This is a genomic window from Streptomyces avidinii, from assembly GCF_014650695.1.
GTDB classification, from domain to species: domain Bacteria; phylum Actinomycetota; class Actinomycetes; order Streptomycetales; family Streptomycetaceae; genus Streptomyces; species Streptomyces avidinii.
The window spans coordinates 137,483-187,634 of record NZ_BMVL01000016.1 but is presented as its reverse complement, the minus strand read 5'-3'; the positions used below and the strand labels follow the sequence as shown (position 1 = coordinate 187,634).

The window sequence follows — 50,152 nt, the reverse complement described above, 5'->3', positions numbered from 1 at the left end:
CGACAACGCCCGCGTCCTGCGCTACATCGCCAAGCTGACCATCAACCCGGCGATCGCCCATGGCCTCGCCCACGAGATCGGCTCCATCGAGGTCGGCAAACTCGCCGACATCGTGCTCTGGCGCCCGCAGTTCTTCGGCGCCAAGCCGCAGATGGTGCTGAAGTCCGGCTTCCCCGCCTACGGAGTCACCGGCGACCCCAACGCCGCCACCGACACCTGCGAACCCCTGGTCCTCGGACCGCAGTTCGGCTCGTACGGGGCCACGGCCGCCGACATCTCCGTCGCCTTCGTCTCGGCCGCGGCCGCCGCCCTGGGCAGCGACGAGATGCCGACCCGTCGTCGCCGCGTCGCCGTCCGCGGCACCCGCGGCATCGGCCCCAAGGACCTCCTGCTCAACTCCCGGGTGGGCGCGGTCGATGTGGACGCGCGCAGCGGACTGGTCTCCCTCGACGGGGAACCGCTGCGCTCCGAGGCCGCCGAATCGGTCTCCCTCAACCGCCTGTACTTCCTGTAAGCCAGCACAGCCCGTAAGGACCTGCCTCCCATGACCAAGCCTGTGAACGACGGCTTCCGGATGCCCGCCGAGTGGACGCCCCACGAGCGCACCTGGATGGCCTGGCCCAGCCCCAACCCGACCTTCACCAACGCCGAGGAGCTCGCGGAGGCCCGCGAGGCCTGGGGCGCCGTCGCCCGCGCGGTCCGTGCGTACGAGCCGGTGACCCTCGTGGTCTCGCCCGGCGACGCGGAGAGCGCCCGCGCGATCGTGGGCGACGACGTACAGCTGGTCGAGCAGGAGCTCGACGACGCCTGGATGCGCGACATCGGCCCGACGTTCGTCACCAACGACGCCGGCGAGCTCGCCGCCGTCGACTGGACCTTCAACGGCTGGGGCGCCCAGGAGTGGGCCCGCTGGGACCACGACTCCAAGATCGCCCGGCACGTCTCGGACGTGATCGGCACCCGTACGTACAGCACCGAGCTCGTCAACGAGGGCGGCGCCATCCACGTCGACGGCGAGGGCACCGTACTCCTCACCGACACCGTGCAGCTGGGCGAGGGCCGCAACCCCGGCTGGACCCGCCAGCAGGTGGAGGCCGAGATCCACGCCCACCTCGGCACCACCAAGGCGATCTGGCTGCCGTACGGCCTGGCCGGCGACTACGGCACCTACGGCACCCAGGGCCACGTCGACATCGTCGCCGCCTTCGCCCGCCCCGGCGTCGTCATGGTCCACACGCAGCCCGACCCGGCCCACCCGGACCACGAGCGCTGCAAGACCGTCGCGGCCATCCTCCGGGCGTCCACCGACGCCAGGGGCCGGCAGCTGGAGGTCGTGGAGATCCCGGCGCCGACCGTGCTGGAGGAGGACGGCGAGTGGGTGGACTACTCGTACATCAACCACTACCTCTGCAACGGCGGCGTCGTGCTGTGCGCCTTCGACGATCCCCGCGACGAGGAGGCCGCCGAGATCTTCCGCGGGCTGTTCCCCGAGCGGACCGTGACACTCGTCGACGCACGTACGATTTTCGCCGGGGGTGGCGGTATCCACTGCATCACCCAGCAGCAGCCGAAGGTCTGATCCGCAGACGACCGGCGGCCGACCGACAAGGAGTGGGTCCATGGTGGCGGGTGGAGTACCGGTACGCGCGGCGCGGAAGAACGCGCCCCCGCGCGAGGACGTACTCGTCGCCGCCATGGCCACGATCGCCGAGCGCGGCCTGGAAGGCCTGACCATGGCCGGCCTGGGCCGCGAGGTCGGCATGAGCAGCGGCCACCTCCTCTACTACTTCCGCAGCAAGGACGAGCTCCTGCTGCAGACCCTGGAGTGGAGCGAGGCGGAACTGGGCCGCGAGCGGCGGGCCCTGCTCGCCCGCCGCGGACCGGTGAGCGAGCGCCTGCAGGCCTACGTGGACCTGTACGTGCCCACGCAGCCCCGCGACCCGCACTGGACGCTGTGGCTGGAGGTCTGGAACCGCTCCCAGAACGCCGGCCCCCAGGAACGCGACCGGCAGGCGGCCATCGAGGGCGCCTGGCACCGGGACCTGGTGGCCCTGCTGGCCGAGGGCATCTCCCGCGGCGAGTTCCGCCCGGTGGACGCCGAACGCGCGGCGACGCGGATCCGGGCCCTGCTCGACGGCTTCAGCATCCAGCTGGCCGTGGGCCTGCCGACGCTGGACCGGACGGCGATCCTCACCCACGTGAGGGAATTCCTGGTGGAGACCCTGGCCCTGCCGCATTAGCCCCGGCGCCGCGTGAGCCGCGGGCGGGTCCCAGCAGCCGCTCCGAGCCCAGGTGCCCGCATGCTGAGATCCATGTCCATCCGCGGCGGGCGTTGTGGCACACTGCCAGCGTGCCTGCTCAGCTCATGATTATCGCCAGCAGCGCGCCGGTCCCCAGTGGCCGCTGAACCGCGGAAGAACTTCGCGGAAGCGGCCACCGTGCCTCGGACCCGCGCGCAGACCTCTCGCTACCCGCGAGAGGTTTTTTCGTTTCCCGGACCATCCGTACCGGGACCCGACCGCGCGCGATGATGGGGGCAGTGACGGCGGCCTGCCCCTTTGGCGGGCATCCGGAACCACTCATCCGACAGGAGTCAGATCAGCATGACGACGACACCAGAGGCGGCAACTGTGCTGTCAGAAGGCCTGGACGACAGCTTCCACGTCTTCGACACCACCCTGCGCGACGGCGCCCAGCGCGAGGGCATCAACCTCACGGTCGCCGACAAGCTGACGATCGCCCGGCACCTGGACGACTTCGGAGTGGGCTTCATCGAGGGCGGCTGGCCCGGCGCCAACCCCCGTGACACCGAGTTCTTCGCCCGCGCCCGGGCGGAGATCCGCTTCAGGAACGCGCAGCTGGTCGCCTTCGGCGCGACCCGGCGCGCGGGCGGCTCGGCCGCCCAGGACCCGCAGGTGCGGGCCCTGCTGGAATCCGGCGCCCCGGTCATCACGCTCGTCGCCAAGTCCCACGACCGCCACGTCGAGCTCGCCCTGCGCACCACCCTCGAAGAGAACCTGGAGATGGTCCGCGACACCGTCTCCCACCTCGTCGCCGCGGGCCGCCGCGTCTTCGTCGACTGCGAGCACTTCTTCGACGGCTACCGCGCCAACCCCGAGTACGCCAAGTCCGTCGTCCGCACCGCCCACGAGGCCGGCGCCGACGTGGTCATCCTCTGCGACACCAACGGCGGCATGCTGCCCGCCCAGGTGACCGCCACCGTCGCCACCGTCCTCGCCGACACCGGCGCCCGCCTGGGCATCCACGCCCAGGACGACACCGGCTGCGCCGTCGCCAACACCCTGGCCGCCGTGGACGCGGGAGCCACCCACGTCCAGTGCACGGCGAACGGGTACGGCGAGCGCGTCGGCAACGCCAACCTCTTCCCCGTCGTCGCCGCCCTGGAGATCAAGTACGGACGCAAGGTGCTTCCCGACGGGGCGCTGGCCGAGATGACCCGGATCTCGCACGCCATCGCCGAGGTCGTGAACCTCACCCCCTCCACGCACCAGCCCTACGTCGGCGTCTCCGCCTTCGCGCACAAGGCGGGCCTGCACGCCTCGGCCATCAAGGTCGACCCGGACCTCTACCAGCACATCGACCCCGAGCGGGTCGGCAACACCATGCGGATGCTGGTCTCCGACATGGCCGGCCGTGCCTCCATCGAGCTCAAGGGCAAGGAGCTCGGCGTCGACCTCGGCGGGGACCGCGCGCTGATCTCCCGGGTCGTGGAGCGGGTCAAGGCACGTGAGCTCCAGGGCTACACGTACGAGGCGGCCGACGCCTCCTTCGAGCTCCTGCTGCGGGCCGAGGCCGAGGGCCGGGCCCGCAAGTACTTCCGCATCGAGTCCTGGCGGGCGATCATCGAGGACCGTCCGGACGGCACCCACGCGAACGAGGCCACGGTGAAGCTGTGGGCCAAGGGTGAGCGGATCGTCGCGACGGCGGAGGGCAACGGCCCCGTCAACGCGCTGGACCGGGCCCTGCGGGTGGCACTGGAGCGGTTCTACCCCCAGCTCGCCAAGTTCGAGCTGGTCGACTACAAGGTCCGCATCCTGGAGGGCACGCACGGCACGGAGTCCACGACCCGCGTGCTGGTCGCGACGACGGACGGCGAACGCGAGTGGTCCACGGTCGGCGTGGCCCCGAACGTGATCGCGGCGTCCTGGCAGGCCCTGGAGGACGCATTCACGTACGGCCTCCTGCACGCGGGCGTCGAACCGGCCGAGTGATCCGCCGGCCCTTATGTCCAGCTCACACGGGAAAGTACCGGTTCCGGTAGCGTCATGGTATGAGGACCAGGCTGATTTCCGTACGCTTCGGATCGCTGCTCTCCGGTCTGCTGCTGGCGCTGGCGGCGACCGCCCTCGTCGCCGCGCCGCAGGCTTCGGCGGCCACCGGGGTCGCCGCCGTGGGGGAGGCCCTCAAGCAGGGCCCGGTCTATGTCGCCCCGGGGGCCGAGGCGCAGCTGTCGACGGCCCAGGCGGACGCGCTCGCGAAGAAGATCAAGGACGCGGGGAAGCCGGTGTTCGTGGCCGTGCTGCCGGCCACCGCCGAGTTCCCGGAGGACAAGGTGCTCGGCGCCGTCCGCGCCGAGACCGGTATCACCGGGCTCTACGCGATCCGGCTCGGTGACGGCTTCGACGCCGGCGCCGACCGGGCCGTCATGCCGACGAACGCGGTGCGCAACCTCACCGAGGCCGTCAAGACCGGCGCCCCGGTGGACGCGAACACGCAGCTCAACAACTTCGTGGACCAGGCCCTGACCCAGGTCCGGGGCGGCGCTCCCGCCTCCTGGGGCACGACCGGCGCCGACGAGGGCGTCCCGGTCGGCGGGCTGGTCGCCCTCGGAGCGGTGGCCGTGGTGGGCGGCGGCGGTGCGTACGCGGTGGTCCGCCGCAACCGCATGAAGAAGGAAGAGGCCCGGCGCGAGGCCATCGCCCGGCTGGGCGTGGTCGTGGACGAGGACATCACGGCCTTCGGCGAGGAGCTCGAACGGCTCGACTTCCACCCGGGCGAGCCGGGCGCCGATGACGCGATGCGGGGGGACTACGAGCAGGGGCTCGACTCGTACGACAGGGCCAAGCAGATCATGGCCTCGGTGCAGTATCCCGAGGAGGTCAAGGGCGCCACCCAGGCACTGGAGGACGGCCGCTTCGCGCTGGCCACCCTCGATGCGCGCCGAGGCGGCAGGCCGCTGCCCGAGCGCCGCTCGCCCTGCTTCTTCGACCCGCGCCACGGGCCGAGTACCGAGGACGCCTCCTGGGCTCCGGCGGGCGGGGCGGCCCGTAGCGTGCCGGTCTGCACGGCGGACGCCGTCCGGCTGCGCGACGGCCTGGACCCGGCGGTCCGTACGGTCGAGACCGACCGCGGGCCGCGGCCGTACTACGACGCCGGCCCGGCGTACGGTCCCTGGGCCGGCGGCTACTTCGGCGGTGGCATCCTGCCCGGCCTGCTGGTGGGCACGATGCTCGGTTCGATGATGTCCAGCCCGGCCTACGCCGCGGACTACGGCGGCGGCATGGGCGGTGGCTTCGAGGGCGGGGACGTCTCCGGGGCCGACTTCAACCCGTCCGACTTCGGCGGCGGGGACTTCGGCGGCGGAGGCGGTTTCGGCGGCGGTGGCTTCGACGGCGGGGGCGGCTTCTAGCCGCCCCCGGGTTCCGGGCGTCGGGGCGTCCGGCGTCAGGCCTGCTTGATGGCGGAGATGTCGAAGGTCAGCTTCACCTTGTCGCTGACCATCACACCGCCGGCCTCCAGCGCGGCGTTCCACGTCAGGCCCCAGTCGGAGCGCAGGATCTCGGCGGAGCCCTCGAAGCCGACGCGCTCGTTGCCGTACGGGTCGGTGGCCGAACCGTTGAACTCCAGGTCGATGGAGAGCGGGCGGGTGACGTCCTTGATCGTCAGGTCGCCCGTGATGCGGTACGTGTCCCCGCCGAGCGTGGCCGCGGTGGTGGAGCGGAAGGTCATCAGCGGGAAGGCCTCGGCGTCGAAGAAGTCGCCGCTGCGCAGGTGGGCGTCGCGGTCGGCGATGCCGGTGTCGATCGAGGCGATCTTGACCTCGATGGTGGCGGTGGAGCGGGCCGGGTCCGCGCCGTCGAGGTGCAGGGTCCCCTCGTGCTCGGTGAAGGCACCGCGGACATTGGTCACCATGGCGTGCCGGACGGTGAAGCCGATGCTGCTGTGCGCCGGGTCGATGACGTAGTCGCCGGTGAGGGCGGCGAGCGCAGGGTCGACCTCCAGGGTGGCGACGGCGGCGCCGTCCTGGACGTCCACGTTCTGGTTGCGGCGGGTGAAGATTCCCATGACGTACTCCTCGGTGGTGTGCCGGTCGGATCGACCGACTATCTGTTGAATGTTCAACGACTTCAACGAGGATGACGTTAGACCCATTCCGTTCAAATTTCAACATCTGGTCAGGGTGTCAGCTCAATTTGTCAAAGTCCTACAACGGGGGAGTGCCCCGTCTGGCGGAGTCCCTACATCCCCCGGGCGTACTGTGCGGGCCGGACAGCGGAAGACTCCCGAGACTGTGCGGAATGAACGGAGGTTTTTCATCGCGATCTTCGTAAGGTCGGTACATGACCGTTGTGGACCAGACCCCGAGCGAGCCGACGGACGCCCGCGGGCGCGTGGCCGAGCTGCACTCCCTGCGCGAGCAGGCGAGGCGCGGCCCCAGCGACCGCGCGACCGAGACGCAGCACGCCAAGGGCAAGCTGACCGCCCGTGAGCGCATCGCGCTGCTGCTCGACGAGGGTTCCTTCCGGGAGGTCGAGCAGCTCCGCCGCCACCGGGCGACCGGCTTCGGCCTGGAGAACAAGAAGCCCTACACCGACGGTGTCATCACCGGCTGGGGCACGGTCGAGGGCCGCACGGTCTTCGTCTACGCGCACGACTTCCGCATCTTCGGCGGCGCCCTGGGCGAGGCCCACGCCACGAAGATCCACAAGATCATGGACATGGCCATCGCGGCCGGTGCCCCGCTGGTCTCCCTGAACGACGGCGCCGGCGCCCGTATCCAGGAGGGCGTCTCGGCGCTGGCCGGCTACGGCGGCATCTTCCAGCGCAACACCAAGGCCTCGGGTGTCATCCCGCAGATCTCGGTCATGCTGGGCCCCTGCGCCGGTGGCGCCGCGTACTCCCCGGCCCTCACGGACTTCGTGTTCATGGTGCGGGAGACCTCGCAGATGTTCATCACCGGCCCGGACGTGGTCCGCGCGGTGACGGGCGAGGAGATCACCCAGAACGGCCTCGGTGGCGCCGACGTGCACGCCGAGACCTCCGGCGTCGCGCACTTCGCGTACGACGACGAGGAGACCTGCATCTCCGAGGTCCGCTACCTCATTTCGATGCTGCCCTCCAACAACCGCGAGAACCCGCCCGTCCACGAGACGAGCGACCCGGCCGACCGGCGCAGCGAGGTCCTGCTGGACCTGGTGCCCGCCGACGGCAACCGCCCCTACGACATGCTCAAGGTCATCGAGGAGCTCGTCGACGAGGGCGACGTCCTGGAGATCCACGAGCGCTGGGCCCGCAACATCATCTGCGCCCTGGCCCGGATGAACGGCCAGGTCGTCGGCATCGTCGCCAACCAGCCCGGCCACCTCGCCGGTGTCCTGGACATCGAGGCCTCCGAAAAGGCCGCGCGCTTCGTCCAGATGTGCGACGCCTTCAACATCCCGATCATCACCCTGCTCGACGTCCCCGGCTTCCTGCCGGGCGTCGACCAGGAGCACGGCGGCATCATCCGCCACGGCGCCAAGCTCCTGTACGCGTACTGCAACGCCACCGTCCCGCGGATCTCGCTGATCCTGCGCAAGGCCTACGGCGGCGCGTACATCGTCATGGACTCCCAGTCCATCGGCGCCGACATCACCTACGCCTGGCCGACCAACGAGATCGCCGTGATGGGCGCCGAGGGCGCGGCCAACGTCATCTTCCGCAAGCAGATCGCGGACGCCGAGGACTCCGAGGCCATGCGCGTCCGCATGGTCAAGGAGTACAAGGCCGAACTGATGCACCCGTACTACGCGGCCGAGCGCGGCCTCGTCGACGACGTCATCGACCCCGCCGAGACCCGCGAGGTGCTCGTCAGCGCCCTCGCGATGCTCCGCAACAAGCACGCCGATCTGCCGTCCCGCAAGCACGGCAACCCGCCGCAGTAACCGCGAAGGAGACCTGCCACCACATGACCACCGCCACTGACACCCTGCTGCGCGTCGAGAAGGGCAATGCCGCCCCCGAGGAGCTGGCCGCGATCACCGCGATCCTGCTCGCCCGCGCGGCCGCCACGCCCGAGGAGACCACGGTCAGCGTGCCCCGCCAGGCCGGCTGGCGCCGCCTGGAGCGCACGCCCGGCTTCCGCGCCCCGCACAGCTGGCAGGGCTGAGCTCCCGAGCCCCGAAGGCCCCGCACCCGTCCAGGGTGCGGGGCCTTCCGCGTACCTCCGTGCCCGGCTGCGTACGCACCGCCGCGCGCTGCCCCGCGTACCTGACGTACCCGCCGCGCGCCCCGGGACGCGCGAAGGCCCCCGCGTCGTGACACAGGGGCCTGTCGGGTGCGGCGGACGGAACTACCGCAGGCGCGCCATGAGGGCGTGCTCCACGAGCGTGATGAGCGCGCTCTTGGCGTCCGCGCGGTGGCGGGCGTCGGTGGTGATGATGGGAGCGTCCGGGCCGATCTGCAGGGCCTCGCGGACTTCCTCCGGCGTGTAGGGCTGGTGCCCGTCGAAGCCGTTGAGGGCGATGACGAACGGCAGGCCGCTGTTCTCGAAGTAGTCGACCGCGGGGAAGCAGTCGGCGAGACGGCGGGTGTCCACGAGCACGACGGCACCGATGGCGCCGCGGACCAGGTCGTCCCACATGAACCAGAAGCGGTCCTGTCCCGGCGTACCGAAGAGGTACAGGATCAGGTCCTGGTCGAGGGTGATGCGGCCGAAGTCCATGGCGACCGTGGTGGTCGTCTTGTCACCGGTGTGGGTGAGGTCGTCGATCCCGGCCGAGGCGCTGGTCATCACGGCTTCGGTGCGCAGCGGGTTGATCTCGGAGACCGCGCCGACGAACGTGGTCTTGCCCACGCCGAAGCCGCCCGCCACCACGATCTTCGCGGAGGTGGTGGAGCGGGGAGCCGCTCCGCCGTTAGAGCTTGCGAAGTCCACTGAGCACCCTTTCGAGCAGTGTCACGTCTGGCTGGCCACCGGCAGACTCGTCGCCGCCGGGCTGGTGAATGGCGACAAGGCCCGCCTCCGCCAGGTCGGCGACGAGGATGCGGGCGACACCAAGAGGAATGGAGAGAAGTGCCGAGATCTCCGCTACGGATTTGATCTCCTGGCACAGGCGGCAGATGCGCTGGTGCTCGGGCAACTGCCCTTGCAGACGCGCGGGATCCGCCGTGGTACTGACCAGCGCCTCGATGGCGAGCTGGTAGCGCGGCCGCGTACGGCCGCCGGTCATCGCGTACGGACGCACCAGCGGGTTGTGCGCCTTCGGCGCCGGCTGCCGTGCGGCGCGCGGCGGCTGCTGGTGCTGCGGAGGCATCTGGGGCTGTCCGTACTGCTGCTGCTGGTAGGGATTCTGCTCCGGCACGGGCCGGCTGGGCGCGGAGGGGAAGTTGAAGCGGTTCTGGTCGTGCCCACCCTGCGGCTGCTGCGCGCCGCCATAAGGATGTCCTCCGGGTGTTGTCACGTTTCCTCCTCCGACTCCAAGTACGCAGTACTCCCTGTGGAACCGCGCCACCGCACCCTATGGTGCGATGGCGCGAAACGCACTGCCTGTCTGCTAGTTGAGAAGACTTCCCTGCAGTTCGGCACGCAGATCCGGAGTGAGGACACTGCCCGCACGATCCACCAAAAGGGCCATCTCATAGCCTACGAGGCCGATGTCGCACTCGGGGTGTGCGAGCACCGCGAGGGACGATCCGTCCGAGACGGACATGAGGAAGAGGAATCCCCGGTCCATCTCGACCACGGTCTGGTTGACGGCGCCGCCCTCGAAGATGCGGGAGGCACCGGCGGTCAGCGAGGTCAGTCCGGAGGCCACGGCCGCCAGCTGATCGGCGCGGTCGCGCGGAAATCCGTCGGACATCGCCAGAAGAAGGCCGTCGGCGGAGACCACCACCGTGTGGGACACCCCGGGGGTGTTGTCCACGAAGTTGGTGATCAACCAGTTCAGGTTCTGTGCCGCCTGGCTCATCGGGCTCACACTAACGCTCCTGGTCATAGCTGTTACTTGACTGCTCAGAACCCGCGCTGCGTCCCTGCTGGACACCGCGCCGCAGGTTGCTCAACCTGCCGCGGACGTCCTCCGGAGCGCGGGAGACCTGGGGGCCGCCCTGCGGGGTCGTCTCCGCTGCGCCCTCGACCAGGTTGGCCTTGGGCACGCGCCGAGGGAGACCGGACGGAGTGACCCCGCCCGCCTTCGGCTCACGGAGCTTTCCGGCCTGCTGCCAGCGTTCGTCGTTGCGCGAACGCCAGGCGGCGGTGCCTTCAGTTTCCTCCGGGGTCCGCTCCGGTTCGGCGGCCTGCTGCTGACGCGGCGACCGCTGTTCGAAGAGGGATCCGGTGGACTCCGCTTCCTGCTTCCCGGGCGGCCACTGCTGCTGGCTGCCGCGTCGCGGCAGGCCCGCTCCGGTCATCGTGTGACCGGTGTCGGCTGCGGCGCCCGGACGGTCGAAGCCTACGCGCTCCGCGGCGGGTTCGGGGACGGCTTGGGATTCCGATTCGGTCCCGTAATTCTGCTGGTAGGCAGCCGGATACGTGTTCTGCTCGGGCCACTCGGCCTGCTCCGACCTGGCATCGAAGCCATTGTCGTAGCCCTGTGCGGCCGGCTGCTGGTCCGGGTAGCCGTCTTCCGTATAGCCGTAGTCCTGCTGCGGGTACGCCTCGTAGCCCTGCTGGGCCTGCTGCGCCTGCTGGGCCTCGTACGAGGTGTCGTAGGCCTGCTCGGACTGCTGTTCGTAGCCCTGGTACTCCTGGTACCCGTGCTCAGGCTGGGGTTCCGGATACTCCTGGGCGGGATACGGCTGCTGTTCCGGCGGGTAACCCACCTGGGCCGCCAGCGCGGCCCGGCGCTCCTGCTGGCCCAGGGATCGGCCGACCGGGTCGGCCGGGAGGCCGTCGGCGCCCTGCTGGTCGTACCGCGAGTCGTCGAAGCCGAGCTCGGCGGCGGTGCGCAACGGAGGTGCCAGCTGGGCCTGCTGCTCCGGAATGATCTGCGAGACCGTGAAGTCGTCGTCCGGAATGCCCTCGCCACCGCCACCGTGGGTGATGGCGTCCGGGAGCATGACCAGCGAAGTGGTACCGGCCGCCTCGCCCGAGGGGCGCAGCTGGACGCGGATGCTGTGGCGGTCCGCCAGCCGGCCGACCACGAACAGACCCATGCGCTGCGAGATCGCGGCGTCCACGGTCGGCGGGTTGGCGAGCTTGTGGTTGATGTCCGCGAAGTCCTCGGCGGTGAGGCCGATGCCCTTGTCGTGGATCTCGACCATCACGCGGCCGTCGGGCAGACGCGTGGCGTTGACGCGGACCTTGGTCTGCGGGGAGGAGAACGTGGTGGCGTTCTCCAGCAGCTCGGCGAGCAGGTGCACGAGGTCGGTCACGGCCTGGCCGTGGATCTCGGCCTCGGAGACACCGGAGAGCTCGATGCGCTCGTACTGCTCCACCTCGGAGGAGGCGGCGCGCAGCACGTCGACGAGCGGCACCGGCTGGTCCCAGCGGCGGCCCGGCTCCTCACCCGCGAGGATGAGGAGGTTCTCGCCGTTGCGGCGCATACGGGTGGCCAGGTGGTCCAGGCGGAAGAGGTTCTCCAGCTGGTCCGGGTCGGCCTCGTTGTTCTCCAGGTCGGTGATGAGGGTCAGCTGGCCCTCGATCAGCGACTGGTTGCGCATGGAGAGGTTCGTGAAGATCGCGTTGACGTTGCCCCGCAGGAGGGCCTGCTCGGCCGCGAGCCGGACCGCTTCCCGGTGGACCTGGTCGAAGGCGCGGGCGACCTCGCCGATCTCGTCCTGGGAGTCGATGGGGATCGGGTGGACGCGGGTGTCCACCTTGCCGGGGTCGGTGCGCGAGAGCTGGTCGACGAGCATCGGCAGGCGCTGCTCGGCGATGTCGAAGGCGGCGCTGCGCAGACGGGCCATCGCGCGGCCCATCTGGCGGGCCATCATGCCGGCCAGGATGAAGGCGGCGAGCAGGGCCACGACCACGATGCCGCCGTTGACGATCGCGTCCGTGCGGGCGTCGTCGGAGACCGCGACGGCGTCCTTGACGGCCTTGTCGAGGAGTTCCTTCTCGACCTCGTCGTAGCCGTCGAACTTCGCGGTGGCGGCAGCCTGCCAGAACGCGGGGTTCGTCCCGTTCTCGGCGAGCTTCTTCTTGGGCTCACCGCTGGCGATCGCCTCGGTCATGCCGAGGAGCGGGTTCTTGTTGACCTCCGGCGGCGGCACGAAGCGGACACCGGCCTGCTCCGCCTGGTGCTTGGCGTCGGCGATCTTGGCCGCGCCCTCCTCGGACTTCTTGGCCATGACCGCCTTGAGGCGGTTCACGTCCTCCTCGGTACCCGCCGCGACGTACTCGCCGATGGCGATTTCCTCGAGGTAGGCGTAGGAGGAGAAGGCGACGAGCTGGGCCTTGCGGGTGTTCTCGTCCACGCTCGGACGCACCAGCAGGTGGGTGCCCACCGAGCGCTGCAGCGAGTTCGCCGCCTTGGCCAGCTGGATCGCGTAGACCATGCGGCCGTACGAGGTCACGTTGCCGGTGCCGAGACCGAGCTCGTTCGCGAACTGCATGAGGTAGTGCTGGACCAGCACATAGCCCTCTTCGGTCGGGATGGGGCCGGCCGAGGTGGGCAGGTTCTTCTTGGGGCTCTCGACCGCCGCGAGGTACGCCTTCTCGCGCACCTGGGCGAGCTTGGGCTCCTCGGCGCGGAAGAGGTCCAGACGCCGCTCCAGGCCGAGGTTCTTCGGCATGTCCTGGACGGACTTGTCGAACTTCTCCTTGGCCGCGGCGGTGTCCTCGTAGGCCTTGGCGACCTTCGGGTCCTTGGTCTGGCCGTTCAGGAGGGGCTCGGCGGTCAGGTCACGCTCGTTGAGCAGTGCCTGGCTGTAGCCCGAGGCCGCCTGGACGACCGTGGCTATCTTCTCCGCGTCCTGGGCCTCGTTCCAGGTGTCGATGGACCCCTTCACCTGGAAGCCGCCCATGACCAGGCCCACGAGGGCCGGCACGAGCAGGATGGCGTTCAGACGGGTCGGCACACGCCAGTTGCGGGGCGAGAACCTGCTGCTGCTCCCGCTGCTCGCGGGCGGTTCCACGGGCACGTCGACGGGCGACGCGGCCGCTCGCGGCGGCGGGGTGAAGTTGCCGCGCGCGGGTTCATCCGCGGGGCTTGCGTTGCTTCGCCTCACTCGACCAACAACCTCTCGGCGGTGCTACTAGCTAGTTCGTTGAATTCCAGCACGGTTAACGGCCGTGTTCCAAACAGTTGAAACCGGCCATTCACAGAACCTTATGCCCCACATAAATCGGACATAAAGAGCGTCCTGCGGCAAAAATAGGGGCAGTTGTGCGCGCAGTGGTACCAGGCGACCGCACCCCGTTGCCGAATGGCTGCAATTCTCTGTCGAAACGTTATGAACGACACGGGCGGGCCGTGTCGTATGACACAGCCCGCCCGTCCGCGCGACAACTGAAACCGTGTTACTTGAGCCGCGCCATGAGGGCGTGCTCCACGAGCGTGATGAGCGCGCTCTTGGCGTCCGCGCGGTGGCGGGCGTCGGTGGTGATGATGGGAGCGCCGGGGCCGATCTGCAGGGCCTCGCGGACTTCCTCCGGCGTGTAGGGCTGGTGGCCCTCGAAGCCGTTGAGAGCCACGACGAACGGCAGGCCGCTGTTCTCGAAGTAGTCGACCGCGGGGAAGCAGTCGGCGAGACGGCGGGTGTCCACGAGCACGATCGCACCGATGGCGCCGCGGACCAGGTCGTCCCACATGAACCAGAAGCGGTCCTGTCCCGGCGTACCGAAGAGGTACAGGATCAGGTCCTGGTCGAGGGTGATGCGGCCGAAGTCCATGGCGACCGTGGTGGTCGTCTTGTCACCGGTGTGGGTGAGGTCGTCGATCCCGGCCGAGGCGCTGGTCATGACGGCTTCGGTGCGCAGCGGGTTGATCTCCGACACGGCTCCGACGAACGTGGTCTTGCCCACGCCGAAGCCGCCCGCCACCACGATCTTCGCGGAGGTGGTGGAGCGGGGAGCCGCTCCGCTAGATGTTCCGAAGGCCACTGAGCACCCTTTCGAGCAGCGTTACATCCGGCGTGCCGCCGGCCTCTCCATTGCCCGGCTGGTGGATGGCCACCATTCCGGCCTCCGCCAGGTCGGCGACGAGGATCCGGGCGACACCGAGCGGCATCGACAGAAGTGCGGAGACCTCGGCGACCGACTTGACCTCGCGGCACAGGGTGCAGATGCGCTGGTGCTCCGGGAGCAGGCCGGACAGGTGCATCGGATCGGCGGTGGTGCTGACCAGCGCCTCGATGGCGAGCTGGTAGCGGGGCCGGGTCCGGCCGCCGGTCATCGCGTACGGACGCACCAGCGGCTGATCGCCTTCCGAGTACGAGTCTCCGTACGCATCGGGGTAGGCGGGGGGCGGGGTCATTGATCCTCCGGGCTGGACAGCAGTGGTCAGCGTGCCGTCTGACGGGGCGGCCGGTGGGGGGAACGGTATGACGGCCTGGCGGGGGTACTGGATTTCGGGGCGGTGCCCCGATCCCCCGGCCGGTAGTACCGTCCGGCCGGGAGATTGGGAAGTCAGCCGAGCAGGCTTCCCTGCAGTTCGGCGCGCAGGTCCGGAGTGAGGACACTGCCCGCGCGATCCACCAGAAGGGCCATCTCGTAACCCACGAGGCCGATGTCGCACTCGGGGTGCGCCAGTACGGCCAGCGAGGATCCGTCCGAGACGGACATGAGGAAGAGGAATCCCCGGTCCATCTCGACCACGGTCTGGTTGACGGCGCCGCCCTCGAAGATGCGGGAGGCACCGGCGGTCAGCGAGGTCAGTCCGGAGGCCACGGCCGCCAGCTGATCGGCGCGGTCGCGGGGGAATCCTTCGGACATCGCCAGAAGGAGTCCGTCGGCGGAGACCACCACCGTGTGGGACACCCCGGGGGTGTTGTCCACGAAGTTGGTGATCAACCAGTTCAGGTTCTGTGCCGCCTGGCTCATCGAACTCAACTAACGCTCCTGCTGGTAAGTGGGGTCGATGTGGTAACTGCCGGTCGCCGGTCCGTTGTTGCCGGCCTGACGGCCCTGCTGGATACCGCGTCGGAGGTTGGTCAGACGGCCACGGACATCGTCCGGCGCCCGCGAGACCTGGGGACCCGACTGCGCCTCGGCCTGCTGCTGCGCGGTGCCGGCCACGAGGTTCGCCCGCGGGACCCGGCGGGGCAGCCCCGAGGTCGTGATGCCGCCGGCGGCGGGCTGACGGACGCGCTCGGCCTGGCGCATCAGCTCGTCGTTCGGCGAGGACCGCCAGCTGACGGTCGGCGTGGCGCCGGTCGCCGTGACGGCGGATTCGGCCGCCTGCTCCTGGCCGCGCTGCGGCAGCGGCTGCTGCTGCGGGGCCGGCTGCGGCTGCTGGGGTACGGACGGTCCCTGCGCGGGGGCCTGCTGGCCCTCCTCGCGGAACCAGTTCGACTCCAGCGTGTCGAAGATCGGGCTGCGGGCGTCACCGGAGCTCTGCGCCGGGGGCAGGGCCTCCGGGCGGTGGCCCTGCGGCAGCCGCGGAGCCTCGGGACGCGCGGGCGGTACGGGTGCGTACGCATCGCCGGCCTGCGGCTGCTGCGGGGCCTGCGGCTGCGGGGCGTACCCGCCGACACCGGGGCCGCCCGGGCGCTGGGGCTGGTACCCCGGGCGCTCGAACTGTCCGGTGGTGGACGGGTTCAGCGGGCCGCGTACGTCCGGACGCTCGAACTGGCCGGTCGTGCTGTTGCCGCCGTCCGCCTGGGGCATCGGGGCGTTGAAGTCCGGGCGGGCGAACTCGGCCGTCGAGCCGGGGCCCGAGAGCTCGTCGTGACCGCGGGCCTGGTCGCTGCCCCAGCTGGTGGTCTGCGGGCCGGGAAGCTCCGGACGCGCGGCGCCACCGCGGGGCGGCAGCTGCGGCCGGGGGCCGCCCGGCGCCGGAGCCGCGGGAGCGGCCGGCTGCTGGGGCTGCTGCTGAGGAGGCTGCGGTCGCTCGAAGCCGTTGCCCTGCGGGTATCCGGAGGGACCGGACGCCGGACGGTTCTGCTGGCCGGCACCGAATCCGGCACTGGCGACCGGACCGCGGGTCGGCAGCGGAGCACCGGCACCGAAGGCACCCTGGCCCTGTCCCGTGGTGGTCGGACCCTGCTGCGGACGGCCACCGGGAGCACCGGGACCACCCTGCGGGGGACGACCGCCCTGCGGGCCCTGCGGACGCTGACCGGGACCGCCGTCGCGGCCCGGCAGGGCGGCGCGCTGGCCGCCTCCGGCGACCTGACCGCGCTGCGGGGCCGAGCCCACGGACGGACGTGCGCCCGGGCCGGGTACGGCACCCTGCGCGCCGGGCGTGCCCGGAGCGCCACCGGGGCCGCCCTGACCACCCTGGCCCGCCATCGGAGCCGGCTTCTTGCCGCCCTGGGCGACGTCCACCGGCAGCATGACGAGGGCCGTCGTACCGCCCGAGTCGGAGGGGCGCAGCTGGATCCGGATGCCGTGTCGCAGGGACAGGCGGCCGACCACGAACAGGCCCATGCGCCGGGAGACGGAGACGTCCACGGTCGGCGGCGACGCGAGTCGCTCGTTGATCGCGGCGAGGTCCTCGGGGGAGAGGCCGATACCGGTGTCGTGGATCTCGACGAGCACGCGGCCGTCGGGCAGTGCGTGACCGGTGACCTTGACCTTGGTCTGCGGGGAGGAGAACGAGGTGGCGTTCTCCAGCAGCTCGGCGAGGACGTGCACGAGGTCGTTGACGACGCGGCCGGCGACATCGGTGCCGGGCACCGAGGACAGCTCGACACGCTCGTACTGCTCCACCTCGGAGGCGGCGGCACGGAGCACGTCGACCAGCGGGACGGGGCGGGTCCACCGGCGGCCCGGCTCCTCGCCCGCGAGGACGAGGAGGTTTTCGCCGTTACGGCGCATGCGGGTCGCGAGGTGGTCGAGCTTGAAGAGCGAGGACAGCTGGTCCGGGTCGGCCTCGCGCGACTCCAGTTCGGAGATGAGCGAGAGCTGACGCTGGATGAGGCCCTGCGAGCGGCGCGAGAGGTTGGTGAACATCGCGTTGACGTTGCCTCGCAGGAGGGCCTGCTCGGCGGCGAGTCGGACGGCCTCGCGGTGCACGTCGTCGAAGGCCGCGGCCACCTGGCCGATCTCGTCGCGGGTGTGCACACCGACCGACTCCACGGACGTGTCCACGTCCTGCGGGTCGGACTCCGACAGCTGCTTGACGAGCTCGGGCAGCCGGTCCTGGGCGACACGCGTCGCGGTGTCCTGCAGGCGGCGCAGCGAGCGGATCATCGAGCGGGCCATGACGAAGGCGCCGACGAGGGAGACGCCGAGGACGAGGAGGATCAGGGCACCGTTGATGATGGCGTCCTGCTGGGCCTCGTTCTTCAGCTCACGGGCCTTCTGCTCCATCTCCTCGAGCAGCGTCAGCTCGATGACCTTCATGGCCGTGAGCTTGGTGCCGTCGGCGTCGTACCAGTCGAGCCACGAGCGGTTCTTCTCGCGCAGGAAGGCGTCCTGGCTGGCCAGCACGCGGCGCGCGTAGTGGTCGGCGCTGGAGATCTCGGAGTTGCTGTCGCCCAGACCCGCGAGGAGTTCCTCGGTCTTGCCCTGGTAGACGAGCTCGAAGGTCGTCTTCGCCTGCTGCTCGCCCTTCTGGGCGGAGAGGGCGTACAGACGGTCGTTCTCCTTGAGCTCACCCTGGCGCTCGTTGGTGTCCGGGAGCGAGGCGGCGATGATCGCGCGCTGGATGGAGGCGTACTCCTTGGCGGCGGAGAAGGCCGCCAGGGCACGCGTGCGCTTGATCATCTCCGGGTTGGAGGTGGCCTGGGCCATGTCCTGGGAGAGCGAGAGGAGCGAGACGATGAGCGAGTTGTACTCGCTGACGGTCTGCTGGGCGCCGTTGACGTACGCCTTGGTGCGGATCGTCTCGATGTTCGTGAGCTGGCGGCCGATCTGCAGCACGTTGTTGCGGATCGACTTGAGCGTCTCGTCCTTCTCGCCCGTGCTGTCGACCTTGTCGGTCGCGGCGGCGAAGGACTCGGCGGCGGTGTCGGTCAGCTTGCGCGCGTTGTCGACACTGCTGGTGGTCTTGCCCTTGGAGAGGGTGAGCGGACCCGCGGAGAGGTCACGCTCCTCCTGGAGCATGGCGGCCAGGTTGGTGGCCTGTCGCGTCATCGTCGTCAGCAGCTGCATGTGTTCCAGCTGCGCGATGTCGTTGAGCGAGTCGTTGATACGGAAACCACCGAGTGTGGTGGCCGCGACGACCGGCAGGGTCAGCAGCGACACCAGTCGCGTGCTGATGCGCCAGTTCTGCATGGCGAGGCGGGAACCGGGCCCACTGGGGGCCTTCGGTATCGCCACGTCCTGCTCGGCCGGTCCGGCAGGCGCGACGGATCCGGCTTTCGCCTTGACCCGGGCCTTGACGGACTTCCCACGGCCCTTCGCCTTCACCGCGGCGGAGGTGTCGGGGCCTGCGCCTTCGACAGCCGGCCCGCGGTTCTGGGCGTGCTGGGGCGAGGAGCCACGGTCGGTCCCGCCGCGCGGCTCCTGCTCCGCCGCAGCGCTGCCATCCCTCTTGAATCGTCCCTGCACTAGCGTCGCAACCTCTGGACCAGGCGTCCCGCCGGGCGACCGGTGGGACGGTGTCGAGTCGTGGGGCACTTGCCGCCCCATGGTGGTCGTCGGTGACCGGCGCGTCTTCCTCTCCATGCCGCCGCGCTCGGCGCTGAGTCGCGCCACCTGCGCACCGGCTGATTCCCGCGGCGGTTCCCGCGAATTCCAGCACAGTGGAGGATCTCCAACAAGGTGCGAGCGTCGGCCCGGAGAGTCGGTCACGGCTTGTGACAGAGGCGCTACGCGATGTGCGACCGCATTCGGTAGAAACCGGACTTACGCCATCCAAACAACAGGGCTGTCAAGGTGTCCCAGTCGAGATGATCAGGAGCGGAATGGCGCATTCAGTGGCGCAATGTCTGTTTTGACGGCTGAAGTTGACTGTCCATTATGCCTGGAATGTCGGGTCACGGGTGAGCAAACTCACACAGCCATGGCCATTACTTCCTGGTTCGCCGGGGGATTCAGATGTTTAGCCTTGCCACTTAAAGGGTTGGCGCCAGGGTTGGTGCGGGCGACAGCCGACACTCACAGATCGAACCGAGGACCCCGAACTCCGATGAAGACGACGACGATGTTCCGCAACATAGCCAACCCCCGCCGCACCACCCTCGCGCACCTCAAGGACGCCGAGGACCTGCAGGCGGCACCGGCCGTCCCGGAGCACGCCGTCGAGCTGCCGACGCAGACCGCGAACCCGCGCCGCACCGTCCTCATGAACGTGCCGGTCGCCGCCGCCGCGGAGTAGCCACCCCGCAAAGGAACGTGAAGCGCCGCTGCCCGCCGCGTTAGCCTGGGGTCCGCAGACTCCAGCCAGCGGAAATACAAGAGGGGCAGACGCAACAGGTGCGCATCGCCAGGTTCTCGATCGACGGCAACGTCGCGTTCGGCGCGGTCGAGGGCGACGGCGCCCCCGGCGACGATTCCACGCTCGTGCTCGACATCATCAAGGGCATCCCCTTCGCGGACTTCGAGCTCTCCGGCACGAAGGTCCCGCTGAGCAAGGTCCGGCTGCTGCCGCCCGTGCTCCCGAACAAGGTCGTGGCCATCGGCCGCAACTACGCGGAGCACGCGGCGGAGCTGGGCAACGAGGTCCCGGACGCCCCGATCACCTTCTTCAAGCCGTCCACCTCGGTGGTCGGCCCGGGCGATCCGATCACCTACCCGTCCTTCTCCCAGGACGTCCACCACGAGGCGGAGCTCGCCGTGGTCATCGGCCGCATGTGCCGGGAGGTCCCCAGGGAGCGCGTCAAGGACGTCATCCTCGGCTACACCTGCGCCAACGACGTCACCGCCCGCGACGTCCAGCAGCGGGAGAAGCAGTGGGCCCGGGCCAAGGGCTTCGACAGCTCCTGCCCCCTCGGCCCCTGGATCGAGACCGACCTGGACCCGAGCGACCTGACCATCCAGTGCACGGTCAACGGCGAACAGCGCCAGCTCGGCCGCACCAGTGACATGGTCCGCTCCATCGAGGACCTGATCGTCCACATCACCGAGGCCATGACGCTGCTCCCCGGCGACGTCATCCTCACGGGGACCCCGGCCGGAGTCGGCCCCCTCAACGTCGGCGACGTGGTCGCCGTCACCATCGAAGGCATCGGCACTCTCACCAACAAGGTGATCAAGCGTGGTTAACGGACCTGTCCGCGTACGTTTCTGTCCCTCCCCGACCGGCAACCCCCACGTGGGCCTGGTCCGGACCGCACTCTTCAACTGGGCGTTCGCCCGCCACCACGGCGGTACGTTCGTCTTCCGCATCGAGGACACCGACGCGGCCCGTGACTCCGAGGAGTCCTACGACCAGCTGCTCGCCTCGCTGCGCTGGCTCGGCTTCACCTGGGACGAGGGCCCCGAGGTCGGCGGCCCGCACGCCCCGTACCGCCAGTCCGAGCGCATGGACATCTACGCGGACGTCGCGAAGAAGCTGCTCGACGGCGGCCACGCGTACCACTGCTACTGCAGCACCGAGGAGCTCGACGCCCGCCGCGCGGCCGCCCGCGCCGCCGGCAAGCCCTCCGGCTACGACGGCCACTGCCGCGAGCTCACCCCCGCACAGGTCGAGGCGTACCAGGGCGAGCACCGCCCGGCGATCGTCCGCTTCCGGATGCCCGACGAGCCGATCACCTTCACCGACCTGGTCCGCGGCGAGTTGACCTTCACCCCGGAGAACGTGCCGGACTTCGGCATCGTCCGGGCCAACGGCGCCCCGCTCTACACGCTGGTCAACCCGGTCGACGACGCGCTGATGGAGATCACGCACGTCCTGCGCGGCGAGGACCTGCTCTCCTCGACCCCCCGCCAGATCGCCCTCTACGCGGCGCTGATCGAGCTGGGCGTGGCCAAGAGCACCCCCGCCTTCGGCCACCTGCCGTACGTGATGGGCGAGGGCAACAAGAAGCTCTCCAAGCGCGACCCCGAAGCCTCGCTCAACCTGTACCGCGAGCGCGGCTTCCTCCCCGAGGGCCTGCTGAACTACCTCTCGCTCCTCGGCTGGTCCTTCTCCAAGGACCAGGACGTCTTCTCGATCGAGGAGATGGTCCAGAAGTTCGACATCGACGGCGTGAACGCCAACCCGGCCCGCTTCGACCTGAAGAAGGCCGAGTCGATCAACGGCGACCACATCCGCCTGCTGGACCCGAAGGCCTTCGCGGACGCCTGCGCCCCGTGGCTGCAGGCCCCGCACGCCAACTGGGCCCCCGAGGACTTCGACGCCGAGGCCTGGGAGCGGATCGCTCCGTACGCCCAGACCCGGGTCACCGTCCTGTCGGACATCACGGCCAACGTCGACTTCCTGTTCCTGAAGGAGCCGGTGGAGGACCAGGCCTCGTGGGACAAGGCGATGAAGGGCGAGCCGGCCGCGCTGCTCACCACGGCGCGCGCCAACCTGGAGTCGGCCGACTGGTCCGACCCCGAGTCCCTCAAGCAGGCCGTGCTGACCGCCGGTGAGGCCCACGGCCTCAAGCTCGGCAAGGCCCAGGCCCCGGTCCGGGTGGCCGTCACCGGCCGCACCGTCGGCCTGCCGCTCTTCGAGTCCCTGGAGATCCTGGGCAAGGAGCGCGCGCTGGCCCGTATCGACGCGGCGCTGGCCAAGCTCGCCGCGTAGCTCTCGACGTGCGTCCCGCAGGGGGCGGCGGCCGGAAACCCCCGGCCGCCGCCCCCTGCGGCGTTGCGGCCGGCACCGGTTTCCCCGACCGGCCCCCGCCGGACGATCTTCCGGCGTAGCCTCGGCGGTATGCCGATCCGCGCCGTGCTGTGGGACATCGACGACACCCTCTTCGACTACACGGGGGCCGACGCCGCCGGGCTGGCGGCGCAGCTGGAAGCCGTCCGGCTCGCCGAGCGGTACGGGACCCCCGCGCAGGCGCTCGCGCTGTGGCGGGAGATCACCGACCGGCACTGGGCGCGCTTCGCGGCGGGCGAAGGGACCTTCCAGGGGCAGCGGCAGGAGCGGGTGCGGGAGTTCCTGGAGCAGCCCGCGATGACCGCGGACGAGGCCGACGCATGGTTCGACCAGTACGTGGAGCACTACAAGGCGGCCTGGACCGTCTTCCCCGACGTGGTCCCCGCCCTCGACGCCCTTGCGGCCGGCTATCGGCACGGGGTGCTCTCCAACTCCTCCACCGCCAACCAGGACCCCAAACTGCGCAGGCTCGGACTGCGCGACCGCTTCGAGGTGCTGGTCTGCGCCGTCGAACTCGGGGTCAGCAAGCCCGAGGCGGAGGCCTTCCTGGCCGCGTGCGCCGAGCTGGGGCTGCCGCCCGGCGAAGTGGCGTACGTGGGCGACCAGCCGGAGATCGACGCCCGGGGCGCCCGTGACGCGGGGCTGCTGGCCATCTGGCTGGACCGCACCGGCGGCCGCGGCCCCGGGCCGGACTGCGTGCACCGCATCGAGGGCCTTGACGGGCTTCCGGAGCTGCTGGCAGGGGATACCCGTTTTGGAGCACGGTCAGGCATCCGGTAATGTTCTTTCTGCGCCGCCGGAGCGGGCCGAAAGGCCGGACGGAGGCGCCACCCAAAGAAAAGCCCCCGCAAGGGGTTGACTTTTGGTGGGGTATAGTGTAATTGGCAACACGAGGGTTTCTGGTTCCCTTATTCTAGGTTCGAGTCCTGGTACCCCAGCGCAGTGCAGCAGTAACGCAGTGCTTTGCCCCCGTTGTGTAGCGGCCTAGCACGCCGCCCTCTCAAGGCGGTAGCGCCGGTTCGAATCCGGTCGGGGGTACAGATCCTTCCCGCGAGATCTCCTGGGTCGCACCCGGACGTCTCGAAGCAGGATCGCTAGGGCCCCCGTTGTGTAGCGGCCTAGCACGCCGCCCTCTCAAGGCGGTAGCGCCGGTTCGAATCCGGTCGGGGGTACTGTTGGTCTGGTCTAGACCACTTTGGGCTATAGTGTAATTGGCAACACGAGGGTTTCTGGTTCCCTTATTCTAGGTTCGAGTCCTGGTAGCCCAGCGCAGTAACAGCAGCACCAGCTAGCCCCCGTTGTGTAGCGGCCTAGCACGCCGCCCTCTCAAGGCGGTAGCGCCGGTTCGAATCCGGTCGGGGGTACGCATCGAAGAGGCCCTCCGCGTTCATCGCGGAGGGCCTCTTTCGTGTTTGGTGCGCCGTTACGCGCACCTCTGTGCATATGGGGCTGCGCATATGAGTACGGGCCCGGAGGCGCGTGTACAGGACGTGTGCGGCGTCGTACGCGCCCCCGGACCCGGGGGATCGGTGGGGGAACGGCCCTTGGCGGGCCGGGAGGATGCTCAGCCGGAGCGGCGCAGCGCCTCCGTGAGTCGGGCCGCCGCGTCGATGACGGCCTGGGCGTGCATGCGCCCCGGGTGGCGGGTCAGGCGCTCGATCGGACCGGAGACCGATACGGAGGCCACCACGCGGTTCGACGGCCCGCGCACCGGCGCCGACACGGAGGCCACGCCGGGCTCCCGCTCGCCGATCGACTGCGCCCAGCCGCGGCGCCGTACGCCCGAGAGCGCCGTCGCCGTGAAGCGCGCGCCCTGGAGGCCGCGGTGGAGCCGCTCGGGCTCCTCCCACGCCATCAGGATCTGCGCGGCCGAACCGGCCTTCATCGGGAGCGTCGAGCCCACCGGGACGGTGTCCCGAAGGCCCGACAGCCGCTCCGCGGCCGCCACGCAGATGCGCATGTCTCCCTGACGGCGGTAGAGCTGCGCGCTCTCTCCCGTCACGTCGCGGAGGTGGGTGAGTACCGGTCCCGCCGTGGCCAGCAGACGGTCCTCGCCGGCCGCGGCGGCGAGCTCCGCCAGCCGCGGTCCGAGGATGAACCGGCCCTGCATGTCCCTCGCCACCATCCGGTGGTGTTCCAGTGCCACGGCAAGGCGATGTGCCGTGGGTCGTGCGAGCCCTGTCGCCGCGACCAGCCCGGCGAGGGTGGCCGGACCGGACTCCAGTGCGCTCAGTACCAGAGCTGCCTTGTCGAGAACGCCGACGCCGCTAGAGTTGTCCATGAAACGATATTTGCGTCTCACACTGTGAAACGCAAGTTCAATTTTTCCAAGAACCAGCGAGTCTGTATGTGCGGGTCCACGAACCACTGGGTCCGAGCCGTCGTCCGGGACGTGGGGTACGGACGACACGGCGCACAAGATCTCTATGAAGCGCCGGCACAACCGGCCGGCCGGAGGGAAAGCGATGGGTAGGACACTCGCGGAGAAGGTCTGGGACGACCATGTCGTCCGGCGCGCCGAGGGCGAGCCCGACCTCCTCTTCATTGATCTGCACCTGCTGCACGAGGTGACCAGCCCGCAGGCCTTCGAAGGACTGCGCCAGGCCGGCCGCAAGGTCCGACGCCTCGACCTCACCATCGCGACCGAGGACCACAACACCCCCACCATCGACATCGACAAGCCGATCGCCGACCCGGTCTCCCGCGCCCAGCTGGAGACGCTGCGGGCGAACTGCGCCGAGTTCGGCGTCCGCCTGCACTCGCTGGGCGACGTCGAGCAGGGCGTCGTCCACGTCGTGGGACCGCAGCTCGGTCTGACCCAGCCCGGCACCACGGTGGTCTGCGGCGACTCGCACACCTCCACGCACGGCGCCTTCGGCGCGCTGGCCTTCGGCATCGGCACCAGCCAGGTCGAGCACGTGCTGGCCACCCAGACGCTGCCCCTGGCCCGCCCGAAGACCATGGCGATCACCGTCACCGGCGCGCTGGCCGACGGTGTCACCGCGAAGGACCTGATCCTGGCGATCATCGCCAAAATCGGCACCGGCGGCGGCCAGGGCTACATCCTGGAGTACCGCGGCGAGGCCATCGAGAAGCTGTCGATGGAAGCCCGCATGACCATCTGCAACATGTCCATCGAGGCCGGCGCCCGGGCGGGCATGATCGCCCCAGACCGGACCACCTTCGACTACCTGCAGGGCCGCGACCACGCCCCGACGGGCGAGGACTGGGACGCGGCGGTCGCGTACTGGCAGACCCTGCGCACCGACGACGACGCGGTCTTCGACGCGGAGGTCGTCATCGACGGCGCCACGCTGTCCCCGTTCGTCACCTGGGGCACCAACCCGGGCCAGGGCGCGCCGCTGTCGGCCAACGTCCCCGACCCGGCTTCGTACGAGGACGCTTCGGAGCGCCACGCCGCCGAAAAGGCCCTGGAGTACATGGGGTTGACCGCCGGGCAGCCGCTGCGTGAGATCAAGGTCGACACCGTCTTCGTAGGGTCGTGCACCAACGGCCGCATCGAGGACCTGCGCGCCGTCGCCGGCATCGTCGAGGGCCGCAAAGTCGCCGACGGCGTACGGATGCTGGTCGTCCCGGGCTCGGTCCGGGTCGCCCTGCAGGCGGTGGAGGAGGGCCTGGACAAGGTCTTCAAGGAGGCCGGCGCCGAGTGGCGGCACGCGGGCTGTTCGATGTGCCTCGGCATGAACCCCGACCAACTGGCGCCCGGTGAACGCTCCGCGTCCACCTCCAACCGCAACTTCGAGGGCCGGCAGGGCAAGGGCGGACGCACCCACCTGGTCTCCCCGCAGGTGGCCGCCGCCACCGCGGTGCTGGGCCATCTGGCCTCGCCCGCCGACCTGTCCGACGCCAACGCGACCGCCGGAGTCTGAACCATGGAAGCCTTCACCACCCACACCGGCCGGGCCGTCCCGCTGCGCCGCAGCAACGTCGACACCGACCAGATCATCCCGGCCCACTGGCTGAAGAAGATCACCCGCGACGGGTTCGAGGACGGGCTCTTCGAGGCCTGGCGCAAGGACCCGGAGTTCGTCACGAACCGCCCGGAGCGCGCCGGCGCGACCGTCCTGGTCGCCGGCCCCGACTTCGGTACGGGTTCCTCGCGCGAGCACGCCGTCTGGGCCCTGCAGAACTTCGGCTTCAAGACGGTCATCTCCTCCCGCTTCGCCGACATCTTCCGCGGGAACTCGCTGAAGAACGGCCTGCTGACCGTGGTGCTCCCGCAGGAGACCGTCGAACAGCTGTGGAAGCTGACCGAGGCCGACCCCACCGCCGAGATCACGGTCGACCTGGTCGACCGCCAGGTGCGAGCGCAGGGTGTCGTGGCCGAGTTCGAACTCGACGACAACGCCCGCTGGCGTCTGCTGGAGGGTCTGGACGACATCTCGCTCACCCTTCAGAACGAAGCGGACATCGCCACGTACGAAAGCGGCCGCCCGACCTTCAAGCCGCGCACGATTCAGGCCTGATTCCTGCCTGATCAGCGCTTATTCACCCTCGGGTGATCACATGGACAACACTGTGCCCCCCGCCCTCCGGCGGGGGGCACAGCCGTTTGTTGAGGCCCCGTGAGGCGACAACTCGCCCCAGATGGCACAATCTGTGCATGGAACGCGACAGTCAACTCGAGCTCTACGAACTCGTCGCGGACCGGCTGAAAGAAGCACACACACGGGTGCGCTCACTGCAAGTCCCGGAGGGCGTAAGGATGGCGCTGTCCCGGAAGCTGTTGGTCGTCACAGCCGCGGCGAAGCATGATCTCGCCGATGCGGCAAGGCGCCTGGACAGGTTGATGAAGGACCTCGACGAGGGTCGATTCCCTGAAGGCGACTGATGCGAAGGAACTCCGTAACGGACTACAGCGTTGCGGCACTAGGGTGATTAGCCCGTTTCGTGTTTGATTTGCGGTATATATCCGCCTAACGTGCGAAATAAGCTTGAACACATTCGTTCTGGCGAAGTCTCCGAAGGGGAAGACGTGAACAAGGCGCAGCTCGTAGAAGCGATTGCCGACAAGCTGGGCGGCCGCCAGCAGGCCGCGGATGCTGTCGACGCGGTACTGGACGCGATCGTCCGCGCTACCGTCGCGGGCGACCGGGTCTCGGTCACGGGCTTCGGCTCGTTCGAGAAGGTCGACCGTCCGGCCCGTTACGCCCGCAACCCGCAGACGGGTGAGCGCGTCCGGGTCAAGAAGACCTCTGTCCCCCGCTTCCGTGCCGGCCAGGGCTTCAAGGACCTGGTCAGCGGCACCAAGAAGCTGCCCAAGGGCGGCGAGGTGTCCGTGAAGAAGGCCCCCAAGGGGAGCCTCACCGGCGGCGCCTCCGCGACGGTCAAGAAGGCCGCGGCGAAGAAGGCCACCACCGCCAAGAAGGCCGCGGCGAAGACCGCGGTCGCGAAGAAGGTCGTGGCCAAGAAGACCACCGCCACCGCCAAGAAGGCCACTCCCGCGGCCAAGAAGACCACCGCCACCGCCAAGAAGGCCACTCCCGCGGCCAAGAAGACCACGGCCACCGCGAAGAAGACCACCGCCGCGGCGAAGAAGACCGCGCCGGCGGCCAAGAAGGTCACCGCAGCGACGAAGGCGCCCGCCAAGAAGACGGCGACGCGCAAGGCCACCGCGAAGAAGACCACCGCCCGCAAGAAGTAGGGGCACGCGTCACACAGGCCGGGCCGGCTTTCCCCGCGTGGGGGAGCCGGCCCGCGGTGCGTTCGGGGCGCCGGCAGGACCCGTACGGGGCCCCGGCGGCCGTGTGTCAGAAGGTCTGCAGCGTCACCAGGGTGATGCGCAGGCTCGCGCCCGCGCCGTCCGTCTCGATCCGGACCCGCTGCCCGGGCCGCAGCAACCGCAGGCCGCCCGCGTCGAAGGCCGGGGCCTCGAAGGGCACCGGAGTGCCGTCGTCCAGCAGCACACTGCCGCTGCGGGTCTCGGAGTCGTACGTGTACGCGGTCGCCTGCATACGGGCACTGTATCGGGCGGTGTGGCGCCCCACACCGAGGGTGAGCGCCGTCCGCAGATCCGCGGCCGTGTCCACGTCCCGGCGCACGCTGTCGACGTCCACCAGGGCGATTTCCACGGCTCCCGAGGCCGAATGCCTGGCCCGTGAAGGCCCGCCGAAGGACGGGGCCAATTCAACGTCCGGCGCGGCGGAAAGCAGGGTCGTCCCGATTCCGGCGGCATCCGCCAGAAATGCCCGCGGAAATACCGAGGCGTTATCGAGCACGCGTTGCAATTCCGGGGGCCGCAGCGCGGGCAGATCGGCGTTCAGCGCGGCCACCGCCGCCCCGGGCCGCCGCGAGCGCGCCACCCGCGCCCCGTGGGCCAGGGCCGCGTTGAGCCCGGCCGCAGGGGCGTCCGGAACGATCCGCGCTCCGAGCCGAGCCAGCTCCGCAGCCGCCTCGGCGTCGTCCGTGACGACCACCACATCCTCGACCGCGGCGCAGGCCAGGGCACCCGCGACGGTGTCCAGGGCGAACGCCAGGGCGAGGCCCGGCCGAGAGGCGCCCACGGCCCGCGCGAGACGGCTCTTCGCCACCGCCAGGGGTTTCAGCGGGACCACCAGACTCCAGACGGCGTTCGTGACGGACCCCTTCCCTCCGGTGCACTCCGGCACGTCCTCCGGCCATGGTCAGGTCATGGCCGGGTCATGTGTCGGCCCATTGTCGCCTCCACCCGGGCAACCCGGGAGTCCGGTGGCGTGAGCGGGGCGTACGGTGTTCTCGACAGAGACCGGGCGTGGGGTGACACTTGTCCGGCCGACGAGGTGCCCAAGCCCCGCACCGGTCCTAGAGGAAGGTGTCCGAGTGTCCCGCCGCAGAATCGGCTTCTGGTACCGCCTGGCGGCGGTCATCGCAAAACCGCCGCTGGTAGTGCTCTTCAAGCGGGACTGGCGGGGAATGGAGCACATTCCGGCCGAGGGTGGATTTATCACCGCCGTCAATCACAACTCGTATCTGGACCCGCTCTCGTACGCGCACTTCCAGTACAACACCGGCCGCGTGCCCCGCCTGCTCGCCAAGGCCGCCCTCTTCAAGGTCCCTATTGTCGGGTCGATCCTGCACGGATCCGGGCAGATCCCCGTCTACCGGGAGTCCACCAACGCCCTGGACGCATTCCGGGCCGCCGTGGACGCCATCGAGCGCGGCGAATGCGTGGCCTTTTACCCGGAGGGCACCCTCACCCGCGACCCGGACATGTGGCCGATGGCGGGGAAGACCGGCGCCGCCCGCGTGGCACTGATCACGAGGGCGCCCGTCATTCCGGTGGCCCAGTGGGGCGCGAACCTCGCAATGCCGCCCTACGCCAAGGAGAACAAGGTCCGGCTCCTCCCGCGCAAGACCCTCCAGGTGCTCGCCGGGCCGCCCGTGGACCTCTCCGCCTTCTACGACCGGGAGCCCACTCCGGACGTCCTGAGGGAGGCCACCGAGGCCATCATGGCGGCCATCACCGCGCTGCTGGAGGAGGTGCGCGGCGAGACCGCGCCCGAGCAGCCGTACGACCATCGCAACGCCAGGGCGGAACAGCGGCGCAGGGCCGCAGGGGAGGGCAACAAGTGACACGTCCCGTGAAGGCGACCGTCTTCGGAACAGGCTCCTGGGGCACGGCCTTCGCCATCGTCCTCGCCGACGCCGGCTGCGAGGTGACGCTGTGGGGCCGCCGCCAGGAGGTGGTCGACGCCATCAACACCGGCCGGACCAACCCGGACTACTTCCCCGGCGTCGAACTCCCCTCGAACCTCCGGGCGACCACCGACCCGGCCGAGGCCGCGGCCGGCGCCGACTTCACCGTCCTCGCCGTCCCCTCGCAGACCCTCCGCGACAACCTCGCCGCATGGGCACCCCTGCTGGCCCCCGAGACCGTGCTCGTGTCCCTGATGAAGGGCATCGAACTCGGCACCGCCAAGCGGATGAGCGAGGTCATCGAAGAGGTGGCCAAGGTCCCGGCCGAGCGCATCGCCGTGGTCACCGGCCCCAACCTGGCCGCCGAGATCGCCGCCCGCCAGCCCGCCGCCTCCGTCGTGGCCTGCGTGGACGAGAGCGTGGCCCAGCGCCTCCAGGCCTCCTGCCACACCCCGTACTTCCGCCCGTACACGAGCACCGACGTCACCGGCTGCGAGCTCGGCGGCGCCGTCAAGAACGTCATCGGTCTCGCCGTCGGCATCGCGGACGGCATGGGCCTCGGCGACAACACCAAGGGCTCGCTCATCACCCGCGGACTCGCCGAAGCCACCCGCCTCGGCGTCGCGATGGGCGCCGACCCGCTCACCTTCTCCGGCCTCGCGGGCCTCGGCGACCTGGTCGCCACCTGCTCCTCGCCGCTCTCCCGGAACCACACCTTCGGCACCAACCTCGGCCGCGGGATGACCCTGGAGGAGACCATCGCGGTCACCAAGCAGACCGCCGAGGGCGTCAAGTCCTGCCAGTCGGTGGCCGATCTGGCCCGCCGGCACGGGGTGGACATGCCCATCACCGACACCGTCGTGGACATCGTCCACCACGGCAAGCCGACCCTGGTCGCGCTCAAGGACCTCATGGGCCGCAGCGCCAAACCGGAACGTCGCTAGCTCCTTTCCGGACGCTTGAGCGGGTACTCTCGTGGCGATATGAGCAGCGAGAACCTCTCCCAGACCCCTGAGCAGCAGGGCCGCAAGCCCCGCGTGGCCGTCGTGTTCGGCGGCCGCAGCTCGGAACACGCCATCTCGGTCGTCACGGCGGGCGCCGTGCTGCGCTCCATCGACCGCGCCAAGTACGAGGTGCTGCCCATCGGCATCACCACGGACGGCCGATGGGCGCTGACCGCCGACGAGCCCGAGCGGATGGCCATCGCCGACCGCAAGCTCCCCAGCGTCGAGGAGCTCGCCGACTCCGAGGACGGCGCCGTCGTGCTCTCGGTCGACCCGGCCAGCCGCCAGGTCGTCTACACCGAACCGGGCGCCGTTCCCAAGGCCCTGGGCGAGGTCGACGTCGTCTTCCCCGTCCTGCACGGCCCGTACGGCGAGGACGGCACCCTCCAGGGCCTCCTGGAGCTCTCCGGCATTCCGTACGTCGGCTCCGGCGTCCTCGCCTCGGCCGTCGGCCAGGACAAGGACTACATGAAGAGGGTGTTCACGTCCTTCGGGCTGCGCGTCGGCCCGTACGTGACCATCCGCCCCCGCGAGTGGGAGGCCGACCGGGACGCGGCCCGCGGCCGGATCCTGGACTTCGCCGCCGAACACGGCTGGCCGCTCTTCGTCAAGCCCGCCCGGGCCGGCTCCTCCATCGGCATCACGAAGGTCGACGACGCCTCCGGCCTGGACGCCGCCGTCAAGGAGGCCCGGCGCCACGACCCGAAGATCATCGTGGAGGCGCTGCTGCGCGGCCGCGAGATCGAGTGCGGGGTCCTGGAGTTCGAGGACGGGCCGCGCGCGAGCGTCCCGGCCGAGATCCCGCCGGTCTCCAGCCACGACTTCTACGACTTCGAGGCGAAGTACATCGACTCCGCCTCCGGGATCGTGCCCGCCCCGCTGACCCCGGAGCAGACCGCCGAGGTGCAGCGGCTCGCGATCGAGGCCTTCGAGGCGGCGTCCTGCGAGGGCCTGGTGCGCGCCGATTTCTTCCTCACCGAGGACGGCAGCTTCGTCATCAACGAGATCAACACGATGCCGGGCTTCACGCCGATCTCCATGTACCCGCTGATGTGGCAGAAGACGGGCATCGAGTACCCGGAACTGGTGGACCGCCTGATCCAGGCGGCCCTGCGCCGCTCCACCGGCCTGCGCTGACCCGTCCGACGAGCCGACCGCCCGCCGCCCGCCCCCGAAGGCGTGGACGGCGGGCGGCGGTGTGCCCGGTACCCGGTGCGCGGTGTTCAGCAGTGTTGTGCGGTGCTCAGTGGTGCTCAGTAGGAGGCGATGCCCACGGGCACCGTCCCGTCCACGGCCGCGGACAGCCCGACGAGCATCCCCGCGTCCGTGGCATGCTCCTTGTCGACCCGGACCTGGGTGTACGCCAGCCGCATCCCGGTCGTGAAGCGGAAGTCACCGTTGTCGAGCTTCTCCAGCAGCCAGGTGACCCCGTTGATGTCGACACCCCCCTGCTTCTCATCCAGCATCTCGGGGGGTCGGGGGATACCGCACCGCAGTACGATCGCCGAGCCGCCCCACGCGGCGGTCAGATCGGACTCCGGTTCGGTCCTGGTCCGCGCCAGGCCGGCCACCGACTCCGGGAGCTCCTTGTGCAGTGCGGCACAGAGCCCCGCGACGGCGGCGGGCGGCGTGGGCGGAGGGCCGACCCGGGCAACGGAGCCGCCCGGGGAACACGCCGCGAGGGCCAGGACGGCCGACGCGGCGAGGACACGGAGGGGCCGGCGGTGGAGGGACATCACCGGCCAAGAGTAGACGGGGGCTACAGATGGACCACCGGGCAGGTCAAGGTGCGGGTGATCCCCTCCACCTGCTGGACCTTGGCGACGACCATGCGGCCGAGCTCGTCCACGGTGTCGGCCTGGGCGCGCACGATCACGTCGTACGGGCCCGTCACGTCCTCGGCCTGGATCACCCCCGGGATCTGGCCGATGGACTCGGCGACCAAGGACGCCTTGCCCACTTCGGTCTGGATAAGGATGTACGCCTGTACCACGGAACCTCCAGGGCGGCCACGAGGATCATTTCCCCTAACCTTCGGGTGGGCCCCACACGATTGAACGGGCCGGGGGAAGAAGGGACGCCACGGTACCGCGTCGCCGTGCGCCACGGGGAGACCCGCGGGCCCGGCGCCACGCACAGCGGGGCGTACGGAGAGCACAAGTTGACGTATCTGTTGACGGTACCCAGAGCTGAGACGGCTCGCGACCGCAAGCGGACTGGGCAAGAAGGGGCACAGCGATGAAGGGCACTGTCGGCGAGCTGGGGGAGTTCGGGCTGATCAGGGAGCTCACCTCACGTCTCACCACCACCCCGGCGGTCCGGCTGGGACCGGGCGACGACGCCGCGGTGGTCTCCGCCCCCGACCGGCGGGTCGTGGCGAGCACCGACATCCTGCTGGAGGGCCGGCACTTCCGGCGCGACTGGTCCACGGCCTACGACGTCGGCCGCAAGGCCGCCGCGCAGAACCTCGCCGACATCGCCGCCATGGGGGCGGTGCCGACCGCGCTGCTCCTCGGCCTCGTCGTCCCCGCCGAACTCCCGGTCACCTGGCCCACCGAGCTGATGGACGGGATCCGCGACGAGTGCCAGGTCGCCGGCGCGGCCGTGGTCGGCGGGGACGTCGTCCGCGGGGACGTCATCACCGTCGCCATCACCGCGCTCGGCGACCTGCGCAACCACGAGCCCGTCCTGCGCTCCGGCGCCCAGCCCGGCGACGTCGTCGCCGTCACCGGCTGGCTGGGCTGGTCCGCGGCCGGTTTCGCCGTGCTCTCGCGCGGCTTCCGCTCCCCGCGGGCCTTCGTCGAGGCGCACCGGCGCCCCGAACCGCCGTACCACGCGGGCCCCGCGGCCGCCGGACTCGGCGCCACGGCCATGACCGACGTCAGCGACGGCCTGATCGCCGACCTCGGGCACATCGCCGAGGCCAGCAAGGTACGGATCGACCTGCGCTCGGCGGCCGTCGACATCCCGACCCAGATGCACGACATCGGGCAGGCCGTCGGCGTGGACCCGCTGCAGTGGGTGCTCACCGGGGGAGAGGACCACGCGATCGTCGCGACCTTCCCGCCCGACGTGAAGCTCCCCGCCCGCTGGAAGGTCATCGGCGAGGTCCTCAACCGCTCCGCGCTGCCCCAGGTGACCGTGGACGGCGCGCCCTGGACCAGCACCGGCGGCTGGGACCACTTCGGGGCCGACCCGACCGCCCAGGACGGCACGCTGTGAGCACCGCCCCGCCGCTGTGCCTGACCGTCGCCGGATCCGACTCCGGCGGCGGCGCGGGCATCCAGGCCGACCTCAAGACGATGCTGGCGCTCGGGGTGCACGGCATGAGCGTGGTGACCGCCGTGACGGCACAGAACTCCCTCGGTGTACGGGGAGCCTGGGAGCTGCCCGCCGAGGCCGTCACGGCCCAGTACCGGGCCGTCGTGGACGACATCGGCGTCCAGGCGGTGAAGACCGGGATGCTCTCCTCCGCCGCACTGGTGGAGACGGTGGCCGCGCTGCTGGCCGACACCCCGGCACCGGCCGTCGTGGACCCCGTCGGGGTCTCCAAGCACGGGGACGCGCTGCTCGCCGACTCGGCGCTGGACGCCGTACGCAAGGAGCTGCTGCCGCGGGCCACCGTGGCCACCCCCAACCTGGACGAGGTGGCCCGGCTCACGGGCGTGGTCGTGGAGACCGAGGACGACATGCGGCGGGCCGCCGACGCGATCCTCGGCCACGGGCCGCGGTGGGCGCTGATCAAGGGCGGACACCTCGCGGCGCACGGCCACGAGGCCGTCGACCTGCTCACCGACGGGACCGAGGTGCGGTGGCTGCGCGCCCCCCGGCACGACAACCGGCACACCCACGGCACCGGCTGCACCCTCGCCAGCGCGATCGCGGCGGGCCTGGCCAAGGGCCTGGCCGTCCCGGAGGCCGTCACGGCCGCCAAGGAGTACGTCACGGGCGCCATCGCCGCCGGCTTCGCGCTCGGCGGGGGCATCGGCCCGGTGGATCACGCCTGGCAGTGGCGCTGAGCCCCGCCGGACAAGGCAAAAGGCCGGTTCACCAGAGGTGAACCGGCCTTTTTGGCAACCGGAAAGGGCTGCGCTACGACGGGAGGCGTCAGCGCGAGACCTTGCCGGCCTTGATGCACGAGGTGCAGGCGTTGAGGCGCTTCGGCGTCCCATTGACCACGGCACGGACGCGCTGGATGTTCGGGTTCCAGCGACGCGAGGTGCGGCGGTGCGAGTGGGAGATGTTGTTGCCGAAGCTCGGCCCCTTGGCGCAAACGTCGCAGTTGGCAGCCACAGGTCACTCCAAGACTTCAGATGCAATTACAGTGAAACCGGCGCACCGGATTCAGAGGTCTGAAGTGGTTTGCCGGGGGAATGGCCCGACTCTCATCGGGCAACCGGAGCAGCATACAACGACTGCGTCCGTCCAAGAAAACTACCATGGCCGCCGCTGCCCCCGCCCCGCGGTCCCGACGCCCGGGCGGTCCTTCGTTACCCTGCGGTGAACCCTGGCCCGCACAAGGAGGAACGCCCGGTGCCGCACGAGCCGCAGCCGCAGGCCCCTGACGAGCTCGACGCCGAAGCGGTGCGCACCTGGAGTTCGCTGGCCCTGGCCGCACTGGGCCGGGCCCGCGAGGACATCGACGCCATCAACGTCTACCCGGTCGCCGACGCGGACACCGGCACCAACCTCTACCTCACCGCCGAATCGGCCGACCGAGGCCTGACCGAGGCCTTCCCCGGGGTGACCGACGGCACAGGGGCCACCTCCCTGTCCGAGGCCGTACGGGCGTGGGCGCACGGGGCGCTGGTGGGGGCCCGCGGGAACTCCGGGACGATCCTCGCGCAGCTGCTGCGCGGGGTGGCCGACGTACTCGGCGCCGAGCAGGCCGACCGGGCGGAGCACGGCGGGCTGCTGGCCCGCGCCCTGACCCGGGCCGCGGAGGAGGCGTACGCGGCCGTCGCGCACCCGGTGGAGGGCACCATGCTCACCGTCGCGGGCGCCGCCGCCCGGGCCGGCGAGGCGGCCGGAGCCGCCGCCGGGACCGCGGTCGACGTGGCCCGCGCCGCCTACGACGGGGCGCGCGCCGCGCTCGCCGAGACCCCCGGCCAGCTCGCCGCGCTGGGCCGGGCCGGGGTGGTCGACGCCGGGGGCTGCGGGCTCGTCGTCGTCTTCGGCGCCCTGTGGCAGGCGCTGTCCGGTCAGGAACCGGCCGCCGAACCCGTGCGCGGCCGGGCGGTACCCGTCCCGCAGCCGCCGGACCCCTGCGCGCAGGAGGACGACGGGCCCGCGTACGAGGTGATCTACCTGCTGGAGGCCTCCGAGGCGGCCGTCGGCGAACTGCGCGAACGCCTCGACGGACTCGGTGACTCACTGGTCGTGGTCGGCGGCGACGGACTGTGGAACGTCCACGTCCACGTCGACGACCCCGGCGCGGCCGTGGAGGCCGGAGTCGTGGCCGGACGGCCCTACCGGATACGGATCACGCACTTCGGGGACGAGCGCCGCCGGGCGCGGGGCGAGCGCGCCCAGCGTGCCGTGGTCGCCGTCGTTCCCGGCGAGGGACTGGCCGGGCTGTGCGCGGAGGCCGGAGCGACCACCGTGCTCGTACGCCCCGGCGAACTGCCGGCCGCCGCCGAACTCCTCGACGCCGTCCGCCGCGCGCACGCCCGCGAGGTGGTGCTCCTGCCGGGCGGCGCCGAGCTGCGCGCCGCCGCGGCCGCGGCCGCCGAACAGGCCCGCGCCGAGGGCGTGCGGGTGGCCGTGATCCCCACCCGCTCCGCGGTCCAGGGCCTGGCCGCCCTCGCCGTGCACGACCCCGAGGGCAGCTTCGACGAGGACGTGGTCGCCATGACGGCGGCGGCCGGCGCCACCCGGTACGGGGAACTGGCCGTCGCCGAACGGCAGTCCTTCACCTCGGCCGGCATCTGCCAGGCCGGCGACGTGCTCGGCCTCATCGACGGGGACGTCGCGGTGATCGGCGCGGGCCTGATCGAAACCGCCGAGGCCGTCCTGGACCGGATGCTGGGCTCCGGCGGCGAACTCGTCACCCTGGTCCTGGGACCCGATGTGCCGGACGCCGTCGCCGAGCGCCTGGAGGCGTACGTCCAGCACGGCCACCTCGCCGTGGACACCGTCACCTACCGGGGCGGCCGCTACTCGGCTCCGCTCCTCATCGGGGTGGAATAGCGGGCTTGTCAGCGCCATGGTGTGCAATGGAACACGTGCCCGCGCTCGACGAAGACCTCAAGAAGACGCTCGGTCCCGCCACCGCCAAGGTGCTGGCCGAGCAGCTCGGCCTGCACACGGCCCTGGACCTGCTCCACCACTACCCCCGGCGGTACGCCGAGCGCGGTGAGCTGACCTCGCTGGCCGAGCTCGCCGACCAGATCGACGAGCACGTGACCGTCGTCGCGCAGGTCGCCGACGCCCGGATCCTGACCTTCAACGGGGGCCGCGGCAAGCGCCTGGAGGTGACCATCACCGACGGCAGCGGCCGCCTCCAGCTGGTCTTCTTCGGTGCCGGCGTCCACAAGCCGCACAAGGACCTGCTCCCCGGCAGCCGTGCGATGTTCGCCGGCAAGGTCTCCCGGTTCAACCACAAGCTCCAGCTCGCGCACCCGGCCTACGAGCCGCTCGGCGGGGACGCCTCCGACCGGGACGCCGCGGCCGCCTTCGCCGGTCAGCTCATCCCGATCTACCCGGCCTGCGCCAAGCTGGAGTCCTGGAAGATCGCCAAGTGCGTGGACGCGGTACTGCCCAGCGCCCAGGACGCCGTGGACCCGCTGCCGCCCGCCCTGCGCGAGGGCCGCGGGCTGGTCCCGCTCACCGAAGCCCTGCTGAAGATCCACCGGCCGGGCACCAAGGCCGACATCGAGGACGCCCGTCAGCGCCTCAAGTGGGACGAGGCCTTCGTCCTCCAGGTCGCCCTGGCCCGCCGCCGGCACGCCGACTCACAGCTCCCGGCCGTCCCCCGCCGCCCGTCCCCCGGCGGCCTGCTCGACGACTTCGACGCGAAACTGCCCTTCACCCTCACCGAGGGCCAGCAGAAGGTCTCGAAGGAGATCTTCGACGACCTCGCCACCAGCCACCCCATGCACCGCCTCCTCCAGGGCGAGGTCGGCTCTGGTAAGGCCCAGCCCCTCGACTCACTGGTGCTGACGCCCGCGGGTTTCCGACCCATGGGAGACATCGAGGTGGGGGACGAGGTGGTGGTGCCGTCCGGCGAGATCGCTCTCGTGGGGGGTGTCTTCCCGCAGGGAGAACGCGATGTGTGGCGGGTGGTGCTCTCGGACGGGAGCGCCGTCGAGTGCGATGACGAACACCTTTGGATCGTCGGGACTAGTGGTGGGTGGCACCGTGGCCAAGAGCCCAAGGTATTGACCACAAGGGAGATCAGGTCGGACCTCCACAAGGCCAATGGATCTTCCAAGTGGTATCTGCCGGTGGCCGTCCCCGTGGACCTCGGGAACGGTGACCGCCAGTCCCTTGATCCCTACCTGATGGGAGTGCTCCTCGGTGACGGCTCCTTCCGACACAATCTGAGACTGTCCACCGCGGACGACGAGATCCTGGCTGCGGTCGAGGCGGCGGTCGCCCCGTACTGCGAGATGGCCGCAGTGCCCGGTTCCGCCTGCGACTACACGATCCGGATGAGCGGCCCGAGGGGCGGCACCCGACGCAACCCCGTCATCCAGGCGGTGCGGGACCTGGGGCTGTGGGGCGCGACCTCACACGACAAGTTCGTCCCGGACGTCTACAAGAACGCACCGGTCAAGGACCGCCTGGCGGTCCTTCAAGGGCTCATGGACACGGATGGGACGTTGCACGCGAACGGAACGAGCATCTCGTTCTGCTCTGCTTCCCCCCGGTTGGCACAGGACGTGGCCTGGCTCGTGCGCTCTCTCGGTGGACGTGCTCGTGTGTTGCCCAGGAAGGCAGCATTCAGCGTCTCCGTCGCGCTGCCCGAAGAGTTCGAGCCGTTCCGGTTGCCGCGCAAGGCGGCACGCATGCGACCGAGGCCGAAGTACAACACTTTCCGGCGCGGTATCCGGGCTGTGGAGCACGTGGGCCGCAAGCCGGTGCAGTGCATCAGGGTCGAGCATCCGAGCCACGCCTACGTGACCGACAACTTCACCGTGACGCACAACACCATGGTGGCCCTGCGCGCGATGCTCGCCGTCGTGGACAGCGGCGGGCAGGCGGCCATGCTCGCGCCCACCGAGGTGCTCGCCCAGCAGCACCACCGCTCCATCACCGAGATGATGGGCGAGCTCGCCGAGGGGGGCATGCTCGGCGGCTCCGACCGGGGCACCAAGGTGGTGCTGCTCACCGGCTCCATGGGCATGCCCGCCCGCCGCCAGGCCCTTCTCGACCTGGTCACCGGCGAGGCCGGCATCGTGATCGGCACGCACGCGCTGATCGAGGACAAGGTGCAGTTCCACGACCTCGGCCTGGTCGTCGTGGACGAGCAGCACCGCTTCGGGGTGGAGCAGCGCGACGCACTGCGTTCCAAGGGGAAGCAGCCCCCGCACCTGCTGGTCATGACCGCGACCCCGATCCCGCGCACGGTCGCCATGACCGTCTTCGGCGACCTGGAGACCTCCGTCCTCGATCAGCTGCCCGCCGGGCGCTCCCCGATCGCGACGCACGTGGTGCCCTCGAAGGACAAGCCGCACTTCCTCGCCCGGGCCTGGGAGCGGGTCCGTGAGGAGGTCGAGAAGGGACACCAGGCCTATGTGGTCTGCCCCCGCATCGGCGACGGGGAGGACGACCCCAAGAAGAAGGCCACCGAGGACGACGGCGACCGGCGGCCGCCGCTCGCCGTCGTGGAGATCGCCGAGCAGCTCACCCGCGGACCGCTGGCCGGGATCGGCGTCGAGGTGCTCCACGGCCGGATGGACCCCGCCGACAAGGACGACGTCATGCGCCGGTTCGCCGCCGGCGAGGTCAAGGTGCTGGTCGCCACCACCGTCATCGAGGTCGGGGTGAACGTCCCCAACTCCACCGTCATGGTGATCATGGACGCGGACCGGTTCGGCGTCTCCCAGCTCCACCAGCTGCGCGGACGGGTCGGCCGCGGCTCCGCGCCGGGTCTGTGCCTGCTGGTCAGCGAGATGCACGAGGCGAGCCCCGCCCGCGCCCGCCTCGCCGCGGTCGCCGCCACCCTCGACGGCTTCGAACTCTCCCGGATCGACCTGGAGCAGCGCCGCGAGGGCGACGTACTGGGCCAGGCCCAGTCAGGGGTCCGCTCCTCGCTGCGCATGCTCGCCGTCATCGAGGACGAGGAGGTCATCGCCGAGGCGCGGGAGGAGGCCACCCGCGTGGTCGCCGAGGACCCCGCGCTGGAGCGGCTGCCGGGCCTGCGGACCGCGCTGGAGGCCCTGCTCGACACCGAGCGCGAGCAGTACCTGGAGAAGGGCTGAGCGGCACGACCTATCGTTGGAGTGCCGCGGCGACGCCGGGGCACCCCCTGTCGCCGTACCGAAGGACCCCAGATGACCCGCGTGATCGCCGGTAGCGCCGGCGGGCGACGGCTGGCCGTGCCCCCCGGCACCGGCACCCGGCCGACCTCGGACCGGATGCGCGAAGGCCTCTTCTCCACCTGGGAGTCGCTGCACGGCGTCGAAGAGGCCCGGGTGCTCGACCTGTACGGCGGCTCCGGCGCCGTCGGCCTGGAATCGCTCTCCCGGGGCGCGGCCCACACCCTGCTCGTCGAGGCCGATGCCAAGGCCGCGAAGGCGATCCGGGACAACATCCAGACGCTGGGCCTGCCCGGCGCGGAGTTCCGCGCGGGCAAGGCGGAGCAGATCGTGGCCGCCAGGGCCGCCGGGGACCCGTACGACCTCGTCTTCCTGGACCCGCCGTACGCCGTGGACAGCGCCGACCTGCGGGAGATCCTCCTCACACTCCGGTCCAATGGCTGGATCACCGGCGATGCGCTCGTCACCGTGGAGCGCAGCACCAGGAGCGGCGCCTTCCCGTGGCCCGAGGGCTTCGAGCCGCTCCGGTCGCGCAAGTACGGCGAGGGCACCCTGTGGTACGGCCGCGCCGCCTTCACCAGCGAAGAATCATGAACGAGGGAGTTCAGTTGCGCCGCGCCGTCTGTCCGGGGTCCTTCGATCCCATCCACAACGGACACCTCGACATCATCGGACGCGCCTCCAGGCTGTATGACGTCGTCCACGTCGCCGTGATGATCAACAAGTCGAAGCAGAGCCTGTTCACCGTCGAGGAGCGGATCGAGCTGATCCGCGAGGCGACCGCCGGCTACGGGAACATCCAGGTCGAGTCCTTCCACGGCCTGCTCGTCGACTTCTGCAAGCAGCGGGACATCCCGGCCATCGTCAAGGGCCTGCGCGCGGTCAGCGACTTCGACTACGAGCTCCAGATGGCCCAGATGAACATGGGCCTGTCGGGCGTCGATACGCTGTTCGTCCCGACCATCCCCGTCTACAGCTTCCTGTCCTCCTCGCTGGTCAAGGAGGTCGCGACCTGGGGTGGCGACGTCGCCCACCTGCTGCCGCCGCACGTCCACGCGGCGCTCCTGGAGCGGCTGCGCAACCGCTGACTCCCTGATGGGCCGTCAGGCAGTGTCGGGGGCCCACCCGGTGGCCTTACAGTCGTCCCGTCCGTCTCAGGAACCGCCTGAGGCCGAGAGAGTGCGAGCCCCCATGGACGTGCAGAAGAAGCTCGACGAGATCGTCGCGGCCGTCGGCGGCGCCCGGTCCATGCCCATGTCGGCCTCCTGCGTGATCAACCGCGCCGAGCTGCTGGCCCAGCTCGAAGAGGTGCGGCGCGCGCTGCCGGGCTCGCTCGCGCAGGCTCAGGAGCTCATCGGCGGCCGGGAGCAAATGGTCGAGGACGCCCGCCGCGAGGCGGAGCGGATCATCGACGCGGCCCACAACCAGCGCGGTTCGCTGATCTCCGACACGGAGATCGCGCGGCGCTCCCAGGCCGAGGCGGACCGGATCCTGGACGACGCCCGCCGGGAGGCCGAGGAGATCCGGGCCGAGGCCGACGACTACGTCGACAGCAAGCTCGCGAACTTCGAGGTCGTGCTGACCAAGACCATCGGCTCGGTGGACCGGGGCCGGGAGAAGCTCCTGGGCCGGGGTCCGGGCCTGGACGAGCACGGCTACCCGGACATGGACGCGCCGGAGCGCAGCCATGACCCGGAGACGCAGCGGCAGCAGGCGGACGCCTACGTCGACACCAAGCTGGCGACCTTCGAGGCGGTGCTCTCCAAGACCCTGGAGGCCGTGGGCCGCGGCCGTCAGAAGCTTCTGGGCCGGGTCCCGTCGGACGACCTGGGCGTGCACATGGCGGCCCAGGACGCGGTGGGCGGACAGGCCTCCCGCTCGGCGAGCGACTCGGACTTCCTGGCGGGACTGGCGGAGCCGGAGCCGCTGCACGCGCAGGGGCAGATCCCGGCGCAGTCCGAGCCGGTGTACGACACGTACTCCTACCAGCAGCAGCCCGCCCAGCAGCAGGACGCGTACTCCTACCAGGACCCCTACGGCGGCTACCAGCAGCAGCCGGACCCGTACTCCGCCGCAGGCGGCGGCACCAACGGAGCGGGTTACGCCGCGCACTACGACGCGCAGCAGCCCGACCCGTACGCGGCCTACCCGTCGCAGGGCCAGCAGCAGGCCGGGCAGCCGTCGCTCGACGAGACCAGCCTCTTCGACACGAGCATGATCAACCTGGACCAGCTGCGCCAGTACGAACAGGGGCGCTAGTACCGGATTGGGCGCTGGGCGCCGCGCCGGGTATCCTGGCTCTTCGGTCGCGCGTATGCACCGCGATCCATGCTGCCCTGGGGCGGCGGAATTTTTGATCTTCAGCGATCTGTGAAAGCAGGAACGGCCCTGAATACCCGCCTCGACCACAGCAACCCCCTCGTGTTCGACACGCACGAGCTGGGTCGGCGTCCTGGTGCCATGCAGCGGCTGTCCCGTGAGATCGCGGCACCGGCGGACTTCGGTCTCGCCGGCGTCATCGGAGTGCCGGAAGGCGCCCCGGTGAAGCTCAGCCTCCGCCTCGAGTCGGTCATGGAAGGGGTGCTTGTCACAGGCACCGCCCGTGCGCAGGCCGTAGGGGAGTGCGTAAGGTGTCTGGAGTCCGTCGAGCGCGAGCTCAAGGCGGACTTCCAGGAGATGTTCTCGTACCCTGACGCCGACGACCGGAGCCGCTCCAAGGCGGAACCGGCCGACGACGCCGAGGACGACGAGGACACGCTCTTCCTCGAGGACGGTTTGTTCGACCTCGAACCCGTGCTGCGGGATGTGGTGGTGCTTGCACTGCCCATGCAGCCGGTGTGCCGGGAGGACTGTCTCGGACTGTGCCCCGATTGCGGGCTCAGCCTGAACGACGACCCGGACCACCACCATGACGCCGTCGACATCCGTTGGGCGGCATTGCAGGGACTCGTCGTGACCGATCAGGACGACGAGAAGGACAACATGAGCGGCACTGCCTCTGACGGAGTTCAGGGCGCCGCCGAGAAGCAGGAGAAGTAGCCGTGGCTGTTCCGAAGCGGAAGATGTCGCGCAGCAACACGCGCCACCGCCGGTCGCAGTGGAAGGCTGCGGTCCCCACCCTGGTTTCGTGTGAGCGTTGCCAGGAGCCGAAGCTCCAGCACATTGCGTGCCCGAGCTGCGGCACCTACAACAAGCGCCAGGTCCTCGAGGTCTGAGCGGCTGGTGAGAGGCGCAATGTCTGAGCTGTCCAACGCTGAGAAGCAGGCAGACAGTAACAACGCGGCCTCGTCCCACACGCTTCTGGAAGGGCGGCTCGGGTACCAACTCGAGTCCGCCCTTCTGGTGCGTGCACTGACCCACCGCTCGTACGCGTACGAGAACGGCGGTCTGCCCACCAACGAACGGCTGGAGTTCCTCGGGGACTCCGTGCTGGGCCTGGTGGTCACGGACACGCTGTACACGACTCACCCCGATCTCCCCGAAGGCCAGCTGGCCAAGCTTCGGGCCGCGGTGGTCAACTCGCGTGCACTGGCGGAGGTCGGGCGCGGCCTCGAACTCGGCTCCTTCATCCGGCTCGGCCGGGGCGAAGAGGGTACGGGTGGCCGGGACAAGGCCTCCATCCTCGCCGACACCCTTGAAGCGGTGATCGGCGCGGTCTACCTCGATCAGGGCCTCGACGCGGCCTCGGAGCTGGTTCACCGGCTCTTCGACCCGCTCATCGAGAAGTCCTCGAACCTCGGGGCCGGCCTGGACTGGAAGACCAGTCTCCAGGAACTCACGGCCGCCGAAGGCCTTGGCGTGCCCGAGTACCTGGTCTCCGAGACAGGTCCGGACCACGAGAAGACCTTCACTGCTGCCGCCCGCGTCGGTGGTGTCTCGTACGGCACCGGCACCGGCCGCAGCAAGAAAGAAGCGGAACAGCAGGCCGCGGAGTCCGCATGGCGCGGTATCCGCGCCGCCGCGGACGAGCGGACCGCTGCGGCGGCAGCCGTCGCCGCAGCCGCTCCGGCCGAGGTCCCGGCTTCGGCCGGGACCGGGGACGGCGGGGTGCCGACGCCCGCCGACCCGGCGCCGGAGGCCTGACGCTTCCTTCGGGACGTACCCGCCCGCTCCTGCCTCGCAGGGGCGGGCGGTTGTCGTTCACGGGGGGCCGGTACGCTCGCCGGGAGCGTCCGGATCCGCGTCCTGGGAGGTATACCGTGCCCGAGCTGCCCGAAGTCGAAGTCGTGCGGCGGGGGCTGGAGCGCTGGGTGGCCGGGCGGACGATCGAGACCGTCGAGGTCCTGCACCCGCGAGCCGTACGCCGCCACCCGGGCGGCGGGGCCGACTTCGCGCAGCGGCTGCGCGGGGAGACCGTCGGAGTGCCGCAGCGGCGCGGCAAGTACCTGTGGCTGCCGCTGGAGGGGCGGGACCTGTCCGTGCTCGGGCACCTCGGGATGAGCGGGCAGCTGCTCGTGCAGCCGCAGGACGCCCCCGACGAGAAGCACCTTCGGATCCGGGTGCGGTTCACCGATTCCGGCCGCGATTCCGCCGCGGGAGCCGCGGGGACGGAACTGCGCTTCGTGGACCAGCGGACCTTCGGCGGGCTCTCCCTGCACGAGAACACCACCGACGGCCTGCCCGACGTCATCGCGCACATTGCGCGCGACCCCCTGGACCCGCTGTTCGACGAGGTGTCCTACCACCTCGCGCTGCGCGCCAAGCGGACCACCGTCAAGCGGGCGCTGCTGGACCAGTCCCTGATCAGCGGGGTCGGCAACATCTACGCGGACGAGGCGCTCTGGCGCGCCAAACTGCACTACGAGCGCCCCACGGCCAACCTCACGCGCCCCCGGAGCGCGGAACTCCTCGGCCACGTCCGGGACGTCATGAATGCCGCCCTCGCCGTCGGCGGCACCAGCTTCGACAGCCTCTACGTCAACGTGAACGGGGAGTCGGGCTACTTCGACCGTGCGCTCGATGCCTACGGACGCGAGGACGAGCCCTGCCGGCGCTGCGGCACGCCGATGCGCCGCCGCCCGTGGATGAACAGGTCGAGCTACTTCTGCCCGCGCTGTCAGCGGCCGCCGCGCGCGGCGTCGTAGGACTCCCGGGCGGTCAGCACGGCCGGCATGCTCCCCTCCAGGCAGTGGATGAGCGCGAGCAGCCGGTCCGCGACCTCGACGCCGAGCGGGGTCAGTTCGTAGTCGACGCGCGGCGGGTTCGTCGGCTGCGCCTCGCGGTTGACTATGCCGTCGCGCTCCAGGGCGTGCAGGGTCTGGGAGAGCATCTTCTCGCTCACGCCCTCGACCCGGCGGCGCAGTTCGTTGAAGCGGCACGGGCCCTCGCGCAGGGCGCCCACGGTGAGGCTGCCCCAGCGGCCGGTGACGTGTTCCAGGGTTTCCCGGGACGGGCAGGCGCGCGCGAAGACGTCGAACGGTTGCTCGGTCTCGGCGGCATCGGTGCAGGCAGGGGTCTCCATGAGGGCAAGCGTACGCCCCTACAGCGCTAACTCGTGGGTTGCGCTTTCCAAAAGTTAGTGATTCTCTTTCTCTCGTCGCACCACGCCCTGTGCTGCGGCGGGAGTTTTCCGAGGGAGAGATCAGCCTTGTCCGCAATCACGCACACCCCCGTCGTCTCGATCGCCTACCACTCCGGCTACGGCCACACCGCCGTCGTCGCGGAGGCGGTCCGCAGCGGCGCCGTGGACGCCGGGGCGACCGTTCACCTGATCAAGGTCGACGAGATCGACGACGCGCAGTGGGAGCTGCTGGACGCCTCCGACGCGATCGTCTTCGGCTCCCCGACCTACATGGGCACCGCGTCCGGCGCCTTCCACGTCTTCGCCGAGGCCTCCTCGAAGCGCTGGTTCGGTGACGCCTGGCAGGACAAGGTGGCGGCCGGCTTCACGAACTCGGCGTCCAAGAGCGGCGACAAGCTGCACACCCTGCAGTTCTTCCAGATCCTGGCCGCGCAGCACGGCATGAGCTGGATCAACCTCGGCCTGAAGCCGGGTTGGAACTCCAGCACGGCCTCCGAGAACGACCTGAACCGCCTCGGCTTCTTCGCCGGCGCCGCCGCCCAGTCCAACTCCGACGAAGGTGCGGACGCGGTCCACAAGGCCGACATCGCGACCGCCGAGCACCTCGGCCGGCGCGTCGCCGAGCAGACCCGCATCGTCATCGCGGGCCGCGCGGCCCTGGCCACCGCGGCGGTCTGAGCGGGCGGGCCCCTGTGGGGCCCGCCCCGATCAGAAGCCGAAGTCCTGGGTCCACCAGGGGCCGCCGGCGGCGAAGTGGGCGCCGACGCCCAGGGTGCGGAACTCGCAGTTGAGGATGTTCGCCCTGTGCTCCGGGCTGTTCATCCAGGCCTTCATCACGGCCTCGGCATCACCCTGGCCGCGGGCTATGTTCTCGCCGCCGAGGCCCGAGAGCCCGGCCTTGGTGGCGCGGTCCCAGGGGGTGTTGCCATCGGGGTCGTCGTGGCTGAAGAACCCGCGGGTGGCCATGTCCAGGCTGAAGGCCCCGGCCAGCGCCGCGAGCGGCGGATTGGCCCGGACCGGGCTGCACCCGGCCAGCGCGCGCTCCTGGTTCACCAGCTCGACGACGGAGGCCTCCTCCGCGGAGTGGCTGTCCAGCGGCGGCCGGGGCGCGGGGGTGGCCGACTTCGAGGGCGTGGCCGGCTTCGAGGGGGCCGGGGCGGCCGTGCTCCTGGAGGCCACCGGGGCGGGCGGTGCGGCCGGGCTGGTGCGCGGGGCCCTGGGCGAGGGCGCCGTCGTGGCCGGCGCCGGTGCGGACGGGGAGGGCGAGGCGCTCGAAGCGGCAGGGGTGCTCGGCGAGGCCGAGGGGGAGCTGCTCGGCGAGGGGCTCGCGGACGGCGGGGCCGAAGGCGAAGGGGACGCGGAGGCCGACGGGCGCGGCGACGCGGTGCCCGCGCCGGTGCCCGTGGAGGCGCGGCCCGAGAGGTTCGCGAGGCCGCTCTGCTCGCGCAGTGCCGTATCCGGGTCGGCCGGGGCCTTGGCCTTGGCCGCGGGGGCATCCGTACCGCTGACACCCACATAGGGGAAGGATCCACCGACCGGCACCGTGCCGGTGGTGACGGCAGCCGTGCCGAGGGCAACGGCCACCGAGACGCCCAGCAGGCCGGTGCGCAGGGCGGTGCCGCGCTTGCCGCCGCTGTGCGGCGCGGTGGGGAGTCGATGACGTCCCATCGGAGCGTGCCTTCCTTGCCGGATCAAGATCATCCCTTACCCACCCAAATGGGTGAGTTCATTGGTGCGCGACTGTACGCCATGGGTCCAGGGGGGCGATGTGTCCCGAAAGTGCTCGCCCGGTTAGCGTTCACGCATGAATGAAGATGTCCGTCTGACCGCCTGGGTGCGCGGCCGTGTGCAGGGAGTGGGCTTCCGCTGGTTCACCAGGGAGAACGCTCTGGAGATCGGTGGGGTCGTCGGCTTCGCGCTCAACCTGGACGACGGGCGAGTACAGGTGGTCGCCGAAGGTCAACGTGAGAATTGCCACCGGCTCCTCGACTGGCTGCGGTCCTCCGACACGCCCGGCCGGGTGGACGGAGTGACAGAGATCTGGGGCACACCGCGCGGTGGCTACGACGGATTCGGCATGCGGTGACCGATCGACTGATCATGCACTCATCACACCTCTGAGCTGCCGCACATGGTCGGAACTGCGCATTCCTCGTCGACGCGTTGCCGACGGGGGCGATCCGTGGAAGGCTCGGAGACGAGGATGATCTCCACATCCCTTGCGGGGACCGGGGGCGCCCGCCGATACGGGGCGTGATCGTGTTGACCGTCAAACTTTTTGGTGAGACGCTGGAAGCCCCGCGCACCTGAGCTGTTTGGCAGTGTTGGCAGTAGTAAGCGCAGTGACTGTCAGTCGCTGTCGGACATCCGCGGGTGCGATTCCCTCACGACCCACACCGCTTCGGTCGGTCACTCAGTGTGGAGGACCATCCATCATGGCAAAGGCGCTTCTCGGTTACGTCGGCGGTTCTGACCCGCGACTCCTCGCCGAGATGCGACGGCTTCAGCAGCGCGTCCAGGACCTCGAGTCCGAGCTCGTACGGATTCAGTCCGAAAATGACGCGCTGAACGCGGCCGCCGCTCAGCACGACGGAGACTCGCTGCTCGGCAGCATCGACATCGACGTACCCCAGGCGGAGCCTGCGCTCACCTGACCCGCTCACTCGTCGCTCGACTCCAGCCCCGCATGATCTGCAAGGGACGCTTCGGCGTCCCTTCGTTCTTACCTCGGCCTCTTTTCGGGACCACCACGCCATGGACCACAGGGCCAGGTGGGGGGCCTGATCCCATTGGCGTCAGTTGTGCCCAGCACCTTCATGGGTGAAACCGAACGCGAAAGGTAGAGTCCGGCGGCGTGCACCTCAAGTCCCTGACCCTGCGTGGCTTCAAATCCTTCGCGTCCGCGACCACCCTGCGCTTCGAGCCCGGTATCACCTGTGTCGTGGGCCCGAACGGCTCCGGCAAGTCCAATGTGGTGGACGCGCTGTCCTGGGTCATGGGCGAACAGGGAGCCAAGTCCCTGCGCGGCGGGAAGATGGAGGACGTCATCTTCGCCGGGACCACCGGGCGTCCGCCGCTCGGGCGCGCCGAGGTGTCGCTGACGATCGACAACTCCGACGGCGCGCTGCCCATCGACTACGCCGAAGTCACCATCACCCGGATCATGTTCCGCGGCGGCAGCAGCGAGTACCAGATCAACGGTGACACCTGCCGCCTGCTCGACATCCAGGAGCTGCTCTCCGACTCCGGCATCGGCCGCGAGATGCACGTCATCGTCGGCCAGGGCCAGCTGGACTCCGTACTGCACGCCGATCCCATGGGCCGCCGTGCCTTCATCGAGGAGGCGGCCGGCGTACTCAAGCACCGCAAGCGCAAGGAGAAGGCGCTGCGGAAGCTGGACGCGATGCAGGCCAACCTCGCGCGCGTCCAGGACCTGGGCGACGAGCTGCGGCGCCAGCTCAAGCCCCTGGGGCGGCAGGCGGCGGTCGCCCGGCGGGCGGCCGTGATCCAGGCCGACCTGCGCGACGCGCGGCTGAGGCTGCTCGCGGACGACCTGGTCGTACTGCGGCGCGCGCTCGACGCGGAGATCGCGGACGAGGCGGCGCTCAAGGAGCGCAAGGAGGCCGCCGAGGCCCAGCTGGCGGGAGCACTGCGGCGCGAGGCGGAGCTGGAGGAGGCGGTCCGGGAGCTCGCACCGCGGCTGCAGCGGGCGCAGCAGACCTGGTACGAGCTGTCGCAGCTCGCCGAACGCGTGCGGGGGACCGCGTCCCTGGCGGACGCGCGGGTCAAGAGCGCGACGGCTCCGGCCGAGGAGGAGCGGCGCGGCCGCGATCCCGAGGACATGGAGCGGGAGGCCGCGCGGATCCGCGAGCAGGAGGCGGAACTGACGGCGGCTCTGGAGGCGGCCTCGCGGGCGCTGGAGGACACGGCCGAGCACCGGGCCGAGCTGGAGCGGGCGCTGGCCGACGAGGAAAGGCGGCTGCGGGACGCCGCGCGGGCCATCGCCGACCGCCGCGAGGGGCTGGCCCGGCTGACCGGGCGGCTCGGCGCGGCCCGCTCCCGCGCGGGAGCGGCGCAGGCCGAGATCGACCGGCTCGTCGCGGCGCGGGACGCCGCGCAGTCCCGGGCCGCAGCCGCGCAGGAGGAGTACGAGGCGCTGGCGGAGGAGGTCGGCGGGCAGGACGACCCGTCAGCCGACACGGACCACGAGGCAGCCCGGGAGCGGCTGGCGGCGGCGGAGACGGCCCTGTCCGCCGCGCGCGACGCCCTGTCCGCGGCGGATCGCTCACGTGCGGCCGTCTCGGCGCGGCGGGAGGCGCTCGCGCTCGGGCTGCGCCGCAAGGACGGTACGGGCGCGCTGCTCGCTGCGCGGGAGCGGCTGGCCGGGCTGCTGGGCCCGGCGGCGCAGCGGCTGTCGGTGACCCCCGGGTACGAGGTCGCCGTGGCCGCGGCACTGGGCTCGGCAGCGGATGCGCTGGCGGTGGCCTC

General features: G+C 70.6%; 48 protein-coding genes, 5 tRNA genes and 1 pseudogene. 38 read left to right on the top strand and 16 right to left on the bottom strand.

Annotated features, from left to right (window positions below; genetic code table 11):
- The 5 genes from IE257_RS32020 to IE257_RS32000 all read left to right on the top strand — a co-directional run.
- On the top strand, window positions 1–514 hold a 514-nt coding region (locus IE257_RS32020; RefSeq protein ID WP_189973341.1), incomplete at its 5' end, for an amidohydrolase family protein.
- Between the two features lie 30 nt (window positions 515–544).
- Window positions 545–1,579, top strand: a complete 1,035-nt coding sequence (locus IE257_RS32015) for an agmatine deiminase family protein (protein WP_189973340.1) — start codon at window positions 545–547, stop codon at window positions 1,577–1,579.
- A gap of 40 nt (window positions 1,580–1,619) precedes the next feature.
- Entirely contained in the window at window positions 1,620–2,240 is a 621-nt protein-coding gene (locus IE257_RS32010) for a TetR/AcrR family transcriptional regulator (protein WP_189973339.1), read from the top strand.
- Window positions 2,241–2,603: 363 nt separating this feature from the next.
- On the top strand, window positions 2,604–4,232 hold the full coding sequence (gene cimA / locus IE257_RS32005) for a citramalate synthase (RefSeq protein ID WP_189973338.1): 1,629 nt from the start codon (window positions 2,604–2,606) through the stop codon (window positions 4,230–4,232).
- 59 nt (window positions 4,233–4,291) lie between these two features.
- Window positions 4,292–5,650 (top strand): hypothetical protein, encoded by a 1,359-nt coding sequence (locus IE257_RS32000; RefSeq protein WP_189973337.1) that lies wholly within the window; start codon window positions 4,292–4,294, stop codon window positions 5,648–5,650.
- 35 nt (window positions 5,651–5,685) lie between these two features.
- Here the strand turns inward: IE257_RS32000 and IE257_RS31995 are convergent, their stop codons facing one another.
- A complete protein-coding gene (locus IE257_RS31995) occupies window positions 5,686–6,306 on the bottom strand; it encodes a YceI family protein (protein WP_189973336.1) in 621 nt (206 codons plus the stop codon).
- A gap of 275 nt (window positions 6,307–6,581) precedes the next feature.
- On the opposite strand from IE257_RS31995, the gene IE257_RS31990 reads away from it, so the two are divergent.
- Both IE257_RS31990 and IE257_RS31985 read left to right on the top strand, forming a co-directional pair.
- Complete coding sequence (locus tag IE257_RS31990) at window positions 6,582–8,165, top strand: acyl-CoA carboxylase subunit beta (RefSeq protein WP_189973335.1); 1,584 nt, start codon at window positions 6,582–6,584, stop codon at window positions 8,163–8,165.
- A gap of 23 nt (window positions 8,166–8,188) precedes the next feature.
- Window positions 8,189–8,389: an acyl-CoA carboxylase subunit epsilon gene (locus tag IE257_RS31985; protein ID WP_189973334.1), complete on the top strand. Its 201-nt coding sequence runs from the start codon at window positions 8,189–8,191 to the stop codon at window positions 8,387–8,389.
- A gap of 183 nt (window positions 8,390–8,572) precedes the next feature.
- Here IE257_RS31985 and IE257_RS31980 read toward each other — a convergent pair whose 3' ends face one another.
- From IE257_RS31980 to IE257_RS31945, 8 genes are all read right to left on the bottom strand, one after another.
- Window positions 8,573–9,157, bottom strand: a complete 585-nt coding sequence (locus IE257_RS31980) for a GTP-binding protein (protein ID WP_007266770.1) — start codon at window positions 9,155–9,157, stop codon at window positions 8,573–8,575.
- The gene (locus tag IE257_RS31975) at window positions 9,138–9,683 is read right to left on the bottom strand and encodes a DUF742 domain-containing protein (RefSeq protein WP_189973333.1); all 546 of its coding nucleotides are present in this window, start codon (window positions 9,681–9,683) and stop codon (window positions 9,138–9,140) included. Before IE257_RS31975 ends, IE257_RS31980 begins: the two co-directional genes overlap by 20 nt.
- A 93-nt stretch (window positions 9,684–9,776) precedes the next feature.
- Window positions 9,777–10,190 carry a roadblock/LC7 domain-containing protein gene (locus IE257_RS31970; RefSeq protein ID WP_030037347.1) on the bottom strand — a complete coding sequence of 138 codons (414 nt, stop codon included), beginning with the start codon at window positions 10,188–10,190 and terminating at the stop codon, window positions 9,777–9,779.
- 10 nt (window positions 10,191–10,200) lie between these two features.
- A complete protein-coding gene (locus IE257_RS31965) occupies window positions 10,201–13,392 on the bottom strand; it encodes a sensor histidine kinase (protein ID WP_189973332.1) in 3,192 nt (1,063 codons plus the stop codon).
- 292 nt (window positions 13,393–13,684) lie between these two features.
- A complete protein-coding gene (locus IE257_RS31960) occupies window positions 13,685–14,266 on the bottom strand; it encodes a GTP-binding protein (RefSeq protein ID WP_046776286.1) in 582 nt (193 codons plus the stop codon).
- Window positions 14,247–14,639, bottom strand: a complete 393-nt coding sequence (locus IE257_RS31955; protein WP_030037344.1) for a DUF742 domain-containing protein — start codon at window positions 14,637–14,639, stop codon at window positions 14,247–14,249. Before IE257_RS31955 ends, IE257_RS31960 begins: the two co-directional genes overlap by 20 nt.
- 152 nt (window positions 14,640–14,791) lie before the next feature.
- On the bottom strand, window positions 14,792–15,205 hold the full coding sequence (locus tag IE257_RS31950) for a roadblock/LC7 domain-containing protein (protein WP_030708442.1): 414 nt from the start codon (window positions 15,203–15,205) through the stop codon (window positions 14,792–14,794).
- Window positions 15,206–15,214: 9 nt separating this feature from the next.
- Window positions 15,215–18,820 (bottom strand): sensor histidine kinase, encoded by a 3,606-nt coding sequence (locus tag IE257_RS31945; protein ID WP_189973331.1) that lies wholly within the window; start codon window positions 18,818–18,820, stop codon window positions 15,215–15,217.
- Between the two features lie 580 nt (window positions 18,821–19,400).
- Between IE257_RS31945 and IE257_RS31940 the strand changes: the two genes are divergently transcribed.
- From IE257_RS31940 to IE257_RS31900, 9 genes are all read left to right on the top strand, one after another.
- The gene (locus tag IE257_RS31940; protein WP_189973330.1) at window positions 19,401–19,589 is read left to right on the top strand and encodes a hypothetical protein; all 189 of its coding nucleotides are present in this window, start codon (window positions 19,401–19,403) and stop codon (window positions 19,587–19,589) included.
- 98 nt (window positions 19,590–19,687) lie between these two features.
- Window positions 19,688–20,476, top strand: a complete 789-nt coding sequence (locus IE257_RS31935; protein WP_189973329.1) for a fumarylacetoacetate hydrolase family protein — start codon at window positions 19,688–19,690, stop codon at window positions 20,474–20,476.
- On the top strand, window positions 20,469–21,944 hold the full coding sequence (gene gltX / locus IE257_RS31930) for a glutamate--tRNA ligase (RefSeq protein WP_189973328.1): 1,476 nt from the start codon (window positions 20,469–20,471) through the stop codon (window positions 21,942–21,944). Before IE257_RS31935 ends, gltX begins: the two co-directional genes overlap by 8 nt.
- 129 nt (window positions 21,945–22,073) lie before the next feature.
- Window positions 22,074–22,802 carry an HAD family hydrolase gene (locus IE257_RS31925; RefSeq protein ID WP_189973327.1) on the top strand — a complete coding sequence of 243 codons (729 nt, stop codon included), beginning with the start codon at window positions 22,074–22,076 and terminating at the stop codon, window positions 22,800–22,802.
- 86 nt (window positions 22,803–22,888) lie between these two features.
- Window positions 22,889–22,960 (top strand) — tRNA-Gln (locus tag IE257_RS31920).
- Between the two features lie 27 nt (window positions 22,961–22,987).
- Window positions 22,988–23,060: transfer RNA gene (locus IE257_RS31915), tRNA-Glu, on the top strand.
- Between the two features lie 61 nt (window positions 23,061–23,121).
- Window positions 23,122–23,194: transfer RNA gene (locus IE257_RS31910), tRNA-Glu, on the top strand.
- Window positions 23,195–23,218: 24 nt separating this feature from the next.
- Window positions 23,219–23,290, top strand: a tRNA-Gln gene (locus IE257_RS31905).
- A gap of 23 nt (window positions 23,291–23,313) precedes the next feature.
- A tRNA-Glu gene (locus IE257_RS31900) sits at window positions 23,314–23,386 on the top strand.
- Between the two features lie 200 nt (window positions 23,387–23,586).
- Here IE257_RS31900 and ndgR read toward each other — a convergent pair.
- Complete coding sequence (gene ndgR / locus IE257_RS31895) at window positions 23,587–24,303, bottom strand: IclR family transcriptional regulator NdgR (protein ID WP_007266782.1); 717 nt, start codon at window positions 24,301–24,303, stop codon at window positions 23,587–23,589.
- A gap of 184 nt (window positions 24,304–24,487) precedes the next feature.
- Here ndgR and leuC point away from each other — a divergent pair, with 184 nt between their 5' ends.
- The 4 genes from leuC (at window position 24,488) to IE257_RS31875 (ending at window position 27,687) form a co-directional block, all read left to right on the top strand.
- Entirely contained in the window at window positions 24,488–25,912 is a 1,425-nt protein-coding gene (leuC, locus tag IE257_RS31890; protein WP_189973326.1) for a 3-isopropylmalate dehydratase large subunit, read from the top strand.
- A gap of 3 nt (window positions 25,913–25,915) precedes the next feature.
- Entirely contained in the window at window positions 25,916–26,509 is a 594-nt protein-coding gene (gene leuD, locus IE257_RS31885; protein ID WP_189973325.1) for a 3-isopropylmalate dehydratase small subunit, read from the top strand.
- A gap of 137 nt (window positions 26,510–26,646) precedes the next feature.
- Window positions 26,647–26,874: an SCO5555 family protein gene (locus IE257_RS31880; protein ID WP_030009267.1), complete on the top strand. Its 228-nt coding sequence runs from the start codon at window positions 26,647–26,649 to the stop codon at window positions 26,872–26,874.
- Window positions 26,875–27,018: 144 nt separating this feature from the next.
- Entirely contained in the window at window positions 27,019–27,687 is a 669-nt protein-coding gene (locus tag IE257_RS31875) for an HU family DNA-binding protein (RefSeq protein WP_189973324.1), read from the top strand.
- A 313-nt stretch (window positions 27,688–28,000) separates the two neighbouring features.
- Here the strand turns inward: IE257_RS31875 and cofC are convergent.
- Window positions 28,001–28,651, bottom strand: a pseudogene (gene cofC, locus IE257_RS31870) (2-phospho-L-lactate guanylyltransferase); the annotation flags it as partial.
- A gap of 190 nt (window positions 28,652–28,841) precedes the next feature.
- Here cofC and IE257_RS31865 point away from each other — a divergent pair.
- The 3 genes from IE257_RS31865 to IE257_RS31855 are packed head-to-tail and all read left to right on the top strand — an operon-like array spanning window position 28,842 to window position 31,798.
- The gene (locus IE257_RS31865; protein ID WP_189973322.1) at window positions 28,842–29,594 is read left to right on the top strand and encodes a lysophospholipid acyltransferase family protein; all 753 of its coding nucleotides are present in this window, start codon (window positions 28,842–28,844) and stop codon (window positions 29,592–29,594) included.
- Window positions 29,591–30,601 (top strand): NAD(P)H-dependent glycerol-3-phosphate dehydrogenase, encoded by a 1,011-nt coding sequence (locus IE257_RS31860; RefSeq protein ID WP_189973321.1) that lies wholly within the window; start codon window positions 29,591–29,593, stop codon window positions 30,599–30,601. Before IE257_RS31865 ends, IE257_RS31860 begins: the two co-directional genes overlap by 4 nt.
- A gap of 39 nt (window positions 30,602–30,640) precedes the next feature.
- Window positions 30,641–31,798, top strand: a complete 1,158-nt coding sequence (locus IE257_RS31855) for a D-alanine--D-alanine ligase family protein (RefSeq protein ID WP_189973320.1) — start codon at window positions 30,641–30,643, stop codon at window positions 31,796–31,798.
- A 116-nt stretch (window positions 31,799–31,914) separates the two neighbouring features.
- On the opposite strand, the gene IE257_RS31850 is transcribed toward IE257_RS31855, so the two are convergent.
- Together IE257_RS31850 and IE257_RS31845 are read right to left on the bottom strand one after the other, a co-directional pair.
- Window positions 31,915–32,397, bottom strand: a complete 483-nt coding sequence (locus IE257_RS31850) for a DUF3515 family protein (RefSeq protein ID WP_189973319.1) — start codon at window positions 32,395–32,397, stop codon at window positions 31,915–31,917.
- Between the two features lie 23 nt (window positions 32,398–32,420).
- Window positions 32,421–32,654, bottom strand: a complete 234-nt coding sequence (locus IE257_RS31845; protein ID WP_030386435.1) for an Lrp/AsnC family transcriptional regulator — start codon at window positions 32,652–32,654, stop codon at window positions 32,421–32,423.
- A gap of 245 nt (window positions 32,655–32,899) precedes the next feature.
- Here IE257_RS31845 and IE257_RS31840 point away from each other — a divergent pair, with 245 nt between their 5' ends.
- Both IE257_RS31840 and thiD read left to right on the top strand, forming a co-directional pair.
- On the top strand, window positions 32,900–33,883 hold the full coding sequence (locus IE257_RS31840) for a thiamine-phosphate kinase (protein WP_189973318.1): 984 nt from the start codon (window positions 32,900–32,902) through the stop codon (window positions 33,881–33,883).
- The gene (gene thiD / locus IE257_RS31835) at window positions 33,880–34,680 is read left to right on the top strand and encodes a bifunctional hydroxymethylpyrimidine kinase/phosphomethylpyrimidine kinase (RefSeq protein ID WP_189973317.1); all 801 of its coding nucleotides are present in this window, start codon (window positions 33,880–33,882) and stop codon (window positions 34,678–34,680) included. Before IE257_RS31840 ends, thiD begins: the two co-directional genes overlap by 4 nt.
- Before the next feature lie 88 nt (window positions 34,681–34,768).
- On the opposite strand, the gene rpmB is transcribed toward thiD, so the two are convergent.
- Complete coding sequence (gene rpmB, locus IE257_RS31830) at window positions 34,769–34,954, bottom strand: 50S ribosomal protein L28 (protein ID WP_007266795.1); 186 nt, start codon at window positions 34,952–34,954, stop codon at window positions 34,769–34,771.
- Between the two features lie 240 nt (window positions 34,955–35,194).
- Between rpmB and fakA the strand changes: the two genes are divergently transcribed.
- From fakA to mutM, 9 genes are all read left to right on the top strand, one after another.
- Window positions 35,195–36,850: a DAK2 domain-containing protein gene (gene fakA, locus IE257_RS31825; RefSeq protein WP_189973316.1), complete on the top strand. Its 1,656-nt coding sequence runs from the start codon at window positions 35,195–35,197 to the stop codon at window positions 36,848–36,850.
- Window positions 36,851–36,876: 26 nt separating this feature from the next.
- Window positions 36,877–40,086 (top strand): helicase-related protein, encoded by a 3,210-nt coding sequence (locus IE257_RS31820; RefSeq protein WP_189973315.1) that lies wholly within the window; start codon window positions 36,877–36,879, stop codon window positions 40,084–40,086.
- Window positions 40,087–40,158: 72 nt separating this feature from the next.
- Window positions 40,159–40,737 (top strand): 16S rRNA (guanine(966)-N(2))-methyltransferase RsmD, encoded by a 579-nt coding sequence (gene rsmD, locus IE257_RS31815; RefSeq protein ID WP_189973314.1) that lies wholly within the window; start codon window positions 40,159–40,161, stop codon window positions 40,735–40,737.
- Between the two features lie 14 nt (window positions 40,738–40,751).
- Entirely contained in the window at window positions 40,752–41,231 is a 480-nt protein-coding gene (gene coaD, locus IE257_RS31810) for a pantetheine-phosphate adenylyltransferase (protein ID WP_189973351.1), read from the top strand.
- A 103-nt stretch (window positions 41,232–41,334) separates the two neighbouring features.
- Window positions 41,335–42,402, top strand: coding sequence for a DivIVA domain-containing protein (locus IE257_RS31805; RefSeq protein WP_189973313.1), 1,068 nt, complete (start codon window positions 41,335–41,337; stop codon window positions 42,400–42,402).
- Window positions 42,403–42,471: 69 nt separating this feature from the next.
- Window positions 42,472–43,182 carry a YceD family protein gene (locus IE257_RS31800; protein ID WP_189973312.1) on the top strand — a complete coding sequence of 237 codons (711 nt, stop codon included), beginning with the start codon at window positions 42,472–42,474 and terminating at the stop codon, window positions 43,180–43,182.
- A 2-nt stretch (window positions 43,183–43,184) separates the two neighbouring features.
- The gene (gene rpmF, locus IE257_RS31795; RefSeq protein WP_003965982.1) at window positions 43,185–43,358 is read left to right on the top strand and encodes a 50S ribosomal protein L32; all 174 of its coding nucleotides are present in this window, start codon (window positions 43,185–43,187) and stop codon (window positions 43,356–43,358) included.
- Between the two features lie 19 nt (window positions 43,359–43,377).
- Window positions 43,378–44,226 (top strand): ribonuclease III, encoded by an 849-nt coding sequence (rnc, locus tag IE257_RS31790; protein WP_189973311.1) that lies wholly within the window; start codon window positions 43,378–43,380, stop codon window positions 44,224–44,226.
- Window positions 44,227–44,342: 116 nt separating this feature from the next.
- Window positions 44,343–45,227, top strand: a complete 885-nt coding sequence (gene mutM / locus IE257_RS31785; RefSeq protein WP_189973310.1) for a bifunctional DNA-formamidopyrimidine glycosylase/DNA-(apurinic or apyrimidinic site) lyase — start codon at window positions 44,343–44,345, stop codon at window positions 45,225–45,227.
- On the opposite strand, the gene IE257_RS31780 is transcribed toward mutM, so the two are convergent.
- Window positions 45,200–45,604 carry a winged helix-turn-helix transcriptional regulator gene (locus tag IE257_RS31780; protein WP_189973309.1) on the bottom strand — a complete coding sequence of 135 codons (405 nt, stop codon included), beginning with the start codon at window positions 45,602–45,604 and terminating at the stop codon, window positions 45,200–45,202. The two genes, mutM and IE257_RS31780, sit on opposite strands and share 28 nt — an antisense overlap.
- Before the next feature lie 135 nt (window positions 45,605–45,739).
- Between IE257_RS31780 and IE257_RS31775 the strand changes: the two genes are divergently transcribed.
- The gene (locus tag IE257_RS31775; protein ID WP_448700375.1) at window positions 45,740–46,342 is read left to right on the top strand and encodes a flavodoxin family protein; all 603 of its coding nucleotides are present in this window, start codon (window positions 45,740–45,742) and stop codon (window positions 46,340–46,342) included.
- 30 nt (window positions 46,343–46,372) lie between these two features.
- On the opposite strand, the gene IE257_RS31770 is transcribed toward IE257_RS31775, so the two are convergent.
- A complete protein-coding gene (locus IE257_RS31770) occupies window positions 46,373–47,332 on the bottom strand; it encodes a CAP domain-containing protein (RefSeq protein WP_189973307.1) in 960 nt (319 codons plus the stop codon).
- Between the two features lie 136 nt (window positions 47,333–47,468).
- Here IE257_RS31770 and IE257_RS31765 point away from each other — a divergent pair, with 136 nt between their 5' ends.
- The 3 genes from IE257_RS31765 to IE257_RS38675 all read left to right on the top strand — a co-directional run.
- A complete protein-coding gene (locus IE257_RS31765; protein WP_030012523.1) occupies window positions 47,469–47,750 on the top strand; it encodes an acylphosphatase in 282 nt (93 codons plus the stop codon).
- Window positions 47,751–48,099: 349 nt separating this feature from the next.
- A complete protein-coding gene (locus IE257_RS31760; protein ID WP_030012524.1) occupies window positions 48,100–48,318 on the top strand; it encodes a hypothetical protein in 219 nt (72 codons plus the stop codon).
- Window positions 48,319–48,518: 200 nt separating this feature from the next.
- A partial coding sequence (locus IE257_RS38675) for a chromosome segregation SMC family protein (protein ID WP_229920773.1) occupies window positions 48,519–50,152 on the top strand: 1,634 nt, incomplete at its 3' end.

Coding starts and splice junctions, on each gene's coding strand:
- IE257_RS32015 (WP_189973340.1), top strand. CDS start 545: ATGACCAAGCCTGTGAACGACGGCTTCCGGATGCCCGCCGAGTGGACG.
- IE257_RS32010 (WP_189973339.1), top strand. CDS start 1,620: ATGGTGGCGGGTGGAGTACCGGTACGCGCGGCGCGGAAGAACGCGCCC.
- cimA (WP_189973338.1), top strand. CDS start 2,604: ATGACGACGACACCAGAGGCGGCAACTGTGCTGTCAGAAGGCCTGGAC.
- IE257_RS32000 (WP_189973337.1), top strand. CDS start 4,292: ATGAGGACCAGGCTGATTTCCGTACGCTTCGGATCGCTGCTCTCCGGT.
- IE257_RS31995 (WP_189973336.1), bottom strand. CDS start 6,306: ATGGGAATCTTCACCCGCCGCAACCAGAACGTGGACGTCCAGGACGGC.
- IE257_RS31990 (WP_189973335.1), top strand. CDS start 6,582: ATGACCGTTGTGGACCAGACCCCGAGCGAGCCGACGGACGCCCGCGGG.
- IE257_RS31985 (WP_189973334.1), top strand. CDS start 8,189: ATGACCACCGCCACTGACACCCTGCTGCGCGTCGAGAAGGGCAATGCC.
- IE257_RS31970 (WP_030037347.1), bottom strand. CDS start 10,190: ATGAGCCAGGCGGCACAGAACCTGAACTGGTTGATCACCAACTTCGTG.
- IE257_RS31955 (WP_030037344.1), bottom strand. CDS start 14,639: ATGACCCCGCCCCCCGCCTACCCCGATGCGTACGGAGACTCGTACTCG.
- IE257_RS31950 (WP_030708442.1), bottom strand. CDS start 15,205: ATGAGCCAGGCGGCACAGAACCTGAACTGGTTGATCACCAACTTCGTG.
- IE257_RS31940 (WP_189973330.1), top strand. CDS start 19,401: ATGAAGACGACGACGATGTTCCGCAACATAGCCAACCCCCGCCGCACC.
- IE257_RS31925 (WP_189973327.1), top strand. CDS start 22,074: ATGCCGATCCGCGCCGTGCTGTGGGACATCGACGACACCCTCTTCGAC.
- ndgR (WP_007266782.1), bottom strand. CDS start 24,303: ATGGACAACTCTAGCGGCGTCGGCGTTCTCGACAAGGCAGCTCTGGTA.
- leuC (WP_189973326.1), top strand. CDS start 24,488: ATGGGTAGGACACTCGCGGAGAAGGTCTGGGACGACCATGTCGTCCGG.
- leuD (WP_189973325.1), top strand. CDS start 25,916: ATGGAAGCCTTCACCACCCACACCGGCCGGGCCGTCCCGCTGCGCCGC.
- IE257_RS31880 (WP_030009267.1), top strand. CDS start 26,647: ATGGAACGCGACAGTCAACTCGAGCTCTACGAACTCGTCGCGGACCGG.
- IE257_RS31855 (WP_189973320.1), top strand. CDS start 30,641: ATGAGCAGCGAGAACCTCTCCCAGACCCCTGAGCAGCAGGGCCGCAAG.
- IE257_RS31850 (WP_189973319.1), bottom strand. CDS start 32,397: ATGTCCCTCCACCGCCGGCCCCTCCGTGTCCTCGCCGCGTCGGCCGTC.
- IE257_RS31840 (WP_189973318.1), top strand. CDS start 32,900: ATGAAGGGCACTGTCGGCGAGCTGGGGGAGTTCGGGCTGATCAGGGAG.
- IE257_RS31820 (WP_189973315.1), top strand. CDS start 36,877: ATGGAACACGTGCCCGCGCTCGACGAAGACCTCAAGAAGACGCTCGGT.
- rsmD (WP_189973314.1), top strand. CDS start 40,159: ATGACCCGCGTGATCGCCGGTAGCGCCGGCGGGCGACGGCTGGCCGTG.
- IE257_RS31805 (WP_189973313.1), top strand. CDS start 41,335: ATGGACGTGCAGAAGAAGCTCGACGAGATCGTCGCGGCCGTCGGCGGC.
- IE257_RS31800 (WP_189973312.1), top strand. CDS start 42,472: ATGCTGCCCTGGGGCGGCGGAATTTTTGATCTTCAGCGATCTGTGAAA.
- rnc (WP_189973311.1), top strand. CDS start 43,378: ATGTCTGAGCTGTCCAACGCTGAGAAGCAGGCAGACAGTAACAACGCG.
- IE257_RS31780 (WP_189973309.1), bottom strand. CDS start 45,604: ATGGAGACCCCTGCCTGCACCGATGCCGCCGAGACCGAGCAACCGTTC.
- IE257_RS31770 (WP_189973307.1), bottom strand. CDS start 47,332: ATGGGACGTCATCGACTCCCCACCGCGCCGCACAGCGGCGGCAAGCGC.
- IE257_RS31765 (WP_030012523.1), top strand. CDS start 47,469: ATGAATGAAGATGTCCGTCTGACCGCCTGGGTGCGCGGCCGTGTGCAG.
- IE257_RS31760 (WP_030012524.1), top strand. CDS start 48,100: ATGGCAAAGGCGCTTCTCGGTTACGTCGGCGGTTCTGACCCGCGACTC.